The organism is Pseudomonas sp. NPDC089392 (assembly GCF_044749595.1).
GTDB lineage: Bacteria > Pseudomonadota > Gammaproteobacteria > Pseudomonadales > Pseudomonadaceae > Aquipseudomonas.
The window spans coordinates 396,450-437,514 of sequence record NZ_JBIVIF010000001.1 but is presented as its reverse complement, the minus strand read 5'-3'; the positions used below and the strand labels follow the sequence as shown (position 1 = coordinate 437,514).

Annotated in this window: 38 protein-coding genes and 2 pseudogenes (1 of these 40 running past the window's edge); 19 read left to right on the top strand and 21 right to left on the bottom strand. The window is 59.5% G+C overall.

Features of this window, described 5'->3' with window-relative positions:
• Nucleotides 1-776: pseudogene (locus ACIP1G_RS01935) on the bottom strand (hypothetical protein); the annotation flags it as partial.
• Between the two features lie 553 nt (nucleotides 777-1,329).
• Between ACIP1G_RS01935 and ACIP1G_RS01930 the strand changes: the two are divergent.
• Both ACIP1G_RS01930 and ACIP1G_RS01925 read left to right on the top strand, forming a co-directional pair.
• A complete protein-coding gene (locus ACIP1G_RS01930) occupies nucleotides 1,330-1,968 on the top strand; it encodes a DNA adenine methylase (protein ID WP_400733104.1) in 639 nt (212 codons plus the stop codon).
• A complete protein-coding gene (locus tag ACIP1G_RS01925) occupies nucleotides 1,968-2,801 on the top strand; it encodes an 8-oxoguanine DNA glycosylase (protein WP_400733102.1) in 834 nt (277 codons plus the stop codon). Before ACIP1G_RS01930 ends, ACIP1G_RS01925 begins: the two co-directional genes overlap by 1 nt.
• On the opposite strand, the gene ACIP1G_RS01920 is transcribed toward ACIP1G_RS01925, so the two are convergent.
• From ACIP1G_RS01920 to ACIP1G_RS01905, 4 genes are read right to left on the bottom strand one after another with little or no spacing between them, the layout of a single operon-like run.
• The gene (locus ACIP1G_RS01920) at nucleotides 2,733-3,416 is read right to left on the bottom strand and encodes a nitroreductase family protein (RefSeq protein ID WP_400733100.1); all 684 of its coding nucleotides are present in this window, start codon (nucleotides 3,414-3,416) and stop codon (nucleotides 2,733-2,735) included. The two genes, ACIP1G_RS01925 and ACIP1G_RS01920, sit on opposite strands and share 69 nt — an antisense overlap.
• Complete coding sequence (locus tag ACIP1G_RS01915; protein ID WP_400733097.1) at nucleotides 3,394-3,999, bottom strand: 7-cyano-7-deazaguanine synthase; 606 nt, start codon at nucleotides 3,997-3,999, stop codon at nucleotides 3,394-3,396. The genes ACIP1G_RS01920 and ACIP1G_RS01915 overlap by 23 nt, the downstream gene beginning before the upstream one ends.
• Nucleotides 3,996-5,207 (bottom strand): PfkB family carbohydrate kinase, encoded by a 1,212-nt coding sequence (locus tag ACIP1G_RS01910; protein WP_400733094.1) that lies wholly within the window; start codon nucleotides 5,205-5,207, stop codon nucleotides 3,996-3,998. Before ACIP1G_RS01910 ends, ACIP1G_RS01915 begins: the two co-directional genes overlap by 4 nt.
• A gap of 21 nt (nucleotides 5,208-5,228) precedes the next feature.
• Nucleotides 5,229-5,549 (bottom strand): hypothetical protein, encoded by a 321-nt coding sequence (locus ACIP1G_RS01905; RefSeq protein WP_400733091.1) that lies wholly within the window; start codon nucleotides 5,547-5,549, stop codon nucleotides 5,229-5,231.
• A 232-nt stretch (nucleotides 5,550-5,781) separates the two neighbouring features.
• On the opposite strand from ACIP1G_RS01905, the gene ACIP1G_RS01900 reads away from it, so the two are divergent.
• The 3 genes from ACIP1G_RS01900 to ACIP1G_RS01890 all read left to right on the top strand — a co-directional run bounded on the left by ACIP1G_RS01900 (nucleotide 5,782) and on the right by ACIP1G_RS01890 (nucleotide 7,093).
• A complete protein-coding gene (locus ACIP1G_RS01900) occupies nucleotides 5,782-6,213 on the top strand; it encodes a hypothetical protein (RefSeq protein ID WP_400733089.1) in 432 nt (143 codons plus the stop codon).
• A gap of 287 nt (nucleotides 6,214-6,500) precedes the next feature.
• A complete protein-coding gene (locus tag ACIP1G_RS01895; protein ID WP_400733087.1) occupies nucleotides 6,501-6,899 on the top strand; it encodes a RidA family protein in 399 nt (132 codons plus the stop codon).
• Nucleotides 6,899-7,093, top strand: a complete 195-nt coding sequence (locus ACIP1G_RS01890) for a hypothetical protein (RefSeq protein WP_400733084.1) — start codon at nucleotides 6,899-6,901, stop codon at nucleotides 7,091-7,093. The genes ACIP1G_RS01895 and ACIP1G_RS01890 overlap by 1 nt, the downstream gene beginning before the upstream one ends.
• Nucleotides 7,094-7,378: 285 nt before the next feature.
• Here ACIP1G_RS01890 and ACIP1G_RS01885 read toward each other — a convergent pair whose 3' ends face one another.
• From ACIP1G_RS01885 to ACIP1G_RS01860, 6 genes are all read right to left on the bottom strand, one after another.
• Entirely contained in the window at nucleotides 7,379-8,239 is an 861-nt protein-coding gene (locus tag ACIP1G_RS01885; RefSeq protein WP_400733082.1) for a hypothetical protein, read from the bottom strand.
• A gap of 109 nt (nucleotides 8,240-8,348) precedes the next feature.
• Complete coding sequence (locus tag ACIP1G_RS01880; RefSeq protein ID WP_400733080.1) at nucleotides 8,349-8,663, bottom strand: helix-turn-helix domain-containing protein; 315 nt, start codon at nucleotides 8,661-8,663, stop codon at nucleotides 8,349-8,351.
• A 513-nt stretch (nucleotides 8,664-9,176) separates the two neighbouring features.
• Nucleotides 9,177-9,536 (bottom strand): hypothetical protein, encoded by a 360-nt coding sequence (locus ACIP1G_RS01875; RefSeq protein ID WP_400733077.1) that lies wholly within the window; start codon nucleotides 9,534-9,536, stop codon nucleotides 9,177-9,179.
• An 8-nt stretch (nucleotides 9,537-9,544) separates the two neighbouring features.
• Complete coding sequence (locus tag ACIP1G_RS01870) at nucleotides 9,545-11,935, bottom strand: hypothetical protein (RefSeq protein WP_400733074.1); 2,391 nt, start codon at nucleotides 11,933-11,935, stop codon at nucleotides 9,545-9,547.
• Nucleotides 11,932-13,536 (bottom strand): site-specific integrase, encoded by a 1,605-nt coding sequence (locus ACIP1G_RS01865; RefSeq protein WP_400733072.1) that lies wholly within the window; start codon nucleotides 13,534-13,536, stop codon nucleotides 11,932-11,934. The genes ACIP1G_RS01870 and ACIP1G_RS01865 overlap by 4 nt, the downstream gene beginning before the upstream one ends.
• A complete protein-coding gene (locus ACIP1G_RS01860) occupies nucleotides 13,529-14,725 on the bottom strand; it encodes a tyrosine-type recombinase/integrase (RefSeq protein ID WP_400733069.1) in 1,197 nt (398 codons plus the stop codon). The genes ACIP1G_RS01865 and ACIP1G_RS01860 overlap by 8 nt, the downstream gene beginning before the upstream one ends.
• On the opposite strand from ACIP1G_RS01860, the pseudogene ACIP1G_RS01855 reads away from it, so the two are divergent.
• Nucleotides 14,701-14,936 (top strand): annotated as a pseudogene (locus ACIP1G_RS01855) (JAB domain-containing protein); the annotation flags it as partial. The gene ACIP1G_RS01860 and the pseudogene ACIP1G_RS01855 overlap by 25 nt on opposite strands.
• A gap of 363 nt (nucleotides 14,937-15,299) precedes the next feature.
• Here the strand turns inward: ACIP1G_RS01855 and ACIP1G_RS01850 are convergent.
• Nucleotides 15,300-16,907: an ABC transporter substrate-binding protein gene (locus ACIP1G_RS01850; protein ID WP_400733067.1), complete on the bottom strand. Its 1,608-nt coding sequence runs from the start codon at nucleotides 16,905-16,907 to the stop codon at nucleotides 15,300-15,302.
• Between the two features lie 361 nt (nucleotides 16,908-17,268).
• Between ACIP1G_RS01850 and rpmB the strand changes: the two genes are divergently transcribed.
• Both rpmB and rpmG read left to right on the top strand, forming a co-directional pair.
• The gene (gene rpmB, locus ACIP1G_RS01845; protein WP_003253504.1) at nucleotides 17,269-17,505 is read left to right on the top strand and encodes a 50S ribosomal protein L28; all 237 of its coding nucleotides are present in this window, start codon (nucleotides 17,269-17,271) and stop codon (nucleotides 17,503-17,505) included.
• Nucleotides 17,506-17,516: 11 nt separating this feature from the next.
• Complete coding sequence (gene rpmG, locus ACIP1G_RS01840) at nucleotides 17,517-17,672, top strand: 50S ribosomal protein L33 (protein WP_003253507.1); 156 nt, start codon at nucleotides 17,517-17,519, stop codon at nucleotides 17,670-17,672.
• A 163-nt stretch (nucleotides 17,673-17,835) separates the two neighbouring features.
• Here rpmG and ACIP1G_RS01835 read toward each other — a convergent pair whose 3' ends face one another.
• Nucleotides 17,836-18,195 carry a cupin domain-containing protein gene (locus ACIP1G_RS01835; RefSeq protein WP_012274818.1) on the bottom strand — a complete coding sequence of 120 codons (360 nt, stop codon included), beginning with the start codon at nucleotides 18,193-18,195 and terminating at the stop codon, nucleotides 17,836-17,838.
• 196 nt (nucleotides 18,196-18,391) lie between these two features.
• On the opposite strand from ACIP1G_RS01835, the gene ACIP1G_RS01830 reads away from it, so the two are divergent.
• Together ACIP1G_RS01830 and ACIP1G_RS01825 are read left to right on the top strand one after the other, a co-directional pair.
• Nucleotides 18,392-19,885 (top strand): aldehyde dehydrogenase, encoded by a 1,494-nt coding sequence (locus tag ACIP1G_RS01830; protein ID WP_112249409.1) that lies wholly within the window; start codon nucleotides 18,392-18,394, stop codon nucleotides 19,883-19,885.
• A 130-nt stretch (nucleotides 19,886-20,015) separates the two neighbouring features.
• The gene (locus ACIP1G_RS01825; protein ID WP_400733064.1) at nucleotides 20,016-21,155 is read left to right on the top strand and encodes an MFS transporter; all 1,140 of its coding nucleotides are present in this window, start codon (nucleotides 20,016-20,018) and stop codon (nucleotides 21,153-21,155) included.
• Nucleotides 21,156-21,274: 119 nt separating this feature from the next.
• Here the strand turns inward: ACIP1G_RS01825 and ACIP1G_RS01820 are convergent, their stop codons facing one another.
• Nucleotides 21,275-22,831: a phospholipase D family protein gene (locus ACIP1G_RS01820; protein WP_400733061.1), complete on the bottom strand. Its 1,557-nt coding sequence runs from the start codon at nucleotides 22,829-22,831 to the stop codon at nucleotides 21,275-21,277.
• 60 nt (nucleotides 22,832-22,891) lie between these two features.
• Nucleotides 22,892-24,322 (bottom strand): PLP-dependent aminotransferase family protein, encoded by a 1,431-nt coding sequence (locus ACIP1G_RS01815; protein ID WP_400733059.1) that lies wholly within the window; start codon nucleotides 24,320-24,322, stop codon nucleotides 22,892-22,894.
• Nucleotides 24,323-24,500: 178 nt separating this feature from the next.
• Here ACIP1G_RS01815 and ACIP1G_RS01810 point away from each other — a divergent pair, with 178 nt between their 5' ends.
• Nucleotides 24,501-24,731: a DUF1127 domain-containing protein gene (locus ACIP1G_RS01810; protein ID WP_400733057.1), complete on the top strand. Its 231-nt coding sequence runs from the start codon at nucleotides 24,501-24,503 to the stop codon at nucleotides 24,729-24,731.
• Nucleotides 24,732-24,866: 135 nt separating this feature from the next.
• Here the strand turns inward: ACIP1G_RS01810 and ACIP1G_RS01805 are convergent, their stop codons facing one another.
• Both ACIP1G_RS01805 and ACIP1G_RS01800 read right to left on the bottom strand, forming a co-directional pair.
• Entirely contained in the window at nucleotides 24,867-26,159 is a 1,293-nt protein-coding gene (locus tag ACIP1G_RS01805; protein ID WP_400733055.1) for an NAD(P)/FAD-dependent oxidoreductase, read from the bottom strand.
• A gap of 74 nt (nucleotides 26,160-26,233) precedes the next feature.
• Nucleotides 26,234-27,220 carry an RHS repeat-associated core domain-containing protein gene (locus tag ACIP1G_RS01800; protein WP_400733053.1) on the bottom strand — a complete coding sequence of 329 codons (987 nt, stop codon included), beginning with the start codon at nucleotides 27,218-27,220 and terminating at the stop codon, nucleotides 26,234-26,236.
• 141 nt (nucleotides 27,221-27,361) lie between these two features.
• Here ACIP1G_RS01800 and ACIP1G_RS01795 point away from each other — a divergent pair, with 141 nt between their 5' ends.
• Complete coding sequence (locus tag ACIP1G_RS01795) at nucleotides 27,362-27,715, top strand: YkgJ family cysteine cluster protein (protein ID WP_400733050.1); 354 nt, start codon at nucleotides 27,362-27,364, stop codon at nucleotides 27,713-27,715.
• 2 nt (nucleotides 27,716-27,717) lie between these two features.
• On the opposite strand, the gene dadR is transcribed toward ACIP1G_RS01795, so the two are convergent.
• Nucleotides 27,718-28,206, bottom strand: coding sequence for a transcriptional regulator DadR (gene dadR / locus ACIP1G_RS01790; protein ID WP_003258963.1), 489 nt, complete (start codon nucleotides 28,204-28,206; stop codon nucleotides 27,718-27,720).
• A gap of 156 nt (nucleotides 28,207-28,362) precedes the next feature.
• Here dadR and dadA point away from each other — a divergent pair, with 156 nt between their 5' ends.
• The 5 genes from dadA to ACIP1G_RS01765 all read left to right on the top strand — a co-directional run bounded on the left by dadA (nucleotide 28,363) and on the right by ACIP1G_RS01765 (nucleotide 34,284).
• Entirely contained in the window at nucleotides 28,363-29,667 is a 1,305-nt protein-coding gene (gene dadA / locus ACIP1G_RS01785) for a D-amino acid dehydrogenase (RefSeq protein ID WP_400733047.1), read from the top strand.
• A 247-nt stretch (nucleotides 29,668-29,914) separates the two neighbouring features.
• Nucleotides 29,915-30,988, top strand: coding sequence for an alanine racemase (gene alr, locus ACIP1G_RS01780; protein WP_400733045.1), 1,074 nt, complete (start codon nucleotides 29,915-29,917; stop codon nucleotides 30,986-30,988).
• Nucleotides 30,989-31,097: 109 nt separating this feature from the next.
• Nucleotides 31,098-31,646, top strand: coding sequence for a cupin domain-containing protein (locus ACIP1G_RS01775; RefSeq protein WP_110743402.1), 549 nt, complete (start codon nucleotides 31,098-31,100; stop codon nucleotides 31,644-31,646).
• 154 nt (nucleotides 31,647-31,800) lie between these two features.
• Nucleotides 31,801-32,205 carry a c-type cytochrome gene (locus ACIP1G_RS01770; protein WP_346646072.1) on the top strand — a complete coding sequence of 135 codons (405 nt, stop codon included), beginning with the start codon at nucleotides 31,801-31,803 and terminating at the stop codon, nucleotides 32,203-32,205.
• A gap of 219 nt (nucleotides 32,206-32,424) precedes the next feature.
• On the top strand, nucleotides 32,425-34,284 hold the full coding sequence (locus ACIP1G_RS01765; protein ID WP_400733043.1) for an acetyl-CoA hydrolase/transferase C-terminal domain-containing protein: 1,860 nt from the start codon (nucleotides 32,425-32,427) through the stop codon (nucleotides 34,282-34,284).
• 111 nt (nucleotides 34,285-34,395) lie between these two features.
• Here ACIP1G_RS01765 and ACIP1G_RS01760 read toward each other — a convergent pair whose 3' ends face one another.
• Together ACIP1G_RS01760 and rep are read right to left on the bottom strand one after the other, a co-directional pair.
• Complete coding sequence (locus ACIP1G_RS01760; protein ID WP_400612804.1) at nucleotides 34,396-34,968, bottom strand: xanthine phosphoribosyltransferase; 573 nt, start codon at nucleotides 34,966-34,968, stop codon at nucleotides 34,396-34,398.
• Nucleotides 34,969-35,033: 65 nt separating this feature from the next.
• A complete protein-coding gene (gene rep / locus ACIP1G_RS01755) occupies nucleotides 35,034-37,043 on the bottom strand; it encodes a DNA helicase Rep (protein ID WP_105947259.1) in 2,010 nt (669 codons plus the stop codon).
• Between the two features lie 296 nt (nucleotides 37,044-37,339).
• Here rep and ACIP1G_RS01750 point away from each other — a divergent pair, with 296 nt between their 5' ends.
• Nucleotides 37,340-39,007: a putative bifunctional diguanylate cyclase/phosphodiesterase gene (locus ACIP1G_RS01750; protein ID WP_400733041.1), complete on the top strand. Its 1,668-nt coding sequence runs from the start codon at nucleotides 37,340-37,342 to the stop codon at nucleotides 39,005-39,007.
• A 100-nt stretch (nucleotides 39,008-39,107) separates the two neighbouring features.
• Here the strand turns inward: ACIP1G_RS01750 and ACIP1G_RS01745 are convergent, their stop codons facing one another.
• Nucleotides 39,108-40,496 carry a NorM family multidrug efflux MATE transporter gene (locus ACIP1G_RS01745; protein ID WP_400733039.1) on the bottom strand — a complete coding sequence of 463 codons (1,389 nt, stop codon included), beginning with the start codon at nucleotides 40,494-40,496 and terminating at the stop codon, nucleotides 39,108-39,110.
• Between the two features lie 155 nt (nucleotides 40,497-40,651).
• Here ACIP1G_RS01745 and ACIP1G_RS01740 point away from each other — a divergent pair, with 155 nt between their 5' ends.
• Nucleotides 40,652-41,065 carry the beginning of a LysR substrate-binding domain-containing protein gene (locus ACIP1G_RS01740; RefSeq protein WP_400733037.1) on the top strand. Its footprint extends 513 nt past the window's final position, so only the first 414 of its 927 coding nucleotides appear in the window; its start codon is at nucleotides 40,652-40,654; its stop codon lies off the right edge, out of view.

Sequence of the window (41,065 nt, the reverse complement as noted above, 5' to 3'; positions counted from 1 at the left end):
GGCTTCAATGCCTCCTGGATGGCGACCATCTGCGCCGTCGGCTTCAAAGCCTCCTGAATGGCGACCATCTGCGCCGTCGGCTTCAATGCCTCCTGGAAGGCAACCATCTGCGCCGTCGGCTTCAATGCCTCCTGGATGGCGACCATCTGCGCCGTCGGCTTCAATGCCTCCTGGAAGGCAACCATCTGCGCCGTCGGCTTCAATGCCTCCTGGATGGCGACCATCTGCGCCGTCGGCTTCAATGCCTCCTGAAAGGCAGCCATCTGCGCCGTCGGCTTCAGTGCATCCTGAAAGGCAGCAGCCATCTCCGCCATCGGCATAACATTAGTCTGCCGCAAAGCCACAGAAATTGGTTTGACTGAAAAGCCAGGGTTTGGCCAGTGCCGGGACGGGCTTACTCTAACTTCTCGTGGGAGCGTTGGCTGAACTTGGCGAGCTGTGGGGCGGAATGCGTCAAGATGCATCAGGCCTATTGCGGCCGCAACATACTCTGCTTTTTCTGCGGACATGCTCCAGTAGCGCGAGATACGCAGTGAAATGGGCGCAATGAATTGCTCTATTTCCAGCGATTGACCGGAATAGATAGCACCATTTTGCTTAGCCTGAGAGCGCAAATCTTCGTAGCCACCATACCCCAATATTTGAGCAAAGGTTTGCTGCACCAATGACCGCTTGGGCTTCATAGGCTGATCGGGATGATGCTTACTGAGCTTGGAAATAGAGCTCTTGATGCGACCACTATCGAGGTCGGCCAATGTGACGGGAATACGAACCATATAAACACCTCATACAGATGCACAAAGTTCATACAGCAGCTGGCGGGCCGTGGTGCACCTGACTAGGGTCAAGTTTCGTATCAAAAGAGGTTTTTGTTGCGATTGTCGCAACTTGGTCTCGTATCCAAAGAATTCGCGCAAGGCCAGCAGCACCGAACGAGACCAGTCCGGTTTGACTCAAGATCTTAAAGGTCAAAATACTATTGTCAAGCGAAATTATAACTTCGCTTGCTATCTAATCTTCCCGAGCTGCTCATAAAAGCCGCAGATCGCGTATGGAAATCACTATGTGGTTGCCAACCCAAAATTGATCCGGAGGTTGGGCGATTGAAAAACCGCTTTTGGCCGTGGGTGCCCACCGTCATCGACAGCTATGGGTCGGTTTCTGCACCTCGAAGACAAATACGATGCAAGCGACTGGTCACGCCTAATACAAACAAGTGGTCAGGTGGGGTGCAATTCGCTGGGCGGTCAATCCTTGACATCATCGTCATTTCTGACGATGCTTGGAGGCATGAGATATCCAGGCGGAAAAGGCAAGTGCTACCAGCGCTTGATCAACCTGATGCCACCGCATCAGACCTACATCGAATCCCACCTTGGTGGGGGTGCCGTTATGCGCAACAAGAAAGCAGCGCAGCGGAACATCGGACTCGATTTGGACGAGCAGGTCATCGAGCTGTGGCAGACAGCTCATCCAGGCATCTGTGAGCTCCACCAGGTGGATGCAGTGAGCTTTTTAGAAAGCTACGCATTCGAAGGCCATGAGCTGGTCTATGTCGATCCGCCCTATGTCCCGGAAACACGTCGTCGAGCGAAGGTATATCGCTGCGATTACTCGGAGGCCGACCACCAAAGACTGGTGCGGTGTTTGGCCACGCTACCTTGCAAAGTGATGCTTTCGGGCTATGACTGTGATCTCTACAACAGTGAGCTTGTCGGATGGCGCAAGGTGAGTTTTCCGGCCAAGACCCATGTTGAGGTGCGTGAAGAAACGGTGTGGATGAACTTCGATCCCCCTAGCCGTTTGCACGACAGCCGCTACATGGGCGAGACCTTCCGGGACCGCCAAACCATTCAGCGCCGCCAAACCAGACTCCGCAGCCGCATCGAGAGCCTGGACCCTATTGAGCGGCATGAGCTACTGCAATGGATGCAGGAACACTACGGCAATGCCGAGGAGGCCGCCTGATGCAATTAGGCGCTATTTTCTTGGACCAGGTGGTCTTTAATGTTGAGTTGCCTACGGCTGACGCTGAGGTCATCCCTGGTGTGCCGTGGGGCGCTGTAGAAGCCTTCCCGTCGCCGGCCTATTGGGCATATCAGGTATATGCTCGGCGTCTGACTGGTGATCGGATCAACTACAAGCTCGGTGCAACCCTGAAAGAGGAAGTGGGCGCCTGCCTGTTAGGTGGGCATGGTATCCCTGCAAGCGTTGGACTGGCGGCATTCCGACATGTGAAGGAACGCGGCGCCTTTGACGACGAACCCCCGTCCGAAGAAGTCCTCCTTGAATGGCTCAAGGAGCCGCTCACGATCGACGATCGGCAGGTGCGGTACCGTTTTGCCAAGCAGAAGGCCCGCTACCTGAGTGCTGCTTTGCAAAAGCTGTCTGCAGAGCGCGCGCCGCTTGCCTCGGGCAGAGCGCTGCGTGACTGGCTATTGGACGTTCCCGGAATTGGTTACAAGACGGCCTCTTGGGTCGCACGGAATTGGTTGGATGCGGATGATGTGGCCATTCTCGACATCCACATCCTCCGCGCCGGGCTGCTGGGCAAGTTCTTTGACAGCCACCTGACCGTTGAGCGTCACTACCTGGAGCTTGAAGAACAATTCATCCGCTTCAGCAAAGGGCTGGGCGTCCGTGCCTCCGAGCTTGATGCGCTGATGTGGTTGGAGATGATGGCCTCGCCCAGCACGGTGCACAGCATCATGGGCATGGGGCACCATGCTCCATCACCAAGCTCCCGTAGCCGTACCAAGAAGAGCAAGGCCAACTCCGGCCAGCTTTCCCTGATCAGCTAAGGCGCTGGCCCAGGGCTCGCCAGTGATACCCAGGGGGCAAAAGTTCAGGCCCTGGGCCGTTGCGGTGAGTGCCATGATACCGAGGATCGCCCCTGCATCTCGCCATACCAGGCTGCATCCGTCCTGATACTTGCTCAGTGTTTTCCCGGGCTCTGCCACAAACAGTAAGCGCGTGGCATCCGCGCCTGTGAGGACCTGCAGGCTCAGTTCAAGTAGGCCTGCGAGCCTAGTGTGCGCCTGCTTGAGCTCCACCAGCTGATGTGTGCTGGGTTGGTACAACCACCAGCGCGCATCACCGGGCCGCTTCACGACGACGTGAATGGGGTGGATTGCGCCTGCGGAAGGGGCTGTGCGGTGTTCTAGGTCAAAGCCCAGACTCGACGCCGCTGAGCCTCTGCGTCTACAGGCATGCCAGAGAAAAGTACCCAGCTGCTCATCATCAACCACGCCGAACGTACGCTGGGTGTTGCGCGCATCCAGTACCTCTCCGAAGGGGCAGTTCAGCGCAGCAGCCTGCGCCGGCAGAGTGTAAAACTCCCCGAAATTCCAGTCGACCAAGCTGTAACGTTCAGGCGTAGACCGGGGTAGGGGGTCACCCAAGTCGATCCAAGTCATACCCAACCTCGCGAAACACTTCCATGTACTTGTTACAGCCGCGGCAATCACCGCATGCGACATGCGATTTATGGCAGCTGTGGGCCCAGGCCAAAAGGCTAGCCGGGATCCCCGACGTGCGAACCAACTCTGCTGTTGAGAGCTCAATAGCGGGGGCCTCTACCACCATGCCCCCCTCTTGGATCGAAAGCAGGTGGCTGATGGCCGACATGAACTCCGGTGAGCCATCGCGGTGGAAACCATCCGACTTTACGGTCCCCAACCACAGGTGGGTTACTCCATGGCTGATCGCTTTCATCGCCGCGAGCGTTACCAGCATCTGGTTCCTGTAAGGCCACCAGTCTGATGCTGGAGCCAGACTGTCAGCGGCGCTGCCTGCCATATCTCCCGATCCTAGTGAGCTGCAGTCGATCTGAATGACATGGTGAGGGATCTCCAGCTGCTGACAGACCGTGCTCGAAGCCTCGATCTCGGCTCGCGCAGCCAGTTGCCCATAGTCCAGGGTGAATGCGATGTCCGGGCGTTTCCACCAAGCAAGCGCCACCGAGTCCATGCCACCGGAGAGCAGTAGTCCCGTCTTCATAGCTCCACCGCTTCCCAAACGGTTTGATAGATCGCGGTGACGTAGTCATCGGTAATGACACAGTCTGAGCCTTCCATCATTTTCTTGTCCTGCTCGGATTCGTTCTCGGCATAGAACACGACGGGCTTGTTCAAGGCGCGTGCATAGCCGATCTCATAAATCGTTCCCGAGTCGAGGCCATCACCAATGGCGAACAGTGCATCGCACTGGTGTATCCCATCAAGATCCTTCTGGACCACGTCGTCAGCACTGCCAAGGCCCACGTCGTGATAGGGGGAAAACACATTCAGCCCCATGGCCAGCAAATCCCGGCGGGCCTGGCCGACCATCCACAATTCTGCGAGGGTGAAGAACGGGCCTGCCAAGTAGACCTTCGGTACGTATCCATCCCGGTAGCGAGGCGATGGCTTCAGGGGTTGCGGCTTGAAGTCGGCGAGTAACGTAGGATCGGGAAAGCCTTGGTTCTGGCAGTAGAAGGCGGTTGCTATGGAGGCAATTTCAGCTGCCTCATGGGCCGACAAACCATTCTCCATCCAGCCCAGTGCGAAGTGGGCAGCGAAAGTATCCCCAGAGCCGATTTTCCAGACTTTTTCGGTACGATAGGCGGGTACTGTGGACAGCGCGCCACGGTCGTAAACCAATGCGCCCAGGGGACCCATCTTGATGACGACTACCTCAGCGTTTTCTTGCTGGGCCAGGGCACCTGCAAGTTCTTCGACCTTCAGATCTGCAGCGGCAGGGACTAACAGGTTGGCCTCGTGGCGGTTCAGCACCAAGGCCAGGTGCTTGGCGCGAGAGCCATTGGCTGCAAAGGACTCTGTTCCGTCCGCGTTCTGTGGATCAAAAACCGCATATTCGGCATCGACCACCGCAGTGCCATCAATCATGCCGAACCGGAGTACTTTTTCGGCGCTGACCTGAAGGTCCAATTGGTTTTGTACGCTCCCACGAATATCGGGTGTGGAAAGACCGTGGATGTACTCGAAGGTAGTGCTTGAAGGCGCGGGGTGGGCAGTGAACTTGAAGCCCTCAGCGATTGCACGAGCCTCCACGACTGCCTCGATGTAGCCGTCTACACGGGCATGTAACTGCGCCTGTCCATGAAAGCGAGCAATGGCTGCCGCGGCGCGGCCTGCCGAGCCATAGATATCGTCCCAGGCCGGACGCATGCATCGCTCTCGGTAGACGCCACCTACGATGGTGATCATGGAGCTCTCCTTGCTCTCGAATTAGATGTGATAGACCCGAACGCGAACTTGGCCGCCGCCGACGTGCAGGACGCGGGCTTCGTACATTTCACCCTGGCTCATGCAGCTGCGCAACTGGATGAGGTGAGGATCGACGATGCTGCCGGCTTCAGCACCTTGCCACAGGGCGACAACGACCTGCTGATTGCCAGGCTGTGCAAAGTCGACGGTGAGAATGTCGTGCTGCTTCAGTTGAGCGACAACCGCTGCCTTGGGGGAGGCGAGCTGTGTGTCGAACTGGAGCGCGGCACAGGTAGTGGTCGGGGTCGATGACCCCAGGTAGCTAACACCAGAACCAGACATTTGCATTTCCTTTGCTTGTAAGACGAAACCAAATGAATAGCACACTTGCGCGGCAAATTGCCATCTATCTTTTGGCCCATTGCTTAGGTGGTTTTTCTACAATCAGTCCCCAGTTTTTTCGTCGGTAAAACTATTACAAATTTATTCAAAGATAAAACCCATAAGAGGAACTGTTCGCAATTAGTAATGTTAACTTTTAACAATACTCAGAGCGAACGAGTTTTGTAGGAAATTGGCCATTGACGGTGATCGGTTAAGTCTGCCAAAACTAAATGGCGGGCTTGGTTTTACCGAGTGGTTTCATCAGCAGACGCCTAGCATTGATCCACGTCTGCGCAGTACTGAGGATTTACAGATGCCGTTGCACGTAATGCTTTCCCTGGATTTTTCAGATGCCAAGGACAACCGCTACCACTTCAACAATTTCCTTGAGGCCAAAGGGTGGAAAAAGTTGAATGCTGTGGATACGGTCTGGCACCGCGAGTTTGCCTACAGCCAACCGAACGCCCATCAGGTGGTCTACGTGCTGAAGGACGAGCTCACCGACGCTGCCAACGAATTCAAGCCAAATGGCATCGAGTACGTTGCCCAGATTGGTAACGCCGATCCCATCAAGTGTGGCGTAGTGAAAACGCGCTACGGCTATGAGCACGTGACTCGTTGATAGCCTGCGAGGGCTTGGCTGTCGTCCTCTGGCGTAGCTAGAAGACGGCAGCAGTCCCTCCCTAGTCGCAGGCAACCACTCATCCTCTGCATCCCTCCAACACCGCATTTTCAGCTCATTCCCCCCACGCTAGCGATTGCCATGCATCAGGTGAAGCCCCGCTATCCTTGACGATCGAGAATAATTCAACATAGCATTGAATAGTCAACGTAACGTTGAAATCAGTCGCTTTCCCCGTTGAGCTGGCGACACTTTGAGTCTGCTCTCATCACCATTTGGTACCCCCAATGACCTCTGAAATCATCCGTCACCCCAGCACCTTACCGTTTCCATTCTCCCGTGCCGTCGAGGCGGGCGGTTTCATTTTCCTCTCCGGCCAGCTTTCGATGGCTGCCGATGGTGCGCCGATTCTGGGCGACGTGAAGACCCAGACTCGAAACGTCATGGATAGCATTGCCGCGACCCTGGATTCGGTCGGGGCGGGTTTTGATGATGTGGTGAAGGTAACTGTGTGGCTGTCCGATATGCGTCATTTCGCGGACTTCAATGAGGTCTACAAAACATACTTCCTTAACGGCTATCCCGTGCGCTCGGCACTGACTTCTGCTTTGGCATTTGGTCTTGACGTTGAGGTTGAAGTACAAGCGCTTTCTCCTCGCGGTTCGAACGAAGCGGCGCGGAAGTAATGCGCGCAGTAATTAGCTGTTTTATCCGCCCCGATAAGCGCAGATCTGACGGCATGATCTTCTTGGCCGCGTTGATTACGGCAGGCGGCCTCGGCTACGTCATGGCAGTGAAAATGGGTTTTTTTATTGGTGGCCCATTTGCTATTGCAGCGCTGTGCTTCCTGCATTTTGTTTGGCGCAGCCCAGTGAGCTGAACGCAGTAGAATAGCTTTTTCTGGCCTAGCTTTTGGCGCTATCTCCATGGCGCCAAGATCAGAAAGGGACAGCCCAATTACAGTGTGAGTTGAAGAGCAGAGCTTGCCTCTGAGCAGTGAGTTGTTGCCGAGGCTCGGTCTGAAAAACAGTCGCATACACCGCACAAACCAGCGGGACCATTGCGGCCTAACTTTTTGTGAGCTTATCGAAACGCTTGTCGATTCGGCGGCTGGCCTGTAATTTCGCTTTGATGGGGGCAACATGCCAGCTACCCAAATCTCAAATTAAATGTCAACTCCCCACGCTCGAACCTGACCGCGTAGATCCTCGCGGTGCGCCATGTTCTCGCTATGCCCCAAATAGTGGGTACCGACCAGCTGGTTAAATTCCGGACGTACCCCGGGAGTGATCAAAGGCCTCCCCTCCTTAAGCCCCAAGTGGATTTCGATACCTCGGAATGACAATTCATCGCTTTCATCGGTGTCAACGTCTCCCGAGAAGATGTCGAGAACATCAGCGAAGGGTTCGAGAAGCACTTTCTGAAGCGCGAACACCGTCATCCCTTGATGCATTTTCTCCAAGTGTCGGTAGAAGAACGAGGTTACCCCAGCTCCGCAGATTTGCACGCGCTCACTCGGTGCTGGATAGGTCGACGTTACGCCGCCTGGGACGTAAACGCGCTCGTAAACCTGACGCAAAGCTTGTCCATAGGCAGGAAGCAATGCATCCTCACCCTGCGCATCGAATGCAGGCGTACGCAGTTGATTGATGATAACTCGGAGGTGCGGGCACCGTGCTACGGCTGTGAAGACAAGCCTAGTGCCAAAGAAATCAGCCCACATTTCAATGGCTTTACTGTCTAGATCATCCTTATCCAGATGCTTTGTATGGGCATTTGCCCAATGAGCAAGCTCATGGCCGGCGATTATCAAGCAGTAGAACAAGTCCGTGTAATTGCTCACGACGCTGTCGGCGAAGCGGTAAGAGAATCTCAGCGTGATCTTCCCTGCAGCCTCTACAATCTGGGCAAGCGGTGATGGATCACCATTGAAGTCACACTGCACGTCAGGCTGTTGATTGGCCTCGTGCATCCATTTGAAATCCGCGATGAATGCTTCGACGACATCCTTGTAAGTGATCGACATTTGGCACCTCCATTTTTGGGGAGGGCTATCATCGCTTGAGCCTACGGCAACCGCCAGCTGAAAGTACGGGGCACGCCACCATTGCGGCCTTGAAGGCGTTATTACACCCCTAGCGCGAGGTTTTGTTGAGATCAAGCAGGGCGTTCGCAAGATCCATGCGTTCAGCTTCTTGGGAGATTTGATTCAGCAACTCTGCCACCGATCGATTCTCCTTCAGGGCATAGCTTCCCACCAACAGTGTGACTGGATGGACCCCCAACACTGGCGCGATGGTGTCCAATTTCTCGATGGTCGGAACGTATCGTCCCCTTTCCAGCGTGCTGATGTAGGTGCGGCTGCTTACCGTCGCGAAGTCTTCCTGTGTGAGCTTCTGCTTGACCCTCATCCACTGCAGAACCTTGCCGAAGGCGCTTCTCAATTCCACTTTGCATCTTCCGCAAAAGGAAAGATGAGGCGCTTCTGAACAGTATATGACTACAATGTATGCTGTTCATTTGAGGGGGCTTGGGATGTTTATCACCAACCGATGGGCAGAGGTGGATCGCTCCTACGCCTGGCTAGCTGAGGATCAGCAGGCTTGGCACTTCGTAGAGCAACGGCTTTCATCGCCCTGGCTCCACATCACGGTTACGAGAGCCCGGGGAGAGGACACGTGTGTCGAAGTTTTCTTTCTGGAGGACATGCGGGGGCTTGAGCATTTCACTCGAATGGCCACAGACGGAGCAGCTGAGCTATCCCTCCAAATTGTCACCCCTGGATGGATGAATGGTAGCGGGGGATGGTCAATGGAGCCTCTGGAGGCTATCCATGAGAGCGAGGATGGCTTGCACAGGTGTTACACGGTTCAGAACGGCCGACGATATTGCCAGCCTAACACTACCGATTGCCTGAGCCGGTGTCTTTTTAAAGAGCTTTACCGACGAGGATAGGCCTCTCGCTAGGTCGTGGCGTCGTCGAAGTACCGCCTTGGATCAATTGCGTCCTCTGTCATAAGTTGGGCGGCTTTGACGATCGTCTGTATCAACCGATTATTCTCGGCCTTGGCTTTTTCGAGTTGCGTTTCGAGAGCGAAAATCCTGGCATCGCTATCCTTTCGTCCTGACTTTTTTACATTTAGGAGATAAGCGTGGGCAGCAGCATATAAAGACCGGATTTCCGGATCTCTCCACAGCGTTTGGCGACTCACAGCTGTTTTCTGAGCGAGCCCACTTTGTGTGAGCGGCCCGGTAATCCGGCCCTCCTTATAGTCGACCAGAATAGACCTCGCAAGCTCCTTCCATTTTTTATCCTGCTTCACGATGACACCTACTTAGATTTTAAATATGCATTTAAAGCCGCCTTACAGCTCCTGACCATATCGCAAACAAACAACACATGCTGATCGAATTCATGTGTGCTATCGAGTTCTGACTCGATGCTAGCTGTGATATCTGTTCGGTTGTCAAAAACCACCTTCATAATTCGCTCATATTCTGTGAGTAAGGTTTCAATGGCAGCCCTAGCTTCTAGATCATCAGGGTTCAGATGAAAGGATTTGCACCCTGCTTCCGTGCCGAACCCTCTTACGCACATGAGGCCTCGATCACAGGGGCTAATGTACAACTCACGTGAACATCCGCCCCATGGCGTTAGATTTAGAATACTCAACTTCTGGATGATCATTTCTTCAATTAGATCATCAGCGACTTTCTCCTCACGCCATCGGATGACTAATTTCCCCAAAAAGTCTTCGGGTGGCTCATCGGTCAAGTATAAAGACCTTACATATTCCGCCCGTTCTTTAGCGGTACGATAGTCATATTGACGGCTCTGGCGTGGCGTGCGCCCCATCCACAGGTCCACCGCTGTCTCAGAGGGGCCGGCGCGTAGGATGGCCGTGGTTACCCAGCGGCGGATCTGGTGGGGGGTGATGGAAAATATAGTCCCGTTTCGGTCCCTCAAGTCAAGGCGTTGAAAAATCGTTTTTTTTGCCGAATTGTTAGAAAGATAGTTGTAAAGGTCCGCTCTGAAAAGCGGGCGCGGGATAATGCCTTGCTGTGAGATCGAATTAAATTGGTTCTCCCAGATAACAATTAGGTTGTCGCTGAGTTTGTTAGGGTAGCCCTTAGTCGTAAATTTTGCATGATAAGGTGCTTGTTCGCCATCATCGGGCATGGCAAATTGTTCGTCAAAGTGGCGTTGCAAATGGAATCTGTACTTTTTTTCTAGAGCTCGCTTGAATAACCTAATGTCTATCGCCAGAGAGGGAACCCCCGCTCCCATCCCTCTCCTAGACAGCATGAGTTCTCTAATGCGAGCCCACTCTCTTTTAATGTCGAACAGTTGCACGTATGAGGGCAGGACGCCAGGCTTGAAGAGCCCGCTTTTGACCATGCCCTTTAGAAAAATTCGAAGTTCGTCATTAAACCACTTGCATTTGTTTACTGACGATTTCGACGAATTGGTGTGAATCCCTATGTCAAGCACCGAAACACTGTAGCAATTCTTTTTGTACTCATTAAGATAGTTCGCCCAGTCCCACTTAAGCATTCGGTCGTCTATCCAGGCGGCAAAGCGTGCTGCTGTTATTCTAGGGAGCTCAACGGCGCAGCTGTAGAAACGCCCGCCGCGGCAAAGCTCTTTAGCTGATATCGCAAAGCAATCCGTTAATTCCTCCACAAAATAGTGGTGCTCTACGGTTAGGTCCAGCGATGTGAGCTGATCTATAGCTCCGGGCTCTAGTGGATTTTTTTCTCGGTAGGTGGTGAGTATTTTATCTACAAAGGAGAAACCATTTACTTCGATATCAAGGGCTCGCTCTCTTGGGTCGTGGCAAAACGCTAGTAAATACTCATAAGCTTCTGTGAGTGGAGTGCTCCATAAATCTGCGACTGGTACGGCGGCTGGTATGAGGTTTTTTTCAACAGGGACCCGCACGAAAGTTGTCTGAGTATCATGGTCCTGGAAGAGGCAATTTTCCGGCAAGTTTGTGATTTCACCCACCCTCAAGCCGAGCGCCATGCCGAAACAAGTCGCTTCCAGACGTACCCTGTCGAAGCCATTGATAGGCTCAAGGCTTGGATCGTTTTTTATAAGGCATCGGGCTTTCGCGATGCCCTCGTGTAAGTCAGGAGAGAATAGCGATTCTTCTCTGTGTCTGAATTGATCAGACGTGAGCTCAAGGTTGCTGTGGGTCGGGTTAGGTACGCCAGTCTTCCACTTGATGAATCTATCAAGAAACCTAAGAGGTACTCCATTATTGGTTATGCTGAAGTTGTTGAAGAAATTTAGAAAAGCCTTTAGGGCGTTCGCTCGATGATATACCGTAGCCTCCGAATGATCTTGCCTAATTGAGTCCACGGTGGTGTCGAAAACTTTGCGTGTTATGTCGCTCCATTTAATGTCAGACTTATTCATTACGGCTGAGAGATGTCTGACCGCTGCCATTCGTCCGATGACCAGAGTGGCCGACGGACGCTTAAGCATTTCATGGGCTATGAAACAGCGGGCCAGCTTTCCCGTCATTGTCGGAAGGGCGGGTTGATCTTCATGTCGTTTTTGCACAGGACCGAGTGACGTAAATGGAATATTGCTCGATCTGTATTGCCATACCTTGCCCTCAAAATCTCCGGACACTAGTCCGCTCGATTTGAGGTCATTAAACTGTTGGCGTGCAAGTTCATAGCGCTCATCGAGAACAACCATTGATACGCTCAATTGTCTAGCTCCTTCACGGCGATTAGAATCGATTTGGCGCCGTGTATTGCGGCTTCGACTTGTTGGGCCATGGCGCCACTGGAAGAGCTTCCCAGCATTTGTTGAAATCTAGTGATGTCAGCTAGAGCGGCTTCATGGTCTGCGTGGCGGCTGGGCCTGAATTTGGAACACGCATAGCATGTAACAGTAGGGTGAAAAGGGCATGGTTTTTTCGAGCTGCATAATCCCAAGCTGCTTATAGGTGATAATGCAGATCTGTCAGCAGTATCTTCCATGAACCTCCCGCACCACATCTCAACTGCCGCGTTGATTTCCGGGCTCGCCATGTGAGTGGTGTTAATGAACTCTTGAAGTTCAAGGTTGTAGCGAAAATAATGCTTTATGGAATTTAGATTTATATGATCGAGCGCTTCTGCTACTTCGTCAGGAGACGCCCCGGAAAGGACCATGGAGGTTCCTTTGGTTCTGCGAAGCTGGTATGCAGAAATACGCATAAAAGACGCGGCTTCTCTAGGGGGCTTATGCGGATCAAGCAACTGAAGCTCCCACGTAAGCGAGGTTAGCTCATAGCTCAAGCGGCGATTATCTTGATGTAATGTGAACGGGGTCAGTCTTGGATTGGTTAGAAATCGCAGGAGACGGGTTTCAGTTCTGAATGGCGCTGGGAACAATGGTATGGGCAGTTGAGGGACGCTGATGCCATGCATTACGCATAGCTTCTCGATTAACCCAGATGCAGCTTTGCATTGGTGCTCAGCCAAGACGCACTGTTGCTGAACAGCTTCCGCCGTATCGTTGGAAATGTAGCGTTTCTTCATATTACTGGGGTGTCTCCTAAGCCTTGAGCGTCGAACTCCTTTCACGCTTGGCACCATGACGAAAGGGCCATTCTCGTCAATACCAAAATCTGTGACCTGCATGAGGGCTAGCTGAATTGGGCGTATTCCCCAATCGCGACAAAGAAGAAACATCGTGCGCTGTACATGCGATACATGCTCACTTGTGAAAATATGCATTTCTATGTGCGTTAGCTGTACCCGAGTAAAAGGTCCGAAGTCATCGTCTCGCATCGTGACCAAGTGCTTGTTATCAAACGCCTTTACCGTTAGCTGAGAGAGCTCAAGACCATCATGTTCATTGAATCCTGAAATTTCCTCGTCCAAGCACCATCGATAAAATCCTCGAAGTGCAACTAAGTCGTCGTTGCGGCCGGATGTTTTTAGGCGGATGCATTCGCGTACAGCAAAGGATGATAGTCGGTCCCCAATAGTCTCTGCGTCATCGCCCGGAAACTCATGAGTGGCTAAGATTCGCTGCACGACGATCAGCGGCCTAAGGTCAATATGGGTTTGGATTCGATCTATGAACCACCCTCTGAGAAGCCACTCCACTAATAAATTTTCGTGAAGTGGGTGGCCCCAGGCGATATTCATTGGAGCACAACCGATGATTTCGATGGTCAGCTTTTCGAGCCATGCGTTATCGTTGCGAATCGTTATAGTCTGGCCGAAGGTAGATTGCACGCTGAAAGGGAAATTGTCAGTCTCCATGCCAAATCTACGTTCAATTTCTGTCGTCAATTCAGTCGGCGAATTAATCATCAGCTTTCTCCGGCGGCAGTGTTCTATCAGATATCCTAAGTATCTCTCCGAGGCGATCCGATATAGATTGTCGAGAGTATTTCTGAATGCTATCGCTGTTCGGGCTCCAGCCTCCCAGATACGCAAGGGCATCTCTGATGTTGAGGCTGGGCGCACCGCTTTTTTCAAGCCTTTTGCGGGCGTCGTTTGCACCTGTAGTTCTCAAGCCATGTGGGTGAAGGCGGGTTGAGAAGTTTGGTAGGCCAAGGCTGCTAGCGACAGTTCGGAGAATCGTGTTCACTGTTCGTGCTGACATTCGTCTGCCGTCACGGGAACTGATAAAGAGTGTGGTACAAGGCCGCTTCGGCCTGATCAGCTTCGGTCTATGGTCACAAATATACTCATTCAGCACCGCGGCCAGCGACGCAGATATTGGAACTATACGGCCGCGTGTTTTAAGGCTCGCGCCGTCTCTTCTTCGCTCTCTATTGATATCACTCGGGCGCTTAATGCGAATGGTTGGAGCGGGGCCTAGATCAAGGTCGTCCAATTCAATCAGTACAACCTCGCCACGTCTGGCAAGTGTTTCCAGCATGACCAAAAAGAGGCAGTGGTTACGGGCCTGAATTTTTTCGCTCTTGAAGGGGTTATTCGAGCTGCCAGGGCATAAAACGTTTTTAAGTAGAGTTTCTTCGTCTGCACCGAGTGGAGTGGAAGGTAGCGATGGTTCAGACTGTTGCGCGATCTTAATGACTTTTTTACTAAGGTTTCGGAGGTTTTTATTTTTGTTTTTTTCAGCTTGGCTCTGCTCCAGCAGACTCAGCCGATTGAGCTCGATGTAGTGATCAAACGAAAAATCTATGAATGATTTGATGGATTCTAGCCGTCGCGTGCAGGTTGATTGGCTCGCTTCCGCACCGCGCCTGGTTGAGCATAGGCGCTCAGCCAGCGATGTCAGCTCCGTTGAGTTGAAAACGGCCAGGCGTTCAAGCTTTTGCTCCAGGGGGGAGTCTCGGCTGAGGGCCCACTCGTACGCCACGGCAACGTCACGAAGGTAGTTCTCAACGGTGTTGAGGCGCGATTTGTGAAGCAAATCCTCGGCCCAGAGGTTTGCTAAGATCACCGGAACGCCCTCCACCAACAGATACGGCCTGAGGCCGCTGGAAGCAGTCCGGATCATTCGGATTTCGCAGCAAGGTACGTCGGGCATCGGTAGCTCCACGTCTGCAACGTTTCCGAACATATACCATAAGTGCCACAACCATCCTTCGGGTAACAGTGAGCCGAGCCAGGACGATGTGCATCTGACCCTGTCGTTGAAGCGCGGGTTGGCGTTGATTGATGTGCGGGTGCTGGACCACATCATTATTGGCGATGGGGAGCCGTTGTCGATGGTTGAGCATGGGTGGATTGTGGCTTAGGCAGGTCGATGGGGTCAGGGCTGCCAGGTTTCCGTCATGAGGGTTGTGGCGCCTGTGAGATCGAGCGCCGCCCGCGCGGCGCTTCGCGGCTAAAGCCGCTCCTACGTTTGTTTCGGGCCAGTCCGTCCTGTGCCAGGCGCGCGCGACCGCCTTGTTCGTACGACGCGATATTGAGCCATGCGCCAAGGCGTTCGCGCGCAAATCTCACAGGGATAATTGGCCAGAAACAAACGTAGGAGCGGCTTTAGCCGCGAAGCGCCGCGCGGGCGGCGCTCGATTTCACAGGCGCTGAAATTGTTGCGGCGAACACCTGCGGCGCTCGATCTCACAGGCGCCACACGCCTCAAGGCAGGCGCCCCGAACTCACTTGGTCACCGACACCTTGCTGAAATCCAGCCGCCCGAACGGACTCACCTGGTACCCCTCGACCTCCTGGCGCAGCAAGGTAGCCGCCGTCGGGTGCGCCAGCGGCACCCACAGCGCCTGCTGCTGAATCAGCGTCTGCGCCTGCTGGTACAAACGGCTACGCACACTCTGGTCATTGGTAGTACGCCCGGCGCTGATCAGCTGGTCCAGGCGGTTATCGCAGAAGCGCGCAAAGTTGGTCCCCGACTCGACCGCCGCACAGGAAAACTGCGGGCTGAGGAAGTTGTCCGGGTCGCCGTTGTCACCGGCCCAGCCCATGAACAGCAGGTCATGCTCGCCGGCCTTGGCGCGGCGGATCAGCTCGCCCCATTCGATCACGCGAATTTCTGCCTTGACCCCGATCTTGGCCAGGTCGGCCTGCAGCATTTGCGCGCCAAGGCTGGGGTTGGGGTTGAGCAGGCTGCCCGAAGGGCGGGTCCAGATGGTGGTGCTGAAGCCCTCGGCCAGGCCGGCCTTGGTCAGCAGGGCCTTGGCTTTCTTCAGGTCCAGCGGGTAGCCGGGCAGGTCCTTGGCATAGCTCCAGGTATTGGGCGGGTAGGGGCCGTTGGCGGCCACCGCCGAGTCCTCGAACACGGCCTTGAGGTAGGCCTGCTTGTCGAAGGCCAGGTTGATGGCCTGGCGCACTTCCGGCTTGTCCAGCGGCGGGTGCTGGCTGTTGATGGCGACGAAGGCGGTCATGAACGCCGGGGTGCTGGCCACCTTGAGGTTGCCGTCCTTGCCCGCTTCGGCAATGTCCAGCGGCTTGGGCGACAGGGCCACCTGGCATTCGCCACGCTTGAGCTTCTGCAGGCGCACGTTGGCGTCGGTGGTGATGGCGAAGATCAGCGGGTCGACGGCCGGCTTGCCGGCGAAATAGTCCGGGTTGGCGCGGTAGCGCACCACGGCGTCTTTCTGAAAGCGCTGGAATACGAATGGCCCGGTGCCGATCGGTTGGCTGTTGAGCTTCTCCGGGGTGCCGGCCTTGAGCAGTTTGTCGGCGTATTCGGCGGAATAGATCGAGGCGAAGCCCATACTCAGGGTGGCCAGGAAAGTGGCGTCCGGGTGGCTGAGGGTGAAGCGCACGGTGTTCGGCGCTGGCGCCTCGATTGCCTTGATCAGGCTGTCCAGTTGCAGCGACTGGGCATGCGGGTAGCCGCCCGGCGCCGTCTTGTGCCAGGCATGGGCCGGGTAGAGCATGCGCTGGAAGCTGAACAGCACGTCGTCGGCATTCAGCTCGCGGCTTGGCTTGAAGTAGGGGGTGCTGTGGAACTTCACGCCGTCGCGCAAGGTGAAGTCGTACACCAGGCCGTCGGCCGATACCGTCCAGCTGGCCGCCAGGCTCGGTACCACCTTGCCCTGCGCCGCATCGAACTCCACCAGGCGGTTCATCAGCACGTCGGCGGTGGCGTTGGTGGTGGTCAGCGAGTTGTACTGCACCACGTCGAAGCCTTCGGGGCTGGCTTCGCTGCAAACGCTCAGCGGGGCGGCCTGGGCCGCGCCGGTAGCGAACAGGGCGCCGGCGGCGAGCATGGAGTTGAACAATAAGGAAAGGGCGGCGGCACGCATGGTGGCTCCTTGGCTGTCAGTGGCCCATCTGCCAGTGCAGTCTGGAAAAGGCCTACCCTAGTGTGCCCGCCGGCAAATGACCACACCCTTTTTTACAAAACTGGCGACGAGTGGTCGACGGCTGGCGGGGCCTGCCGCTATGCTGGCCCGGCGCGTTCTGGGCTGCGGCAATGTGCATCTACTGTTGTTGCAGCCAAGTCTTTCTGGTATAAAGCAGCGCTCTTTTCTAGGGGCTCGGCCTGTCGCATCAGCGGATCCGGTCGATAAGACCTCCAGAATCACGGCGCCTTGGCGCCAAAGACTGAGAGATTAAGCGGCCAACCCATGCCGGGTTGGGCATGTGGTTTTAGAGGGCTGAGTCATGTCGAGAGTCTGTCAAGTTACTGGTAAGGGTCCAGTAACCGGGAACAACATTTCCCACGCAAACAACAAAACCCGTCGTCGTTTCCTGCCGAACCTGCAGCACCACCGTTTCTGGGTTGAATCCGAGAAGCGTTTCGTGCGTCTGCGCGTTTCCGCCAAAGGCATGCGTATCATCGACAAGCGCGGCATCGACGCCGTTCTGGTTGACATCCGTAAAGCTGGCGCCAAGGTTTAAGGGAGAACATCATGCGTGAATTGATCCGTCTGGTTTCGAGTGCCGGTACCGGCCACTTCTACACCACCGACAAGAACAAGCGCACCACCCCGGACAAAATCGAGATCAAGAAATATGATCCGGTTGTTCGCAAGCACGTGGTGTACAAGGAAGCCAAGATCAAGTAATTGATCGGCGACCTGAAAAAAACCCGCATCCGAAAGGACGCGGGTTTTTTTATGCCTGTACTGGCCTCTTCGCGGGTAAACCCGCTCCCACAGGGATATCACAGCTCTTGAGGGCGACGGATTACCTGTGGGAGCGGGTTTACCCGCGAAGAGCCCGAGCAGGTTACTTCTGCTCGAACATCACATAAATCTTGCGGCACGGCTCCAGCACCTCCCAGGTGCCCTTGAAGCCGGCCGGGATGACAAACCGATCACCGGCACGCAAGGTTTTCGCCCCGCCGTCCTGGTCGCGCAGCACCGAAACGCCCTGGACGATCTCGCAGTATTCGTGCTCGGTGTAGTTCACCGTCCACTGGCCCACCTCACCTTCCCACACGCCAGCGGCAAACTGCCCGCATGGGCTGGAATAATGGTTGTAGACCGCCTGGTCGGGCTCGCCCTTGAGGATTTTTTCCGCCGCCGGGCGGTAGCGTTCGGCCTCGGTGATGACCTGGGCGAAGTCGATAATGCTGTCGATGCGCATGGTGCGGCTCCTGTTGTTGTTTAATAAAATGAACATCAGTAGGCTTTTGAGCCTTCCGTGTCAAATATATTGATAGTTTACACCGGCTGGTTTAGGGTATCGCTTGCCAGTGTGCGCTCGTCGCCCGGCCAGAATTCTGACAACGCCTGTGAGTCCTCAGTGCGGCGTTGCACCTAAACAAGAGGAGGAGTTTCGTATGACCACCCTGACTCGTGCGGACTGGGAACAACGTGCCCAGCAACTGAAGATCGAAGGCCGCGCCTTCATCAACGGCGAATACACCGATGCCGCATCCGGTGAAACCTTCGAGTGCCTGAGCCCGGTCGACGGACGCTTCCTGGCCAAGGTTGCCAGCTGCGACCTGGCCGATGCCAACCGCGCCGTGGAAAACGCCCGCGCCACCTTCAACTCCGGCGTGTGGTCGCAGCTGGCCCCGGCCAAGCGCAAGGCCAAGCTGATCCGCTTCGCCGACCTGCTGCGCAAAAACGTCGAAGAGCTTGCACTGCTGGAAACCCTGGACATGGGCAAGCCGATTGGCGACTCCTCCAGCATCGACATCCCAGGCGCAGCCCAGGCCATCCACTGGACTGCCGAAGCCATCGACAAGGTCTACGACGAAGTCGCCCCGACCCCGCACGACCAGCTTGGCCTGGTTACCCGTGAGCCGGTGGGTGTGGTCGGTGCCATCGTACCGTGGAACTTCCCGCTGCTGATGGCCTGCTGGAAGCTCGGCCCGGCGCTGGCCACCGGTAACTCGGTAGTGCTCAAGCCGTCCGAAAAATCGCCGCTGACTGCCATTCGCATCGCCCAGCTGGCCATCGAAGCCGGTATCCCGGCTGGCGTGCTGAACGTGCTGCCAGGCTACGGCCACACTGTGGGCAAGGCCCTGGCCCTGCACATGGACGTCGATACCCTGGTGTTCACCGGCTCGACCAAGATCGCCAAGCAGCTGATGGTCTACGCCGGCGAATCGAACATGAAGCGCATCTGGCTGGAAGCCGGTGGCAAGAGCCCGAACATCGTCTTCGCCGACGCCCCGGACCTGCAAGCTGCCGCTGAAGCGGCTGCCAGCGCCATCGCCTTCAACCAGGGCGAAGTGTGCACCGCCGGCTCGCGCCTGCTGGTCGAGCGCTCGATCAAGGACAAGTTCCTGCCAATGGTGGTCGAGGCCCTGAAAGGCTGGAAGCCCGGCAACCCGCTGGACCCACAGACCACTGTCGGTGCCTTGGTCGACACCCAGCAGATGAACACCGTGCTGTCGTACATCGAGGCTGGCCACAAGGACGGCGCCAAGCTGCTGGCCGGTGGCAAGCGCACCCTGGAAGAGACTGGCGGTACCTATGTCGAGCCGACCATCTTCGACGGCGTGACCAACGCCATGCGCATTGCCCAGGAAGAAATCTTCGGCCCAGTGTTGTCGGTGATCGCCTTCGACACCGCTGAAGAAGCCATCGCTATTGCCAACGACACGCCGTATGGCCTGGCCGCTGGTATCTGGACTTCGGACATTTCCAAGGCCCACAAGACCGCCCGTGCCGTGCGCGCTGGTAGCGTCTGGGTCAACCAGTACGACGGTGGCGACATGACCGCGCCGTTCGGTGGCTTCAAGCAGTCGGGCAACGGCCGTGACAAGTCGCTGCATGCACTGGAGAAGTACACCGAGCTGAAAGCGACCTGGATCAAGCTGTAATCCCAGGGGGCCGCTTTGCGGCCCGATCGCGACACAAGGCCGCTCCTACAGGCGATCGCAAATCCCTGTAGGAGCGGCCTTGTGCCGCGAATGGGCTGCAAAGCAGCCCCAATAATTCAAGAGGTCAAGGATGCGTTGGGGTACCTACTTCGCCGTACTGGCATCGGTGCTCAGTGTCGGCCTGGCGCTCGGCGTGAGCATGCCGCTGGTGTCTCTGCGCCTGGAAGCCTGGGGCTACGGCAGCTTTGCCATCGGCGTGATGGCGGCGATGCCGGCGCTGGGCGTACTGGCCGGTGCCAGCCTGGCCAGCCGCCTGGCCGGTTGGGTCGGCGTGCCCTCGGCCATGCGCCTGTGCCTGTGGGGCGGGGCGCTGTCGATCGGCCTGGTCGCAGTGCTGCCCAGCTACCCATTGTGGCTGCTGTTGCGGCTGATGATCGGCATGTCCCTGACCGTGGTATTCATCCTCGGCGAAAGCTGGATCAACCAGCTGGTGGTCGAGCAATGGCGCGGCCGCCTGGTGGCGCTGTATGGCAGTAGCTATGCCCTGAGCCAACTGGCCGGGCCGCTGGTGCTGGGCTTTCTCGGTTCCGATGACGACTTCGGCTTCTGGGCCGCGACCGGCTTGTTGCTGCTGGCGCCGTTGATTCTGTTTGGGCGTGGTGGTGCACCGAGCACGGAGGCCTGTAGCGTCACCTTCCGCGACTTGTTCAGCTTCTGCCGACGTTTGCCGGTGATTGCCTGGGCCATCGCCCTGTTTGCCTCGTTCGAAGCGATGATCCTCACCTTGCTGCCGGTGTATTGCCTGCAGCAAGGCTTTACCACTGAAATCGCCCTGTTCATGGTCAGTACCGTGGTGGTGGGCGATGCGGTGCTGCAGCTGCCCATTGGTGCGCTGGCCGACCATATGTCGCGACGCACCCTGTTCACCGGCTGCGCGGTGACCTTGCTGGTGTCCAGCCTGGCCATTCCGCTACTGTTGCACACACCGGTGGTCTGGCCGTTGTGGGTGTTGTTCGGGGCCAGTGCCGGCGGCTTGTTCACCTTGTCGCTGGTGCTGATCGGCGAGCGTTACCGCGACGATGAGCTGGTGCGGGCCAATGCCCATGTGGCGCAGCTGTGGGGCATTGGCTGCCTGCTTGGGCCGTTGTTGGCGGGGGCGGGGAGCCAGTGGATCAGTGGGCATGCGTTGTTGTTGCTGATGGCGGCAGGGGCTGCGGGGCTGGTGGTGTTGACCCTGAGGCGTGGGGCTTTCGAGGCTGTTTCTGCTTGAAGATTTTGGGGCCGCTTTGCGGCCCATCGCGACGCAAGGCCGCTCCTACAGGAGGTACGCGATCCCTGTAGGAGCGGCCTTGCGTCGCGATGGGCTGCAAAGCAGCCCCAAAATTGCCGCTACAACATTTTCTCCAAGCCAACCGCCTTGCTGATCCAGGCATTGAACCGCCGCCACACCCCACCCGGTTCAGACGTCAGCATATGCCGCTGGCCATTGTCCTCGGTCGCCCACACCAGCTTGTCGCCCACCAGCTTCACCTGGTAGCTCAACGCCGGCGCCATACCTTGCTGGGTCAGCTCGCGGGTGTACTCAGCCAGCTCCGGGCTGTCCACCAGCACCCCGACCTCGGTGTTCCACAGCACTGAGCGCGGGTCGAAGTTGAACGAGCCGATAAAGGTCTTGCGCCGGTCGAACACGATCGCCTTGGTGTGCAGGCTGGAATCTGAACTGCCACGGAAGCTCAGGCGCCCCGCGCTGGGGTCGCCCGGCTGGCGGCGCAGCTCGTAAAGCTGCACCCCGTGTTCAAGCAAGGCCCGGCGATAGGGCGCGTAGCCGCCGTGCACCGCCGGTACATCGGTGGCTTCCAGCGAGTTGGTCAGCAGTTTCACCGACACGCCAGCGTCGGCACGACCGGTCAGGTACAGCAGCCCCGGCTCACCCGGTACAAAGTAGGCCGATGTCAGCATCAACTCGCTGTGTACATTGGCCAGATCTGGCGCCAGTTGCTGGCTCAGCAGCAGTTGCGGGTCCGGTTCGTCGTCGGCCAGCACCTTGCTCGGGGCATCCCACAGCGCCTGGGCATGGGCCCAGATCAGCTCGTTGCGCCATACATCCAGGTGCGGCTGCGACTGGTAGGACATCAAGCGGTCATACAGGGTTTTGCGCTGGGTCCTGGCCTCAGCCAGCGACACCTCCAGGCGGTGGCGGCTGGCGCGCAGGTCTTTGGCGTCCGGGTCACGCCATAGAAAATCAGTGATTGGCCGGCTCAGGGCGCTGTTCCAGTACTGGTCAAAGCTGTGCCCCAGCTGTTCGGCGACCGGGCCGACGCCCAGCAGGTCGATATCGGTGAAGTTGAGGTTGGGCTCGGCATCGAAGTACTCATCACCCAGGTTGCGCCCGCCGACGATGGCCATGCTGTTGTCCACCAGGAACAGCTTGTTGTGCATGCGCCGGTGCTGGCGCGACAGGTTGAACAGCCGTCCGACAGCGCGCGTAACCCCGGTGCTGCGGCCCAGGTGCAGTGGGTTGAACACGCGGATCTGGATATTCGGGTGGGCATCGAGGGTGCCCATGATGGTGTCCAGGCCGTCGCTGGTGGTGTCGTCGAGCAAGATACGCACGCGCACGCCGCGGTCGGCGGCGCGCAGCACTTCATGCACCAGGGCGCGGGTGCTGAGGCCGTCGTGGACGATGTAGTACTGCAAGTCGATGCTTGCCTGGGCGTTGCGGATCAGTTCGGCGCGGGCGCGGAACGCCTCGTTGCTGTTGGGCAGCAGGCGAAAGCCCGAGCGGCCGCCGTAGGGCGCGGCCTGGCGCAGCACCGAGCGGCCGAAGGCCGAGTCATTGGCGGGCAGCGCCTGGCTGGTTTCGCGGGGCGCACTGACGCTGGCACAGCCGGCAAGGCCGAGCAGCACCAGCACCAGCAGCAGAGGCAAGGCTTGCTGGAGTCTCAAGGGTAGATCGTCCTGTGCAGCAAGGGCTTAAGGGGTTGGACCGTGGCGGGCGGCGCAAAGTTACGCGTCGGCGCTTTCTTCATCCAGTAGACGAAGGGCGGTTTCACCCACCTTGCGCACGGCGGCTTCGATCTGCGGCGTCGGCCGCGCGGCGAAGTTCATGCGCAGGCAGTGGCGGAACTTGCCCGAGGCCGAGAAGATGCTGCCCACGGCAACCTGCACGCCTTGCTCCAGTAAAGCGCGGTTCAGCCGCAGCGTGTCGAAATGTTCGGGTAATTCCACCCACAGCATGAAGCCGCCCTGCGGCCGGCTGACCCGGGTGCCCGCCGGGAAGTAACGGGTTACCCAGTCGCTCATCAGGTCGCGGCCACGCTGGTACTGGCTGCGCATGCGCCGAACGTGGGGCTGATAGTGCCCGCCGGCGATGAAGTCGGCGATGGCCAGCTGCGGCTGGCAGGCCGTGCTGCCGGTGCTGATGTACTTCATGTGCAGCACCCGCTCCAGGTAGCGCCCGGGCGCCACCCAGCCTACCCGCAGGCCGGGGGCGAGGGTCTTGGAGAACGAACTGCAGAGCAGCACGCGGCCATCGTCGTCGAACGACTTGAGGGTGCGCGGGCGCGGGTAGGTGTAGGCCAGGTCGCCGTACACATCGTCTTCCAGAATTGCCACATCGTAGCGCTGGGCCAGGCTCAGCAGGGCCTTCTTGCGCGCCTCGGGCATGATGTAGCCGAGCGGGTTGTTGCAGCTGGGGGTGATCTGGATGAGCTTGATCGGCCACTGCTCCAAGGCCAGCTCCAGTGCTTCCAGGCTGATGCCGGTGACTGGGTCGGTGGGGATTTCCAGCGCCTTCATGCCCAGGCCCTTGAGGGTTTGCATGGCGCCGTGGAAGCTCGGTGAGTCGACCGCGACGATGTCGCCTGGCTCGCACACCGCGCGAATGCTGCACGAAAGCGCCTCATGGCAGCCGGTGGTGATGACCAGGTCGGCCGGGCTCAGGCGGCAGCCGGAGTCGAGCGTCAGCCGTGCCACCTGCTCGCGCAGGGCCAGGTTGCCGTGGATGTTGTCGTAGTACAGGCCAGGCATGTCCTGGCGCCGACTCAACTGGGCGAGGCTGCGCAGCAGTGGCTTGAGGGTAGGGCTGTCGATATCGGGCATGCCACGGCCGAGCTGCACCACATCCGGGCGCGGGGTGCTACGCACCAGCTCCAGCACCTGTTCCCACTGCGAGATATCCACCGGGCGCTGGGCCGGGCGGCTGACGGCGGGCAGGGCAGGCAGGTGGCGGTGATCACTGACGAAGTAGCCGGACTTGGGCCGTGGCGAGACCATGCCGCTGTCTTCGAGCATGCGGTAGGCCTGCTGCACGGTGCTCAGGCTGACCCCGTGCTCCATGCTCAGGGCACGCACCGACGGCAGGCGCTGGCCGGGCCGATAGAGGCCCTGCTCGATGCGGGCGCCGAGTAGTTCGGCGAGGTTCAGGTAGAGGGTCACGGCATACTCCTGCGCTGCCTTGGCACAGCGACCGGTACAGTTTGGCTGAAAATACAGCATTCAGTCGGCCTTCGGCCAATTCTGTATTGGAATAATAAGGCTGTATTGGATCTGTATTGCCGGTACTGCCGACGCGCATGCTTTCCCCACGGTATCAACTGAACGGGAGGGTGCGGTGATGGGTGGCATGAGCGATGTGCGCTTGCAACTGTTGGCCAAGGAACTGGAAGCCGGGCAGCAGACCAAGGTGTTCAACGCGCCGGCGGGGCTGGGGCGTTGGGGGCTGATGCTGCATCGCTGGCATACCCGCAGGGCACTGCTGCAGTTGACTGATGATGAGTTGCGCGATGTTGGGCTGAGCTGGGAGCAGGCGCGGATCGAGGGGCATAAGCCATTCTGGCAGGACTGACACTAGCATCAGTTCTGAAGCTTGCACCATCCCTGCGGGAGCGGGTTTACCCGCGAAGCAGGCAACTCGGTGGATGGCACCGGCTTCGCCGGTGTTCGCGGGTGAACCCCGCTCCCACAGGGGCGGCGCAGTTTCTTAGATCAGCTCTTTCAGGCGATGCCACAACATCCCCAACGCCAGCAGCGGCGAACGCAGGTGCTGGCCCCCAGGGAAGGTGATGTGCGGCACCTTGGCGAACAGGTCGAAACGCCCGCTCTCCTGGCCGCTGATGGCCTCGCCCAGCAAGCGCGCCGCCAGGTGGGTGGCGTTGAGCCCATGGCCCGAATAGGCCTGGGCGTAATATACGTTCGGCTGGCTGGCCAGGCGCCCGACTTGCGGCAGGCGGTTGGCACCAATGCCGATCATGCCGCCCCACTGGTAGTCGATGCGCACATCGGCCAGCTCCGGGAACACCTTGAGCATCTTCGGCCGCATGTAGGCGGCGATGTCTTTCGGGTCGCGGCCCGAGTAATGGCAGGCGCCGCCGAACAGCAGGCGGTTGTCGGCGGACAGCCGGTAATAATCCAGCGCCACACGCTGGTCGCACACCGCCATGTTCTGCGGCAGCAACCTGCGGGCGCGTTCCTCACCCAGCGGCTCGGTGGCGATGATGTAGCTGCCGGCCGGCAGCACCTTGCCGCCCAGTTCGCGGTTGAGGTTGTTGTGGTAGGCGTTGCAGCACAGTACCAGGGTGTTGGCGCGCACCCGGCCCTGGGCAGTGTGCACCTGAACCTCAGGGCCATAATCGATACGGGTGACCTCGGACTGCTCGAACAGCTTCACGCCCAGGCGGGCTGCCACTGTGGCTTCGCCCAGGGCCAGGTTGAGCGGGTGCAGGTGCCCCGAGCCCATGTCGACAAGCCCGCCGACATAGCAGTCGGCACCGACCACGCTGTGGATATCGTCCTTGCCGACCAGGCGCAGCTCGTGGGCGTATCCCAGGCTGCGCAACTCTTCGGCGTCCTCGGCAAAGCCCAGTAGCTCGGCGGGTTTGTTGGCCAGGTCGCAGTAGCCCCAGGTCAGGTCGCAGGCGATGGCATGCTTCTCGACCCGTTCGCGCACGATCTGCACGGCCTCCAGGCCCATCAGCTTCATGCTGCGCACGCCGTCCTCGCCGATGACCGGCAGGAACTGCTCCAGGCCATGGCCGACCCCGCGAATCAGCTGCCCGCCATTGCGCCCGCTGGCGCCCCAACCGAGCTTGCGTGCCTCCAGCAGAATCACCGAGAAGCCGCGTTCGGCCAGTTCCATGGCCGTGTTCAGGCCCGTATAGCCACCGCCGACGATGCACACGTCGGCGCTGTGTTCACCTTGCAGGAAGGAGTGATCGGGGTGTGGCGCGCTGCTGGCGGCGTAATAGGAGGCGGCGTGCTGCGCGCTGTGGATCATTGTGCAGGTCCCGAGGTTATCGACAAAGCATGGAGGATAAGCTCGGGACCAAGAGGGGGCAACCAAGTGGCTAGTCAGGTTTGTCTTGTTATCCCAATCGCCAACGGTAGAGATTGAGTTGGGTCGGGCGCATCCATGGTGCCGGCGCCGCGAATGTCGTAAAGCTGATGAGCTGTAGCTACCGCAGCAAGAATCCCGTTGTCGGTTTGTGTGGGCAGCTTGTTTTTGCTCATCCGTAACAGAGTGCTGGTTGCCTTCAACGACGCAGCCGCCGGGAGTGCTCTGTTCCCGGCTTGAGCGCTTGCCTGCGTAAACTCAACAAGAGAGTTTACGACCCTTGTATTGCCATTGTGCATTTCCAGAACTTGCTCCCCATTCATTGGGGTTACGCGATATGACCTTGTCTGATTGCCGTTGGACATCAGTGGCGCATGTGGATCGTACTGCGGCGGTGGCTCGCCCCAACCAAAGTACGTTGGTGGGGCTCGACCGTCACCTGTGACGACTGCCCCGGGGGCGGCTGGTGAATAGGGAGGCAGCGTAGGCTGTGCCGGGGACTGGTTACGGTTACCCCGGAAGGTTGAATGAATAAGGCTTTGCGGACCTTTCCAGAGGTTACGCAACTTGACTCGCCCCGACGGATCCGAGTAATTGACTGGGTCGTTCGAGCAGTAAGCATGAGTATTGACCCCGCCGCTGAGGAACGGGCTTTGTGAGTCGGGGCTATGGAAACGCATCAATTCAGGACTGTAGCTGCGATGACCCGCACCGAGCGGGTAGCAACCACTGACAAGATCCAGCCGCTCCCCGACGAATCCAATGCTTACTGAGATTGCAGTGGGTATATGGCCAAAAGGAGTAAATGCAAAGGAATGGTGGGTTTTACGAGATCCGATCATTACGGGCGTTTGTCTTTGATCTGGAGCGACCAAGGCAACACCCGCGGCTTTACTTTCGGCGAGAGGGAGGTCCAGTGCCTGAACGATGCGAAGCGTATCGTGGGTGCCTTTCAGCACTGCAAGCTTCTTTCGGCTGTAAAAGAGTAGAATGTGGTTCTTCATCCGCTAGGCTCGATTAGCTGGAATGGGTCGCTGTCTCGTCAGTGTGTGTAGTAAGTAGGCTCACCCACAACTGTCAGAGCTGCCAGGTCCGCTACTTTTACCGAGCACAAGCGTTACCCGGATAAAACAGCCATCTCCGCCATGTCCTGCAACCGCCACAAAATCCACTTCCTGCGCGAACTCATCCCCTCCTTCGAGTGCGTATCCGGCTGCCACGACTGCTGCGGCCCGGTCACCACCTCGGCGGAAGAAATGGCCCGCCTGCCGCGCAAGTCCCAGGCCGAGCAGGACGCCGCGCTGGAGCGCCTGGACTGCGTGCACCTGGGCCCCAACGGCTGCACGGTGTACGAAGAGCGGCCGATGATCTGCCGCCTGTTCGGCACCACCCCACGGCTGGCCTGCCCGCGCGGCCGTGGCCCTGAACCGCTGATCGACCCTGCTGCCGAGCAGCTCGTCCACCAGTTCATTGCCACCACCCGCCAGGTGCTGGTCTAGCCTCAGTCCGGGATCGGCAGGCAGAGGCTCTCCTTCACCTCTTCCATCACGATGTAGCTCTTCGACTCCCGCACATGCGGCAGCTTCAGCAGGATGTCGCCAAGCAGCTTGCGGTACGAGGCCATTTCCGAAATACGCGCTTTCACCAGGTAGTCGAAGTCACCGGAAACCAGGTGGCACTCCAGCACGTGCGGCAGCTTCAGCACCGCGCGGCGGAACTCCTCGAACGTATCGCCCGACTTGTAGTCCAGGCTGATTTCCACGAACACCAGCAGGCTGCCCTTGAGGTGCTGCGGGTTCAGGCGGGCGTTGTAGCCCATGATGATGCCCTCGCGCTCCAGGCGGCGAACCCGCTCGGTGCATGGGGTGGTGGAAAGCCCAACTTTCTCGCCCAGTTCGGTGAAGGAAATACGCCCGTCATTCTGCAGGATGCGCAGGATGTTACGGTCGATCTTGTCCAGTTCACGCTTGCTCTGGTGCTGGGTTCTCATAGGGGATGCCCCTCCGTGAAAGGCGATTTTGCCGAGAATTCTCGCCAATAATAGGCTTTTATATAGTGAATTGCACTGGTCTCAAATTCCTATACTGCGCCCATTCATGCCATTTCAATAAAAGTCTGCGGCGTGCCGCGTGTGAGGGATATAACGATGCGAGTTCTGGTACTTGGTAGCGGCGTAATCGGAACCGCCAGTGCCTACTACCTGGCCCGGCAAGGTTTCGAAGTCACGGTGGTCGACCGCCAGCCAGCGGTGGCCATGGAAACCAGTTTTGCCAACGCCGGCCAGATCTCGCCCGGCTATGCCTCGCCCTGGGCCGCCCCCGGTGTGCCGCTGAAGGCCGTGAAATGGCTGCTGGAGCGCCACGCCCCACTCGCCATCAAACTCACCGGCGACGTCGACCAGTACCTGTGGATGGCACAGATGCTGCGCAACTGCACCGCCAGCCGTTATGCGGTGAACAAGGAGCGCATGGTGCGCCTGTCCGAGTACAGCCGTGACTGCCTGGACGAACTGCGCGCCGAAACCGGCATCAACTACGAAAACCGCAGCCTGGGTACTACTCAGCTGTTCCGCACCCAGGCCCAGGTAGACGCTGCAGCCAAGGACATTGCCGTGCTCGAACAGTCCGGCGTGCCTTACGAGCTGCTCGACCGCGACGGCATTGCCCGCGTCGAACCGGCCCTGGCGGGCGTCAAAGACATCCTGGCCGGCGCCCTGCGCCTGCCTAACGACCAGACTGGTGACTGCCAGCTGTTCACCACCAAGCTGGCCGAAATGGCGCTGAAGCTGGGCGTGGAATTCCGCTTCGGCCAAGACATCCAGCGCTTGGACTTCGCTGGCGACCGCATCAATGGCGTGTGGATCGACGGCAAGCTGGAAACCGCTGACCGCTACGTGCTGGCGCTGGGCAGCTACTCGCCGCAGATGCTCAAGCCGCTGGGCATCAAGGCCCCGGTGTACCCGCTGAAAGGCTATTCGCTGACCGTGCCGATCACCAACGGCGACATGGCCCCGACTTCGACCATTCTCGACGAGACCTACAAAGTCGCGATTACCCGTTTCGACAACCGCATCCGTGTTGGCGGCATGGCTGAAATCGCCGGCTTTGACCTGTCGCTGAACCCACGTCGGCGCGAAACGCTGGAGATGATCGTCAACGACCTTTATCCTCAGGGCGGCGACCTGAGCCAGGCCAGCTTCTGGACCGGCCTGCGCCCAGCGACCCCGGACGGTACGCCGATCGTCGGTGCCACAGCGTTCCGCAACCTGTTCCTGAACACTGGTCACGGTACTTTGGGCTGGACCATGGCGTGCGGCTCCGGTCGCCTGCTGGCCGACCTGATTGCGCGCAAGAAGCCGCAGATCAGTGCCGAAGGCTTGGATATTTCCCGTTATGGCAACAGCCCGGAAGTGGCCAAGCACGGGCAGACTGCGCCGGTTCACCAGCAGTAAGTTCGCCTGCACCGGCCTCTTCGCGGGTGAACCCGCTCCCACAGGGACCGCACAAACCTTGGCATTGTGCGGTCCCTGTAGGAGCGGGTTCACCCGCGAAGAACCCAACACTGTTTTCAACCTGTGAGCCAGCATCACCACAGGGAGTGCATGTTCCCGGACATTGTGCGGTCCCTTGTGGGAGCGGCTTTAGCCGCGAAGAACCCAACACTGTTTTCAACCTGTGAACCACCATAAGGCAGCCGCCATGCGTCCCGCCCGCGCCCTGATCGACCTCCAGGCCCTGCGCCACAACTACCGTCTGGCCCGTGAACTGACCGGTGCCAAAGCCCTCGCCGTGATCAAGGCCGACGCCTACGGCCACGGCGCCGTGCGCTGTGCCCTGGCCCTGGAAAACGAAGCCGACGGCTTTGCCGTGGCCTGCATCGAAGAGGCGCTGGAACTGCGCGCCGCCGGTATCAAGGCCCCGGTGCTGCTGCTGGAAGGCTTCTTCGAGGCCAGCGAGCTGGCGCTGATCGCCGAGCATGACTTGTGGTGCGTGGTGCACTCGCTGTGGCAGCTGGAAGCCATCGAGAAAACCCGGGTACACAAGCCGCTTACCATCTGGCTCAAGCTCGACAGCGGCATGCACCGCGTCGGCCTGCACCCCAAGGATTACCACGACGCCTACCAGCGCCTGCTGGCCAGTGGCAAGGTTTCGCGCATCGTGCTGATGAGCCACTTCGCCCGCGCCGACGAGCTGGACGCCGATGCCACCGCACAGCAGATCGCCGTGTTCGAAGCCGCCCGCCAGGGCCTGGCCGCCGAATGCAGCCTGCGCAACTCGCCAGGCGTACTGGGCTGGCCGCAAGCGCCCAGCGACTGGGTACGCCCGGGCTTGATGCTTTATGGCGCCACGCCGTTCGAAGTGGCCCAGGCCGAAGCCGAACGCCTGCAACCAGTGATGACCCTGCAATCGCGGGTGATCAGCGTGCGCGAGCTGCCCGCCGGCGAGCCAGTAGGCTACGGCGCCAAGTTCGTCAGCCCGCGGCCAACTCGCGTTGGCGTGGTAGCCATGGGCTATGCCGATGGCTACCCGCGCCAGGCGCCCAACGGTACCCCGGTGCTGGTCGCCGGCAAGCGCGCCCAGCTGATCGGCCGGGTGTCGATGGATATGCTGTGCATCGACCTCACCGACGTGCCAGAAGCTAACGTCGGCAGCCCGGTCGAACTGTGGGGCAAGCAGGTGCGGGCCAGCGAAGTGGCCGCACATGCGGGCACCATTCCGTACCAGATCTTCTGCAACCTCAAGCGGGTACCGCGGGACTACGTCGGCGAATGACACGCTGAAGCGGACAGGTTGAGGGGCGGTGTGTTGTAAATACTGAACGGCATTGCCATGATATCGTTCACATCCACCCCCCTTTCCACCGTTTCAGGAGGCTCCCGCTTTGGACGTCGGCGAACGACTGCAAGCCATCCGCAAGCTCAAGGGCCTGTCCCAGCGCGAACTCGCCAAGCGAGCCGGGGTGACCAACAGCACCATCTCGATGATCGAGAAGAACAGCGTAAGCCCCTCCATCAGCTCGTTGCGCAAGGTGCTGAGCGGCATTCCCATGTCCATGGTCGAATTCTTTTCGGTCGAGCTGGAAACTGAAAGCCCGGCGCAGATCGTCTACAAGGCCCATGAACTGATCGATATCTCGGACGGTGCGGTGACCATGAAGCTGGTCGGCAAGTCGCACCCCAACCGCGCCATCGCCTTTCTCACCGAGGTGTACCCGCCGGGTGCCGACACCGGTGCCGAAATGCTCACCCACGACGGTGAAGAAACCGGCATCCTGCTGGAAGGCCGGCTGGAGCTGGTGGTCGGCAACGAGATCTTCATCCTTGAAGAAGGCGACAGCTACTACTTCGAAAGCACCCGCCCGCACCGCTTTCGCAATCCGTTCGACCAGCCTGCGCGGCTGATCAGCGCGGCGACGCCTTCAAACTTTTGATCCAGCGCAGTGCATTGATTCGGCAATACCCCTTTCCTGTGTAGGGTCGTTTCACGGCCTCTGGGTTCCCGCTATACTTTTCAACGCTCGCCGATCCGTGGCCGCGAGCGTGATTAGCCACCATGAGGGTGTTCGCGTGAACCAAATCAAGAAGATGCTGGCCGTACCAGCAGCCGTATTCGCCCTCTGGGCAATGAGCGCAACCGCTGCGACCAATGACGACATTGCCAAACGCCTGGAGCCGGTTGGCCAGGTGTGTGTCCAGGGCCAGGAGTGCAAAGGCATGGAAGTGGCTGCTGCAGCGGGGGGCGGGGGCGCAAAAACGCCGGATGAGATTATCGCCAAGCACTGCAATGCCTGCCATGGCAGCGGCCTGCTCGGCGCGCCGAAAATTGGCGACACCGCGGCGTGGAAAGAGCGTGCCGATCACCAGGGCGGCCTCGACGGCATCTTGGCCAAGGCCATTACTGGTCTCAATGCCATGCCGCCGAAAGGCACCTGCGCAGATTGCTCGGATGACGACCTGAAAGGGGCGATCAAGAAAATGTCCGGGCTGTGAGATACCGCTGAATTGCATGAGGCCCGCCTTTGATGGCGGGCTTTGTTTTTGTGGGGCCTGTGCCGGCCTCTTCGCGGCTAAAGCCGCTCCTACAACGATCCAGGCACCACAACTGATTGTTGTAGGAGCGGGTTTAGCCGCGAAGAGGCCGGCCCAGGCAACCAACCCGCTTGACCCCATGTCCAACCCCTGAACCCATGGATGTCTCAGGAGGCCCCGATGCACCTCTGCTCCATCGACCAGGCTGTCGAGCAAGTCCTGGCGCGCCTGCCAGCCCACATTCACATGGGCCTGCCGCTTGGCCTGGGCAAGCCCAACGCCTTCGTCAACGCGCTTTACGCCCGCATCCGCGAGCTACCGGAGCGGCAGCTGACCATCTACACGGCGCTGTCCCTCGGCCGCCCGCCACTGGGCGATGGTTTGCAGCGGCGCTTTCTCGAACCCTTCGTCGAGCGCGTCTTCGCCGACTACGAAGAACTCAGCTACCTCGCCGACCTGCGCAACGACACGTTGCCACCCAACATTCGCGTCGAGCAGTTTTTCATGCAGCCGGGCAGCCTGCTGCACAGCGAATCGGCCCAGCAGGATTACGTCAGCAGCAACTACAGCCACGCCGCACGCGATATCAACGCCAAGGGCCTGAATCTGGTCGCCCAGCTGGTGGCGGCCACCCCCGAGAAACCGGTGCACCTCAGCCTGGCCTGCAACCCCGACATCACCCTCGACCTGTTGCCGATGATCGCCAAGCGCCGCGCCGCTGGCGAAACGATCCTCATGCTCGGCCAGGTGCATGCCGAGCTGCCCTACATGCCGGGCGATGCCGAGCTGCCTATCGATGCCTTCGACCTGTTGCTCGATGAAGCCGAGCAGCGGCGGCTGTTCTCCACACCGAACATGCCGGTCGGCATCCAGGACCATTGCATCGGCCTGCACGCCAGCACCCTGGTGCGCGACGGCGGTACGCTGCAGATCGGAATTGGTGCCATGGGCGATGCAGTTGCCGCGGCATTGCTGGCGCGCCAGGGCGACAACGCCGGCTACCGTGCGGTACTCGATGCGCTGGATGTCGGCCCTTGGCAGGCGCTGATCGAGCGGGAAGGGGGGCTGGATACCTTCGCCCAGGGCCTGTACGGCTGCAGTGAGATGTTCGTCAATGGCCTGCTGGTGCTGGCCGAAGCCGGCCTGCTAAGACGTCCGGTGGATGAGCACGGCACGCTACTGCATGGCGGCTTCTTCCTTGGCCCGCAGGCTTTCTACCAGCGTCTGCGTGACATGCCCCTGGAACAGCGTGCGCAGTTCGTCATGACCCGTATCAGCTTCATCAACGAGCTGTACGGGCAGGAGGAACTCAAACGCCGCCAGCGCCGCGATGCACGCTTCATCAACACTGCGTTCGGCATGACCCTGCTTGGCGCCGGGGTGGCCGATCAGCTGGAAGACGGTCGGGTGCTCAGTGGCGTGGGCGGGCAGTACAACTTCGTCGCCCAGGCCCATGCGCTGGAAGGCGGGCGCTCGATCCTGCTGTTGCGCAGCTGGCGCGAGGCGGGCGGGGAGGTGACGTCAAACCTGTTCTGGAACTATGGCCACTGCACCATCCCCCGGCACCTGCGCGATATTGTGGTGACCGAGTACGGCATTGCCGACCTGCGTGGGCAGACTGACAGCGAGGTAATTGCACGGTTGCTGGCAGTGTGTGATTCGCGGTTTCAGCAGGGGCTGATCGAGCAGGCCAAGCGCGCTGGCAAGCTGGCGGGTGATTTTCAGCTGGATGCGCGCTTTACCGACAACACGCCGCAGCGGCTGGAAGCCTTGAAGGCGAGGCATGCGCGGTTGTTCCCGGAGTACCCGCTGGGCACGGACTTTACCGCTGACGAGCAGGACTTGCTGCGGGCGCTGAACTGGTTGAAAAGCAAGTTCAAGCTGAGCGAGGTGCTGGAGCTGGGCAAGGCAGCGCTGGATGCGCCGGGGCCGGAGGGGTATGAGCGGCATCTGGTGCGGATGGGGCTGGACCAGCCGCAGGGGCTGAAGGAGGAGCTGTACCAGCGGTTGTTGCTGGCGGGGCTTGCGGCAACCCAATAAACCCCAGGGCGCATTGGCCCGATGTAGGAGCGGGTTTACCCGCGAATGCGATATTGAATCTGCCATCGCATTCGCGGGTAAACCCGCTCCTACACTGCCCGCGGTGAGGCCTTACTCGATGAAGCTGACCACACCACCTTCCAGCGACTTCACCCGGGCCAGCGACTCAACGCGGTAGCCCTGGCTGTCCAGCTCGGCACGGCCGCCCTGGAACGACTTCTCGATAACGATGCCAAGGCCAGCCACGGTGGCACCGGCCTGCTTGATGATCGAGATCAGCGCCTGCGAGGCCTTGCCGTTGGCCAGGAAGTCGTCGATCACCAGCACGCGGTCGCTGCTGTTGAGGTGGCGCGGCGAGATGGCCACGGTGTTCTCGGTCTGCTTGGTGAAGGAATACACCGTGGCAGTCAGCAGGTTTTCGGTCAGGGTCAGCGACTGGTGCTTGCGGGCGAAGATCACCGGCACACCCAGTTTCAGGCCAGTCATCACCGCCGGGGCAATGCCCGAGGCTTCGATGGTGACGATCTTGGTCACGCCGGCATCGGCGAACAGGCGGGCGAACTCGTCACCGATCAACTGCATCAGCGCCGGATCGATCTGGTGGTTGAGAAACGCGTCGACTTTGAGAACCTGGTCGGAAAGCACGATGCCTTCTTCGCGAATCTTCTGATGCAGTGCTTCCACTGTGGTATTCCTCGATGTAACAAAGGTGGCCGCTGAAAGCGGCAGAGTTTAAGAATAATGGTTGATCAGCGTTTGAGCATTGCCCGGATATCGGCCAGGGCGTTGTTGCCGCGTGCGGCCTTAACCTCGACCGGCGCATCGTCCAGGCCCTCCCAGGCCAGGTCGTCCGGTGGCAGTTCGTCGAGGAACCGGCTGGGCGTGCAGTCGATGATTTCACCGTACTGCTTGCGCTTGGCGGCGAAGGTGAAGGCCAGGGTCTGGCGCGCGCGGGTGATGCCCACGTAAGCCAGGCGGCGTTCCTCTTCGATGGTGTCGGCCTCGATGCTGGAGCGGTGCGGGAGGATTTCCTCTTCCATGCCCATGATGAACACGTAGGGGAACTCCAGGCCCTTGGAGGCGTGCAGGGTCATCATCTGCACACCTTCGGCGTTCTCTTCTTCTTCCTGCTGGCGCTCGAGCATGTCGCGCAGTACCAGCTTGCCGATGGCGTCCTCGATGGTCATGTCACCCTCTTCGTCTTTCTCGAGGGTGTTCTTCAGCGCTTCGACCAGGAACCAGACGTTGCTGATGCGGAACTCCGCAGCCTTGTCGCTGGCGGTCTGCTGGCGGATCCAGTTCTCGTAGTCGATGTCGCGGATCATCTCGTGCAGCGCGGCAATCGGGTCTTCCAGGGCAACCTTGTGGCGTACCCCGTCCAGCCAGTGTTTGAAGCGCTGCAAACGCTCGGTGTAGCGCGCGTCCAGGTGCTCACCCAGGCCCAGCTCCTCGCTGGCGGCGTACATCGAAATGCCGCGCTCGGTGGAATAGTTGCCGAGCTTTTCCAGGGTGGTGGAGCCGATTTCGCGGCGCGGTACGTTGATCACCCGCAGGTAGGCGTTGTCATCGTCCGGGTTCACCAGCAGGCGCAGGTAGGCCATCAGGTCCTTGACCTCCTGGCGGCCGAAGAAGCTGTTGCCGCCCGACAGGCGATACGGCACCTGGTGGTGCTGCAGCTTCAGCTCGATCAGCTTGGCCTGGTAGTTGCCACGGTAAAGGATGGCGAAGTCGCTGTACGGGCGGTTGGTGCGCAGGTGCAAGGTGAGGATTTCCATGGCCACGCGTTCGGCCTCGGCTTCCTCGTTCTTGCAGCGGATTACGCGGATCTCGTCGCCCACGCCCATCTCGCTCCACAACTGCTTTTCGAACGCGTGCGGGTTGTTGGCGATCAGCACGTTGGCGCAGCGCAGGATGCGGCTGGTGGAGCGGTAGTTCTGCTCCAGCATGACGATCTTCAAGGAGGGGTAGTCCTCCTTGAGCAGCATCAGGTTCTCGGGGCGGGCACCGCGCCAGGCGTAGATCGACTGGTCGTCGTCGCCCACCACGGTGAACTGGTTGCGCATGCCGATCAGCATCTTCACCAGCAGGTACTGGCTGGCGTTGGTGTCCTGGTATTCGTCCACCAGCAGGTAGCGCACACGGTTCTGCCAGCGTTCCAGCACCTCGGGGTGCTCCTGGAACAGCTTGACCGGCTGCAGGATCAGGTCGTCGAAGTCCACCGCGTTGAACGCCTTGAGCGTACGCTGGTAGTGGGTGTAGACGATGGCGGCGGTCTGCTCGCGCGGGTTGCGCGCCTTTTCCAGGGCCTCGGGTGGCAGGATCAGGTCGTTCTTCCAGGCACCGATCATGTTCTTGATCTCGTCGATGCCGTCGTCGCCGGAGTATTCCTTCTGCATGATGTCCGACAGCAACGCCTTGATGTCGGACTCGTCGAAGATCGAGAAGCCCGGCTTGTAGCCCAGGCGCTCGTGCTCCTTGCGGATGATGTTCAGGCCCAGGTTGTGGAAGGTACACACCGTCAGGCCACGGCCTTCCCCCGGGCGCAGCAAGGTGCCGACCCGCTCCTTCATCTCGCGTGCGGCCTTGTTGGTGAAGGTCATCGCCACGATGTACTGGGCACGGATGCCGCAGTTCTGGATGAGGTGGGCAATCTTGCGCGTAATTACGCTGGTCTTGCCCGAACCTGCACCGGCGAGCACCAAAAGAGGGCCGCCGACGTAGTCACGAGCTTCCTGCTGCCGGGGATTGAGTCGGGACATGCTAGAAACCGGGGGTCGCCAGAAAATAGCCGCGCATTCTAACAGGCATAGGGCGGTTGTGGCGCGACCGTCTGACGTCTGAGTCAGACTTTTATGCGCATCAATCATTAGTCAGACTAATGCTAGGTACTGCGAAAATCGTATTTGCTGCTGAGACCGGTTTCGCGCAGGATGCACGACAAAATGCGTCGGGACGCTCCACCCTTTACGGCATGTATAAAAGTGAAAATCATTTTCATTAATGCAGTAGCATACCCGACCTCTCCCGTTGCACCGTGAAGCCTTAAGGAGCCCGCTTGTCCACGCCTGTCGAACCTTTGCGTTTGCTGCTGTTGGCTGATGAGCCGGAATGGACCGTGTTGCTGCGCGACTGTGTGCGCGCACTGGACGGCAGCGCAGTGCTGGTGACCGCACCGAATTGGGAGGCGGTCGACAGCCTGTTCAACCAGGACCGCCAAGCGGTCGTGCTGGCGACCCCGGCCCTGCAGCCGGCGCCCGGGCGCTGCGAGCTGCCGACCATCCTGCTGCTCGACCACGAGCCCCAGGCCGCGCCCAGTGCCGTCAGCGACTGGCTGGTGCATGACCGGCTCGATGCCGACACCTTGCGCCGCTCGCTGCGCCATGTGCGCGAGCGCGGCGTGCTGGTGGCCACCTTGCAACGCCTGGCCGAGCAGGACCCATTGACCGGTATCGCCAACCGCCAGGGCTTCCAGGCTTTACTGACCGCGCGTCTGGCCGAGAACGATGGCCGTGGCATTGCCCTTGGCCACCTGGACCTGGATAACTTCCGCCACGTCAACGATGCCCTCGGCCACCAGAGCGGCGACCGCCTGATCCTGCAGGTGGTGGCGCGCCTGAAGGATCAGCTGGAGGCTGGCGACCAGCTGGCGCGCCTGGGCAGCGACGAGTTCGCCTTGCTGATCGACACCCGCCGCGACGCCAACCGTGCCGAATGGATTGCCGAGCGCATCGTCGAGGCCCTGGCCGAACCTTACTGGATCGACGGCGAAAGCCTGCTGCTGGGTTGCAGTTTGGGCCTGGCCCATGCCCGCGCCCAAGGTGGCGCCGACCCGCTGATGTGGCATGCGCACATTGCCATGCGCCAGGCCAAGGGCAGCCAGGGTTGCACCTTCCATGTCTTCAACGAACGTATCAACCGCAATGCCCGCAGCCTTGCCGACCTGGAAAGCGAACTGCGCCGCGCCCTGCGCCGCGACGAGCTGGAGCTGCACTACCAGCCACGGCTGAACCTGGCCGACGGGCGCATCGTCGGCCTGGAGGCGCTGGTGCGCTGGCGCCACGCCGAGCGCGGCCTGTTGCCACCGAGCGAGTTCGTGCCCTTGGCCGAGCAGAGCGGCCTGATCGTGCCGTTGGGCTACTGGGTCATTTCCCGTGCCCTGCGCGACATGCAGGCACTGTGCGAACGCGGGCTTGAGCCGCTGCACATGGCGGTCAACCTCAGCTTCCGCCAGTTCCAGGACAGCCAGTTGCTGGCCACCTTGAGCCGGCTGATCCTTGAGCACGGCGTGGATGCCCGATGGCTGGAGTTCGAACTGACCGAAACGGCGGTGATGCGCCGCAACGAGCTGGTGCGCCAGACCATGGACGCGCTGGGCCGCCTGGGCGTGCGTTTCTCGCTCGATGATTTCGGTACTGGATTCTCATCGTTCGTGCACCTCAACAGCCTGCCGATCACCTTGCTCAAGGTGGACCGCAGCTTTGTTGCCGAAATGGAAATGCGCGAGGAAAATCGCAAGCTGGTGCACGCCATGATCAACCTGGCGCACAACCTCAACCTCGAAGTGGTGGCCGAGGGGGTGGAAAGTGAAGAGCAGCTGGCCTTGCTGCGCGGGTTTGGTTGTGACCAGGTGCAAGGGTTCCTGGTCAGCAAGCCGCTGCCGGTGGGGGAGTTGATGGAGTTCTTGCTGCAGGCGCCTGACCGTCAGTTGGAGGCTGCCCTCTAGGGCCCTTTCGCGGGTAAACCCGCTCCCACAGGTACCGCGCAAAACCTCAGCCCTGAGCCGTACCTGTGGGAGCGGGTTCACCCGCGAAGAGGCCCTCAAGTCAAACTGAAGCCGTTGCCGCCCCACCAGCCCCAGACTTTCCGAGAAGCCGCTTCATCCGCCATTCAAAGCCAAAGGTCAGCGCCACCGCCGCACACGCCAGCCCCAGCGCCAACCCCCACCAGATCCCGACCGCCCCACCGCCCAGGTTGAACGCGAACAGCCAGGCACTCGGTGCCCCCACCAGCCAATAGCAGCACAGCCCGATCAGGAAGGTGGTCTTGGCATCCTTCAGCCCACGAATAGAGCCCATTGCAATGGTCTGCATGCCATCGAACAGCTCAAACCAGGCCGCCACCATCAGCAATTGCACCGCCAGTTGGTAGATGGCTGCAAAGCCTGGGTCATCACGGTCGATAAACAGACTCACCAGCGCATCCGGCAACAGCAGGAACAACGCAGCGAAGGCAAACATGATCGTCGCCCCGAAGCCGATACCCACCCGCCCGGCGCTGCGCGCCGCCAGCAGGTTGCCAGCCCCGTAGTAGAGCCCCACACGCATGGTCACCGCATACGACAGGCCAGTTGGCACCATGAACGCCGTGGACACGATCTGCAGGGCGATCTGGTGCGCCGCCAGTTCGGTACTGCCCAGCACGCCCATGCACAGCGCGGCGAAAGCGAACAGGCCGACCTCCACCATGTAGGTACCGCCAATCGGCAGGCCCAGCCGCCACAGCTCACGAAGGGCCGGCAGCGACGGGCGCGACAGGCCCTTGCGCAGCGGGTAGGCGGCGTACGCAGAGTGCCAGCGGATGTACAGCGCCAGGGCAATGGCCATGCCCATCGACACCACTGCCGTGACCAGGCCGATGCCCATCAGGCCCAGTTTGGGCAGGCCGAACATGCCCTCGATCAGCGCTACGTTGAACAGGTAGTTGAGCACCGTGCCGACCAGGCTGATGACCATCACCGGGGTCGAGCGGCCCAACGCGCTGGTGAAGCCGCGCAGGGCCATGAAGGTCAGGTAGCCGGGCAGGGCCAGCGGCAGCAGGGTGAGGAATTCGGCGGCCGAGGCCACGTTCTCGGGCTTTTGCCCGAACAGCAGCAGTACCGGCTCAAGGTTCCACAGCACCAGCGCGGCGAACAGCGACAGGCCCCAGGCCAGCCACAGGCCGCTTTGTGCCAGGCGCGTGGCGCCTTCGATGTCGTTGGCACCCTTGCGGATCGCCACCAGGGTGCCGACCGCAGCGATCACGCCCAGGCAGAAAATCGACACGAACGAATAGCTCGCCGCGCCCAGGCCACCACCGGCCAGGGCCTGCGGGCTGATGCGGGCCATCATCAGGGTGTCGGTCAGCACCATCAGCATGTGCGCCAACTGCGAGGCGATCAGCGGCCCGGCCAGGCGCAGCAAAGCCTTGAGTTCTGTGGTGGGCGCGACGTGCATGGGCGGTCCTTTTTCCTGAGGTGATGAACGAAGGGCGATTCTGAGGCTTCGGTCAGCTTTGCACAAAAGGATAAAAGCGATAGTTGGCATGAGTTGAACTCATGCATATATGCTTCTTGGTGATTCGCCTCTCACGCCCATATTGCAGGTGCCTCATGCCACGCCAGCTACCCCCGCTGTATGCCCTGCGCGCATTTGAAGCTGCCGCCCGGCTCAGTTCTTTCACCCGTGCCGGCGAAGAGCTGTCGATCACTCAAAGCGCCGTCAGCCGGCATATCCGCACCCTGGAGGAGCATTTCGCCTGCCGCCTGTTCGTGCGCAGCGGGCGCAGCCTGCAGCTGACCGAAGCCGGGCGGGTGTTGTTGCCGGGGGTGCGTGAGGGCTTCGCCGCGTTCGAGCGCGCCTGCGAAACCTTGTGCGGCGAAGATGACATCTTGCGCATGAAGGCGCCTTCGACCCTGACCATGCGCTGGTTGCTGGCATGCCTGAGCCGCTTTCGCCACCTGCAGCCGGGCAACGAGGTGCAACTGACCAGCGCCTGGATGGACGTCGACCATGTGGACTTCAAC

Excerpts from the sequence above, each read along its gene's own strand:
- ACIP1G_RS01925 (WP_400733102.1), top strand. The coding sequence starts at position 1,968 with ATGCAATTAGGCGCTATTTTCTTGGACCAGGTGGTCTTTAATGTTGAG.
- ACIP1G_RS01920 (WP_400733100.1), bottom strand. The coding sequence starts at position 3,416 with ATGACTTGGATCGACTTGGGTGACCCCCTACCCCGGTCTACGCCTGAA.
- ACIP1G_RS01915 (WP_400733097.1), bottom strand. The coding sequence starts at position 3,999 with ATGAAGACGGGACTACTGCTCTCCGGTGGCATGGACTCGGTGGCGCTT.
- ACIP1G_RS01910 (WP_400733094.1), bottom strand. The coding sequence starts at position 5,207 with ATGATCACCATCGTAGGTGGCGTCTACCGAGAGCGATGCATGCGTCCG.
- ACIP1G_RS01905 (WP_400733091.1), bottom strand. The coding sequence starts at position 5,549 with ATGTCTGGTTCTGGTGTTAGCTACCTGGGGTCATCGACCCCGACCACT.
- ACIP1G_RS01895 (WP_400733087.1), top strand. The coding sequence starts at position 6,501 with ATGACCTCTGAAATCATCCGTCACCCCAGCACCTTACCGTTTCCATTC.
- ACIP1G_RS01890 (WP_400733084.1), top strand. The coding sequence starts at position 6,899 with ATGCGCGCAGTAATTAGCTGTTTTATCCGCCCCGATAAGCGCAGATCT.
- ACIP1G_RS01885 (WP_400733082.1), bottom strand. The coding sequence starts at position 8,239 with ATGTCGATCACTTACAAGGATGTCGTCGAAGCATTCATCGCGGATTTC.
- ACIP1G_RS01865 (WP_400733072.1), bottom strand. The coding sequence starts at position 13,536 with ATGATTAATTCGCCGACTGAATTGACGACAGAAATTGAACGTAGATTT.
- ACIP1G_RS01860 (WP_400733069.1), bottom strand. The coding sequence starts at position 14,725 with ATGCCCGACGTACCTTGCTGCGAAATCCGAATGATCCGGACTGCTTCC.
- ACIP1G_RS01850 (WP_400733067.1), bottom strand. The coding sequence starts at position 16,907 with ATGCGTGCCGCCGCCCTTTCCTTATTGTTCAACTCCATGCTCGCCGCC.
- rpmB (WP_003253504.1), top strand. The coding sequence starts at position 17,269 with ATGTCGAGAGTCTGTCAAGTTACTGGTAAGGGTCCAGTAACCGGGAAC.
- rpmG (WP_003253507.1), top strand. The coding sequence starts at position 17,517 with ATGCGTGAATTGATCCGTCTGGTTTCGAGTGCCGGTACCGGCCACTTC.
- ACIP1G_RS01835 (WP_012274818.1), bottom strand. The coding sequence starts at position 18,195 with ATGCGCATCGACAGCATTATCGACTTCGCCCAGGTCATCACCGAGGCC.
- ACIP1G_RS01830 (WP_112249409.1), top strand. The coding sequence starts at position 18,392 with ATGACCACCCTGACTCGTGCGGACTGGGAACAACGTGCCCAGCAACTG.
- ACIP1G_RS01825 (WP_400733064.1), top strand. The coding sequence starts at position 20,016 with ATGCGTTGGGGTACCTACTTCGCCGTACTGGCATCGGTGCTCAGTGTC.
- ACIP1G_RS01810 (WP_400733057.1), top strand. The coding sequence starts at position 24,501 with ATGGGTGGCATGAGCGATGTGCGCTTGCAACTGTTGGCCAAGGAACTG.
- ACIP1G_RS01805 (WP_400733055.1), bottom strand. The coding sequence starts at position 26,159 with ATGATCCACAGCGCGCAGCACGCCGCCTCCTATTACGCCGCCAGCAGC.
- ACIP1G_RS01800 (WP_400733053.1), bottom strand. The coding sequence starts at position 27,220 with ATGAAGAACCACATTCTACTCTTTTACAGCCGAAAGAAGCTTGCAGTG.
- ACIP1G_RS01795 (WP_400733050.1), top strand. The coding sequence starts at position 27,362 with ATGTCCTGCAACCGCCACAAAATCCACTTCCTGCGCGAACTCATCCCC.
- dadR (WP_003258963.1), bottom strand. The coding sequence starts at position 28,206 with ATGAGAACCCAGCACCAGAGCAAGCGTGAACTGGACAAGATCGACCGT.
- dadA (WP_400733047.1), top strand. The coding sequence starts at position 28,363 with ATGCGAGTTCTGGTACTTGGTAGCGGCGTAATCGGAACCGCCAGTGCC.
- alr (WP_400733045.1), top strand. The coding sequence starts at position 29,915 with ATGCGTCCCGCCCGCGCCCTGATCGACCTCCAGGCCCTGCGCCACAAC.
- ACIP1G_RS01770 (WP_346646072.1), top strand. The coding sequence starts at position 31,801 with ATGCTGGCCGTACCAGCAGCCGTATTCGCCCTCTGGGCAATGAGCGCA.
- ACIP1G_RS01765 (WP_400733043.1), top strand. The coding sequence starts at position 32,425 with ATGCACCTCTGCTCCATCGACCAGGCTGTCGAGCAAGTCCTGGCGCGC.
- rep (WP_105947259.1), bottom strand. The coding sequence starts at position 37,043 with ATGTCCCGACTCAATCCCCGGCAGCAGGAAGCTCGTGACTACGTCGGC.
- ACIP1G_RS01745 (WP_400733039.1), bottom strand. The coding sequence starts at position 40,496 with ATGCACGTCGCGCCCACCACAGAACTCAAGGCTTTGCTGCGCCTGGCC.